At 40.4% G+C, this 46442-nt stretch carries 38 protein-coding genes; 1 reads left to right on the top strand and 37 read right to left on the bottom strand.

The features are described from left to right. Positions 1-274: 274 nt before the first annotated feature. From mdh to GPDM_RS10165, 18 genes are all read right to left on the bottom strand, one after another. Complete coding sequence (gene mdh, locus GPDM_RS10250) at positions 275-1210, bottom strand: malate dehydrogenase (protein ID WP_008431142.1); 936 nt, start codon at positions 1208-1210, stop codon at positions 275-277. Between the two features lie 23 nt (positions 1211-1233). After that, positions 1234-1584 carry a BMC domain-containing protein gene (locus GPDM_RS10245; RefSeq protein ID WP_008431140.1) on the bottom strand — a complete coding sequence of 117 codons (351 nt, stop codon included), beginning with the start codon at positions 1582-1584 and terminating at the stop codon, positions 1234-1236. Next, positions 1559-1861 (bottom strand): EutN/CcmL family microcompartment protein, encoded by a 303-nt coding sequence (locus tag GPDM_RS10240; RefSeq protein ID WP_008431138.1) that lies wholly within the window; start codon positions 1859-1861, stop codon positions 1559-1561. The genes GPDM_RS10245 and GPDM_RS10240 overlap by 26 nt, the downstream gene beginning before the upstream one ends. A 17-nt stretch (positions 1862-1878) precedes the next feature. Next, on the bottom strand, positions 1879-2742 hold the full coding sequence (pduL, locus tag GPDM_RS10235) for a phosphate propanoyltransferase (protein ID WP_008431137.1): 864 nt from the start codon (positions 2740-2742) through the stop codon (positions 1879-1881). A gap of 33 nt (positions 2743-2775) precedes the next feature. Further along, positions 2776-3063 (bottom strand): BMC domain-containing protein, encoded by a 288-nt coding sequence (locus GPDM_RS10230; RefSeq protein WP_008431136.1) that lies wholly within the window; start codon positions 3061-3063, stop codon positions 2776-2778. Between the two features lie 22 nt (positions 3064-3085). Next, the gene (locus tag GPDM_RS10225; RefSeq protein WP_008431135.1) at positions 3086-4594 is read right to left on the bottom strand and encodes an aldehyde dehydrogenase family protein; all 1509 of its coding nucleotides are present in this window, start codon (positions 4592-4594) and stop codon (positions 3086-3088) included. Positions 4595-4610: 16 nt separating this feature from the next. After that, the gene (eutL, locus tag GPDM_RS10220) at positions 4611-5258 is read right to left on the bottom strand and encodes an ethanolamine utilization microcompartment protein EutL (RefSeq protein ID WP_008431134.1); all 648 of its coding nucleotides are present in this window, start codon (positions 5256-5258) and stop codon (positions 4611-4613) included. A 15-nt stretch (positions 5259-5273) separates the two neighbouring features. Then, a complete protein-coding gene (eutC, locus tag GPDM_RS10215; RefSeq protein WP_008431133.1) occupies positions 5274-6257 on the bottom strand; it encodes an ethanolamine ammonia-lyase subunit EutC in 984 nt (327 codons plus the stop codon). A gap of 12 nt (positions 6258-6269) precedes the next feature. Then, a complete protein-coding gene (locus GPDM_RS10210) occupies positions 6270-7634 on the bottom strand; it encodes an ethanolamine ammonia-lyase subunit EutB (RefSeq protein ID WP_008431131.1) in 1365 nt (454 codons plus the stop codon). Positions 7635-7649: 15 nt separating this feature from the next. Continuing rightward, a complete protein-coding gene (locus tag GPDM_RS10205) occupies positions 7650-9098 on the bottom strand; it encodes an ethanolamine ammonia-lyase reactivating factor EutA (protein ID WP_008431130.1) in 1449 nt (482 codons plus the stop codon). Between the two features lie 122 nt (positions 9099-9220). Continuing rightward, positions 9221-9730: a EutP/PduV family microcompartment system protein gene (locus GPDM_RS10200; protein ID WP_008431129.1), complete on the bottom strand. Its 510-nt coding sequence runs from the start codon at positions 9728-9730 to the stop codon at positions 9221-9223. 15 nt (positions 9731-9745) lie between these two features. Then, positions 9746-10087, bottom strand: a complete 342-nt coding sequence (gene eutS, locus GPDM_RS10195; protein WP_008431128.1) for an ethanolamine utilization microcompartment protein EutS — start codon at positions 10085-10087, stop codon at positions 9746-9748. A 29-nt stretch (positions 10088-10116) separates the two neighbouring features. Then, positions 10117-11415 carry an ethanolamine utilization protein EutH gene (gene eutH / locus GPDM_RS10190; RefSeq protein ID WP_008431127.1) on the bottom strand — a complete coding sequence of 433 codons (1299 nt, stop codon included), beginning with the start codon at positions 11413-11415 and terminating at the stop codon, positions 10117-10119. 135 nt (positions 11416-11550) lie between these two features. Next, on the bottom strand, positions 11551-12120 hold the full coding sequence (locus tag GPDM_RS10185) for an ANTAR domain-containing response regulator (protein WP_039863288.1): 570 nt from the start codon (positions 12118-12120) through the stop codon (positions 11551-11553). Beyond that, positions 12089-13558 (bottom strand): histidine kinase N-terminal domain-containing protein, encoded by a 1470-nt coding sequence (locus GPDM_RS10180; protein WP_008431125.1) that lies wholly within the window; start codon positions 13556-13558, stop codon positions 12089-12091. The genes GPDM_RS10185 and GPDM_RS10180 overlap by 32 nt, the downstream gene beginning before the upstream one ends. 232 nt (positions 13559-13790) lie before the next feature. Next, positions 13791-19331 carry a pullulanase gene (locus GPDM_RS10175; RefSeq protein ID WP_008431124.1) on the bottom strand — a complete coding sequence of 1847 codons (5541 nt, stop codon included), beginning with the start codon at positions 19329-19331 and terminating at the stop codon, positions 13791-13793. Between the two features lie 207 nt (positions 19332-19538). Continuing rightward, complete coding sequence (locus tag GPDM_RS10170) at positions 19539-19733, bottom strand: hypothetical protein (protein ID WP_008431123.1); 195 nt, start codon at positions 19731-19733, stop codon at positions 19539-19541. Between the two features lie 164 nt (positions 19734-19897). Continuing rightward, entirely contained in the window at positions 19898-20596 is a 699-nt protein-coding gene (locus tag GPDM_RS10165; protein ID WP_008431122.1) for a Crp/Fnr family transcriptional regulator, read from the bottom strand. 34 nt (positions 20597-20630) lie between these two features. On the opposite strand from GPDM_RS10165, the gene GPDM_RS10160 reads away from it, so the two are divergent. Beyond that, on the top strand, positions 20631-21776 hold the full coding sequence (locus GPDM_RS10160; RefSeq protein WP_008431119.1) for an aminotransferase class V-fold PLP-dependent enzyme: 1146 nt from the start codon (positions 20631-20633) through the stop codon (positions 21774-21776). 85 nt (positions 21777-21861) lie between these two features. Here GPDM_RS10160 and GPDM_RS10155 read toward each other — a convergent pair whose 3' ends face one another. The 19 genes from GPDM_RS10155 to GPDM_RS16325 all read right to left on the bottom strand — a co-directional run bounded on the left by GPDM_RS10155 (position 21862) and on the right by GPDM_RS16325 (position 46048). Further along, entirely contained in the window at positions 21862-22338 is a 477-nt protein-coding gene (locus GPDM_RS10155; protein ID WP_008431118.1) for a DUF3830 family protein, read from the bottom strand. Between the two features lie 15 nt (positions 22339-22353). Next, on the bottom strand, positions 22354-23496 hold the full coding sequence (locus tag GPDM_RS10150; protein ID WP_008431116.1) for an NAD(P)/FAD-dependent oxidoreductase: 1143 nt from the start codon (positions 23494-23496) through the stop codon (positions 22354-22356). Beyond that, complete coding sequence (locus tag GPDM_RS10145) at positions 23483-24478, bottom strand: ABC transporter ATP-binding protein (protein ID WP_008431114.1); 996 nt, start codon at positions 24476-24478, stop codon at positions 23483-23485. Before GPDM_RS10145 ends, GPDM_RS10150 begins: the two co-directional genes overlap by 14 nt. Continuing rightward, positions 24479-25468 carry an ABC transporter ATP-binding protein gene (locus GPDM_RS10140; RefSeq protein ID WP_008431107.1) on the bottom strand — a complete coding sequence of 330 codons (990 nt, stop codon included), beginning with the start codon at positions 25466-25468 and terminating at the stop codon, positions 24479-24481. A gap of 14 nt (positions 25469-25482) precedes the next feature. Beyond that, entirely contained in the window at positions 25483-26550 is a 1068-nt protein-coding gene (locus tag GPDM_RS10135) for a M24 family metallopeptidase (RefSeq protein ID WP_008431106.1), read from the bottom strand. Between the two features lie 67 nt (positions 26551-26617). Then, complete coding sequence (locus GPDM_RS10130; protein ID WP_008431104.1) at positions 26618-28294, bottom strand: peptide-binding protein; 1677 nt, start codon at positions 28292-28294, stop codon at positions 26618-26620. A gap of 12 nt (positions 28295-28306) precedes the next feature. Further along, positions 28307-29218 carry an oligopeptide ABC transporter permease gene (gene opp4C / locus GPDM_RS10125; RefSeq protein ID WP_008431102.1) on the bottom strand — a complete coding sequence of 304 codons (912 nt, stop codon included), beginning with the start codon at positions 29216-29218 and terminating at the stop codon, positions 28307-28309. A 27-nt stretch (positions 29219-29245) separates the two neighbouring features. Continuing rightward, a complete protein-coding gene (locus tag GPDM_RS10120) occupies positions 29246-30205 on the bottom strand; it encodes an ABC transporter permease (protein ID WP_008431101.1) in 960 nt (319 codons plus the stop codon). After that, on the bottom strand, positions 30202-31389 hold the full coding sequence (locus GPDM_RS10115) for a M24 family metallopeptidase (protein ID WP_100069887.1): 1188 nt from the start codon (positions 31387-31389) through the stop codon (positions 30202-30204). Before GPDM_RS10115 ends, GPDM_RS10120 begins: the two co-directional genes overlap by 4 nt. Next, complete coding sequence (locus GPDM_RS10110; RefSeq protein WP_008431097.1) at positions 31334-32677, bottom strand: M20/M25/M40 family metallo-hydrolase; 1344 nt, start codon at positions 32675-32677, stop codon at positions 31334-31336. The genes GPDM_RS10115 and GPDM_RS10110 overlap by 56 nt, the downstream gene beginning before the upstream one ends. A 12-nt stretch (positions 32678-32689) precedes the next feature. Continuing rightward, positions 32690-33886 (bottom strand): M24 family metallopeptidase, encoded by a 1197-nt coding sequence (locus GPDM_RS10105; protein WP_008431096.1) that lies wholly within the window; start codon positions 33884-33886, stop codon positions 32690-32692. After that, a complete protein-coding gene (locus tag GPDM_RS10100) occupies positions 33883-35244 on the bottom strand; it encodes a M20/M25/M40 family metallo-hydrolase (protein ID WP_008431095.1) in 1362 nt (453 codons plus the stop codon). The genes GPDM_RS10105 and GPDM_RS10100 overlap by 4 nt, the downstream gene beginning before the upstream one ends. Before the next feature lie 283 nt (positions 35245-35527). Further along, complete coding sequence (locus GPDM_RS10095) at positions 35528-36823, bottom strand: Nramp family divalent metal transporter (RefSeq protein ID WP_008431092.1); 1296 nt, start codon at positions 36821-36823, stop codon at positions 35528-35530. A 281-nt stretch (positions 36824-37104) separates the two neighbouring features. Then, on the bottom strand, positions 37105-37806 hold the full coding sequence (locus GPDM_RS10090) for a GntR family transcriptional regulator (RefSeq protein ID WP_008431091.1): 702 nt from the start codon (positions 37804-37806) through the stop codon (positions 37105-37107). 30 nt (positions 37807-37836) lie between these two features. After that, positions 37837-38829 carry a 2-hydroxyacid dehydrogenase gene (locus tag GPDM_RS10085; protein ID WP_008431089.1) on the bottom strand — a complete coding sequence of 331 codons (993 nt, stop codon included), beginning with the start codon at positions 38827-38829 and terminating at the stop codon, positions 37837-37839. 134 nt (positions 38830-38963) lie between these two features. Beyond that, a complete protein-coding gene (gucD, locus tag GPDM_RS10080; RefSeq protein WP_008431088.1) occupies positions 38964-40430 on the bottom strand; it encodes an alpha-ketoglutaric semialdehyde dehydrogenase GucD in 1467 nt (488 codons plus the stop codon). Positions 40431-40550: 120 nt separating this feature from the next. Next, positions 40551-41471: a dihydrodipicolinate synthase family protein gene (locus GPDM_RS10075; protein ID WP_008431087.1), complete on the bottom strand. Its 921-nt coding sequence runs from the start codon at positions 41469-41471 to the stop codon at positions 40551-40553. Positions 41472-41491: 20 nt separating this feature from the next. Next, positions 41492-42280 carry an HpcH/HpaI aldolase family protein gene (locus GPDM_RS10070; protein WP_008431086.1) on the bottom strand — a complete coding sequence of 263 codons (789 nt, stop codon included), beginning with the start codon at positions 42278-42280 and terminating at the stop codon, positions 41492-41494. 417 nt (positions 42281-42697) lie between these two features. Then, entirely contained in the window at positions 42698-46048 is a 3351-nt protein-coding gene (locus GPDM_RS16325; protein ID WP_050789210.1) for an Ig-like domain-containing protein, read from the bottom strand. Positions 46049-46442: the final 394 nt, after the last annotated feature.

Here is a 46442-nt window from a genome sequence, read left to right as displayed (position 1 = left end):
CCGTAAACGCCTTTTATATATAACGCTCGAATACCCAAAAGATCAAAAAGCCAATTATCACGATAGTCAATAAAAGAAGCGGCAACTTTATTTTTTCCATCCCTCCAAACCCTTTCTGGTATGTATGAACAATTTAAGATGGTTTTATCTATTTATATACACGTTATTTCACATATATAAACGCTAGCAACAAAAAGCGAGTGGAAAATCATATAGATTCTCCACTCGCTTTATTACTTCCCGAAAGTTTCTTACTATGTAGAAGGAAGCACGATTATAGATTTTTAATAACGCTTCGAACAGACGCTGCAGATTTTTCCAGAGCCTCTTTTTCTTCATTGGTTAACGGAATTTCGATAATGCTTTCGATGCCGTTGCCTCCGATAATTGTCGGGACACCTAAGCACAATTCTTGGTAACCGTATTCTCCTTCGAGATAAGCGATGGATGGCAAAATCCGTTTTTTATCGCGGATGATCGATTCGGCCATCTCGACTAAAGACGCTGCAGGCGCATAATATGCGCTGCCATTTCCCAGCAGTCCAACGATTTCGCCGCCGCCTTTTCGCGTTCTTTCGACGATAGCAGCTAAGCGATCGGCAGGAATGATTTTTTCTAACGGAATTCCACCGGCATAGGAATAGCGAATAAGTGGCACCATATCATCGCCGTGACCACCTAATACAAAGCCCGTAATATCTTCGACAGAAATATTTAATTCTTCTGCGACAAAGGTGTTGAATCTTGCGGTATCGAGTACGCCAGACTGACCAATTACTCTGTTTTTAGGGAATCCCGTTGCTTTTAAGCAAACATAAGTCATTGCATCAACAGGATTACTTAAGATTAAAATGGTGCTGTCTGGCGCATAGCGCTTCACATTTTCCGATACGGTTGTCATAATTTTTGCATTGGTATTTACTAAATCATCTCTGCTCATGCCAGGTTTTCTTGGTATACCAGCAGTGATGATAACCAAGTCAGCATCTTGAATGTCTTTGTAATCGGAAGTGCCTGAAATTTTTGAGTTAAATCCTTGGACAGGTCCTGTTTGGAGTAAATCGAGCGCTTTTCCTTTAACCGGATTTTCCTGTTCGGGAATATCCAGTAAGACGATATCCCCCAAAGATTTTTGTGCCATCATTAATGCGGCTGTTGCTCCTGTAAATCCAGCACCGATAATGGCAATTTTATTTCTTCGAAAAGCCATGTCTCATCACCCTTTCACAACCATTAAGAATCAGTTTTCTTTGCTCTTTCTACTTTTGGTGGCGGGACAGGCTTTGTTTGTTGTTCTTGATACTCTTCGTAATCAAGAGGTTTGATCATTTTGTAAACAGATTCATCCGGTCGTGGAATGACATGTGCGCCCAATAGTTCTCCAACACGTTTTGCCGCTTCTCGTCCAGCGTCTACTGCTGCCTGTATAGCCCCTACGTCCCCTTGAACAATAATGGTTACAATCCCACCATCAACAAACTCTTGTTTAATCAGTTTTACATTTGCTGCTTTGATCATAGCGTCTGCTGCTTCAATCGCGCCAACTAGACCTTTTGTTTCAATCATTCCGATCGCTTGACTCATCAGTTTCACCTCTCTTTACTTCAGTTGAATCGATAATTCCAATAATGACCGCATCAATTGGAATGGGGTTGTCTTTATCAATATAACGAGATGATCCGCCACTTGTTACTAAAACGTGATCACCCACACCTGCGCCAAGACGATCAGCAGCTACAAATTCTGTTCGGATGGAGTTGCCTTTCGTATCCACTGGTTGAATCACAAGCAGTCGGAGGCCTTGTAGCCCGTCTTCTTTCCGGGTCGCCCAAACATTTCCAATCACTTTTCCTATACGCATAGCTAAATCACCTTTTTCTATTGTCTGACAGAAATAGACTTGCCAAGTTCTCTCGCAACATCATACGCAAGCGCCGTTACGATGGTCCCTTTTTCGATAATTATTTCAGATTCCTCTATTTCTCTAAGGTCATCCCTCGAGAGGAGTTTTTTTTTAAACAAATACTGTTTGTTGACCAGTATTTCGCGAATTTCTTCTTTTGCATCTACTGGCGAAGTTTCTTCACCAGGTCGGATAATTCGTCCGATTGCACCTTGTCCGATAAAACCAGCGTTGGCTTCATCTGTATCAATGTGCATTTCTAATCGATAACGATCCGACACGCGGATTTTCACTTTTCTAAAGGTAATCGGTCTTGTGCCATCTACTTCAACATTGACGAATTCATTGTCAGAGACGTTCAAACGCGCAGCGTCTTTTGGCTCCATGTGAATATGAGCTTGAGCAATGATTAAGCCTTCTTCTAAATTGAGACTGCCGTTTGGACCAATAATGGTAAATGGTGCCGAGCCCGCAACATCACCAGATTCACGAATAGGTGCTTTGACACCTAATTTAAACGCATCTGTGAAACTAACTTCTGCTTGAGTTAATGCACGAGCCGGACCTAACACACGCACACGCTCGATACTGCCTTTTGGCCCCGCAATGACGACTGTTTCATTGGCAGCAAATTGATTGGGTTGAGACAAATCGACTTTTTTTGTTAATTCGTATCCTTTACCAAATAACACTTCCACATGTTCTTGTGACAAGTGGATATGGCGAGCGGAAACAGCTATTGGAAATGCATTTTTGGGAAGCGTCGAAGCTGAAGCTTCTGGAAGATTTAGCTTTTCTAAAATCTCCCCTACAATTCGATCGATCAATTGCTGATTCACTTTGTAACCCCCTTTCCGTTAACCAACATCTTCTTAGTTTTCTGATTTAGGTAAAATCATTTCTAATTCGTTGTGTGGTCTTGGGATTACGTGAACAGACAATAATTCGCCTACTCGTTGTGCCGCTGCTGCTCCTGCGTCTGTTGCTGCTTTTACTGCGCCTACATCGCCGCGTACTAATACTGTTACAATTCCGCCACCTACGTGAACTTTACCAACAAGGTTTACACTTGCAGCCTTTACCATTGCGTCTGCTGCTTCTACTGCTCCTACTAATCCTTTTGTTTCTACCATTCCTAATGCTGTACCTTCTCTATTCATATCCAATTCCTCCTAGTAGTTTTTATTTTGATAGTTGTTTTAATATTTCACTGACTAAGTCTTTCACCATTTTAGGATCGACTTCATCATTTGAACCCACATTTTGAATGACGCTTGATACGACTTGATCTTCATTTACTTCGGATGTTTGTTCTTGATGCTTTGGAAGCTGCACTTCTTTAATGCCGTAAGCCATTCGTTTAATATTCAGCAAATGCTTAGCAGATAGATTATCTGAAGTAATATTGCCTCCAAAAGTTCCACAGCCTAACGTCATCGAAGGCATTAAACCAGTCGTTCCACCAACTGCGCCAACAGATGACATCGTATTTACTAAAATTCGAGAGACAGGCATTTCAAGTGCAAACTCCCGGGCAATCGCATCGGTTTCCGTATGAATTGATAACGAATGACCTCTGCCCCCGAGATTTAATAAAGACAAACACAATTCTTTTGCATGCGCGACATCTTTTGCGACATACATGGCGAACACCGGTGACAATTTCTCTAATGAGAACGGTACGTTTTTGCCGACTTCTGTTTCGAGTCCGACAATCACGCGCGTTCCTTCCGGTAAACTGATACCTGCTAAATGAGCAATGCGCTGTGGGCTTTTCCCGACAATTTCAGGATTTACTTTCCCTGGAATTGGCGATATTACTTTTTCCATCAATGCTTTTTCTTCATCGTTTAAAATATAAGCATCATTTTTCTTTAGCTCTCTTTTAACAAGTTCGACTACATTTCGGTCGATGACCATTGCTTGTTCGGTTGCACAAATCGTTCCATAATCGAATGATTTGCTGTTGATGATATCTTCAACGGCTTTGCCAATTTTTGCAGAGCGTTCAATGTAGACCGGTACGTTTCCTGGACCTACCCCGTATGCGGGTTTTCCTGAACTGTAAGCCGCTTTGACTAATCCGCCGCCTCCTGTTGCTACGATCAAATCAATGTCTTTGTGTTTCATTAATTGTTGGGTAGCGTCCATCGAAGACATCGTCAAACATTGAATCAGTCCTTCTGGGGCACCTGCCGCTACTGCTGCTTGGTCACACACTTTTAATGCTTCGTGTGTGCATTGAATCGCGTAAGGATGCGGGCTAACAACAATGGCGTTTCGTGTTTTCAACGCGATCAATGTTTTAAAAAATGCAGTAGAAGTTGGGTTTGTCGTTGGTATTATTGCTGCAATCACACCAAAAGGTGCAGCGATTTCAACCACTTTGTTGACCTTGTCTTCTCCAACAACTCCAACGGTTTTCAAGTCTTTTATACTTTCATAAACGGCCTTTGAGCCGACTTCGTTTTTTATCTTTTTATGAGCGGCTACACCCATGCCTGTTTCTTTTACTGCTAACTCGCCCAGTTCCGCTGATTTCTCAAATGCAGCATCTGCAACCGCTTTAACAATGCGATCGACTTGCTCTTGCGTAAAGTCCATGTATGTTAGTTGCGCTTGTTTTGCTTGTTTTACAGCTGAACGCATTTCTTGTAGAGCCAGTAAATCGGCATCTAAAGTCGTGGTCATTGTTATTCCCCCTTTCCTAGTAATCCATTGGTTTGCCAGCTGTTTTGTTTACAGCTTGCCTGAAAGCATCTGCTGCTGCCTGGCATGAAGAATGGCTGCCGCTTAATAATGCGCCCCCGAAGTTTGTTTCAGATGGCGGGCTGAACAATTCACAGATGTTGACATCCGCCGCTTTTAACGCAGCATCTAAACCTACGATTGCTTCTATCGGTGGTGCGATCAAGTATGCTAGTGATGTTCCAGGTGTGACATTTGCGAGTTCCGCTAAATAACTTCCACAACTCGAAATCGTATGTGCATAAAATGCATGATCTGGATTGCCATTTACCGCTTCAAAATAAGCATTATGTTCAACAGTTACTTTGATCGAATCCAAACCGCTTTTGACTTCTTCTGGAGAAGGACCAGCAATAATTCCGATAAATTCTCCAGACAGTGGACCTGAAGCATGAGCTGCTCCTGCGTAAAAACTTTTCGCATAAACCACATCCACATTCGATGCTTTTGTTGCTTCATCAGCAGCTGTGTAGCCAACATCATCAATCGTCGTTGTAAACAAACCTAGACTGCGGTGATGCGGCTGCAAGTTGAATTTTTCAGCAAGCGTTGTGTCCACATTTGGAATCAGCTGCATAGATAAAATTTCTGCATAAATTTTTTTCATTACATCTATACACCTCTATCCTTCTTTTTTCACTAATGAAACGCCACTTGCTTCATACTTCAATATTTTTTGAATAACAGTAGCTAAATATGCGCCTGCTTCTACAGGTGGGATTCCGCCTTTATGGATATTCGAGACAACCATCCGGTCAGCTTCGATTGTTCCAAGATGAGGCTTATAGCAAATGTAGGCGCTTAATGATTCTGCCGAAACTAGGCCTGGTCGTTCTCCAATTAGAATCACGACGATATCCGGTTGAAGAATTTCACCAATTTCATCCATTAAGGCAACTCGTCCATTTTCCACATAAAAAGTTGTCCCAGTCTCAATTCCAGCGTTTTTTAATGATTGCTCAAATGACAAGTAGACATCTTCCATGTTTTCTTCAATTGCTTTGGCACTGAGTCCGTTAGATGCCACAATTTGAACCGTTGCCGAACGTTTGCACTTTTCTTTTATCGTGGCAATCGATTGATCGGATAGCCTTCTGCCAAGGTCGGGTCTGCGAATGTATTCTTCTTTATCCACAACTTTCGAATGAAGTTGGATAAAGCCAAGACGCTCTAACAGTTCAGATGGAACTTCCCCGTAAACGGCATCAACCGCAGCTGCATGATCAAAGCGGAACTTTAACCACGTATCAGTCTTGGCTCTCGTTCCCGCTCTGCCGACAACAATTCGGGCTGGCGTTTGTTTACGAAGGCCTTCTAAAACCTCTTCTTTTTTCGCTCTACTTTTTGTCAGCTCTTCTGTAGCCGTTTTTTTTGTGACGCTCTTTATTTCGGGCTGTTTCTTGTCGGAGACTATTGGAACGAATTTTACGTCCGTGCCTGTGTTTGCCGTTTCTTTTTCTACAACCAAATTGCCTGTTGGGGCATTTTGAAAGAGTTTGACGGGCATTTCATCGTTGTTCTTTATTTGACTCGTGCTAGTTGTTTTAGTTGTTTGCAGTTTTTCAATGACCATCTTTGTAATTTGTTCTACTAGTTGTTCATTCACAGATCCAACCTCCTAACGCATGAATATAGTAGGATCACCAGCACGTTCGCTCAAGCGACCATTTTCGTAAATCCCCATCTTTTCAAGCCATTTCAAGTATTCTTTTGCCGGTGTTTTCTGGAATGTTTGCAACAAAGTTGCGACATCATGGAAACTCATAGACTGGTAATTCAGCATGACATCGTCGCCCATTGGTGCAGCAATGATAAAGTTCACGCCTGCTGCAGATAACAACACGCCCAAGTCTTCGATATCGTTTTGATCTGCTTTAATATGGTTGGTATAACAAATGTCTACACCCATTGGAATGCCATGCATTTTGCCCATAAAATGATCTTCAAGACCTGCGCGAATAACTTGTTTGTTGTTGTACAAATATTCCGGTCCGATAAACCCGACCACTGTATTAACAATAAACGGATCAAAATGTTTGGCGAAACCGTAGTTTCTTGCTTCTAATGTTACTTGGTCAATGCCGTAATGGGATTCTGCAGATAGTTCCGAACCTTGCCCTGTTTCAAAATACATAACTTGTGGTCCTCTGCTCGTGCCTTGTTTTAACGCCAAATCTTTCGCTTCTGCAATCAATTCCGCCGATATGCCGAAAGAGCGATTGGCTTTTTCAGTTCCTGCAATACTTTGGAAAATCATATCTGCAGGAGCGCCTTGTTCAATCGCTTTCATTTGCGTTGTCACGTGAGCTAGTACGCAGTTTTGAGTTGGGATTTCCCATTCGTTAATAAAATCACTCGTTGCATGCAATAGACGTTTCACGCTTTCGACTGAATCATCAACTGGGTTGATGCCAATTACCGCGTCACCAATACCGTATGACAAGCCGTCTTTTAACGACGCCAACATTCCGCTAACACTGTCTGTTGGGTGATTTGGTTGTAAACGAGAAGAAATGGTTCCTTTTTGTCCAATGGTAATATTGCACGTTGTTAAAATTTCCACTTTGCCAGCGGCTTGTACCAAGTCCAAGTTAGACATTAGTTTGGTCACTGCAGCAATGGTCTCGGAATTCATCCCTCGGCTAATGCGCTTTAATTCACGATCGCCTACTCGGTTGCTTAAAATGTATTCCCGCAGTTCGGCGATGCTCCAGTTTTTGATCTCGGCATATATTCGTTCATTGATATCGCCTTCGATAATTCGGGAAACTTCATCTTCTTCGATCGGGATTAATGGATTGTTTCGAATATCACTGACTAACAAATTGCTAATGACGGTTTTAGCAGCGATTCTTTCTTGTACCGTCTCGGCCGCAATCCCTGCTAAACGATCACCGGACTTTTCTTCGTTTGCTTTCGCCATTACTTCTTTTAAATTGCTAAATGTATATGTAATACCACCTAAAGTTGCTTGTAAGTTCAAAGCGCGATACCTCCTTTACGACGAATGGAATGTTAATGTTTTGACCACGACTGGAACAACCCCTGATTCAAGCATTCTTCCAATATCAATATAGTCCCCGTGTTCTACGTTAATTTGATCGATGCAGATGACACTTTGTCTGACGTTCATGGCCATCAATGTTTGCCCGAGCACCCGTGCATGATCTGTTTGCAAAATTAGTACAATCGGCAAGTCTGGGTTTGGGCGGCGTTCCATCATTTGACGAATATCATCCGCTAATTTTTGTACTGCTCGAAAACTCATATGTGGGAGTTCTGAAATGTATAAAGCGAAATTTTGGCCTTCGTGATAAGCATCGAACATGTCGATCGCTTCTGCTATCTTTTTTTCCAAACTGTCTGTTCCTGTTTGGAAATCTTGTTCGAATGAAAAATTGTAAACCGGTACATTTTTCATTGGCAAATCACTTGGTGAAACTTGAATCGTTGCCCCACTAATTTCTGTTGTTTGTGTACCGGCACCCAACACAGTCGCTCTCACTGTTTCAATGGGTTCGATCCACGTAAATTGCTGTAAGTCCTGATTGGTTTGAAGCGCTTTAGCAAGTTGAATGCCGATATCGTTATAGGAAGCTTGCGCGTATTGGTGCGATTCGTGCTGATACATGCATTCTGAAATGCCTCCAGAAAAAGAAATGACGTCAATGTCTTCTTGCCAATTTGGCAAATGACCTAATAACAACGCCGCTTCGTTATTGTCTGCTTTTCTTGTGAGTATTGCGTTTAAGTAGTCGGCCATAAATCCGAGTACAAAGTCGACAGTTGGCGACTGTGCGTCATCACCAATATGCAACTGCCGGTTATGAGCAGCTAGCAGTTTTTGAATGGGTGGCGATATTGAGCTCACTTTACCTCGTTCAAACTCTAAAAGCCTGCCTCCGATATGTAAGGTACACGTTCCGATTAATTCTTTTGCTTTGTACACTGCAATATTGGCAGTGCCTCCACCGATGTCGATGTTAGCGATTACATTATCGTTATCTCCAGAATACTCATAAGCACCTGAGCCTTTCGCTGCAATAATGCCTTCTAAGTCAGGTCCTGCTGTTGCGACTAAAAACTCTCCTGCTTCATCTGATAAATAATCGATCATTTCACGTGCGTTGTCTTTTGTTGCTGTTTCGCCGGTAATAATGACCGCTCCAGTTTCAATTTGAGCAGGAACGATTCCTGCTTTGTCGTACTCAGCCTTTACGATGCTAACGACAGCTGCGACATCAATTGTCACGTGATCTTTTAGTGGCGTGCTAAAGATTGGGCTTTTATACAAAATTTGTTTGTCTACTATTTCAATGCGCGGCACATGTGTGCTCCCAGCAACGTTCGTTAAAGAAAACTCACTAATAACCAATTTGGTTGTGCTCGTGCCAATATCAATTCCTGCGCTGATGATTTTTTCCAGTTTAGGAGAATAACCTGTCACGTGTACACCTCGCTTTTAAACGCATAAAGGCGCCTATACAGACCCGAGAAGATTCTCCGGATCGTATAGGCGCCTTTGCCTGTTTCTATTATTTTAATAATTTGAATATACCAAAGCTTATGTTACTTGTAAAGAACTTTATTGAACAGCAGTTCAGTTGTCCTTTGGTTCTCCACATAGTCTTCGATCGATTCCATTGTGTCGAATTTCACAAGCTCACGTAAATGATCGACACCCTTTTTTTCAAGCGCTGAAGTAATGACAATCGGACCATGTGTAACTACTTGGCGCAACATTTCGAGAGATCGCGGAAGGTTTGCCTCCGCATGATCACTTTTCGTAATAACGCCGATTGGCAATTTTGAAATGCCCGAGCTAAAGCCATGCGGGAAAATCATTTTGCCATTTGTCGCATCTTGCAGATAAAAGACATGTGTTACTTCTAGAGCTGTCGCCATGATGCTTTTATAAAAAAGCGGATTTTCGGTGTACTCTCCAGGAGTATCCACAATCCAGTCGTAATAGGTTAAGGTTTGTGTTTTATACGCTTCTACATCTTTACCCAATAGCGCATTTGTCAAAGTAGACTTGCCGGCTCCGATCGAACCAATAAGCATTGCTCTATTTTTCATAACGCTAACACGTCCTTATGATAGGGTGATTTTTGCTGGCGTATACCCTAATTTTTCTGACAAAAATCGATTAATCTCTTGCATAGCCATGTCCACTTCGGAAACCGTCCCGACAATTACCAAACTCCCCGTAAATCGGTCTAAAAATCCTATCGAAACATTTGCCGCTTTTGTTGCTAAATCAGCTGCAATAATTACCGTTTCACTTGGTGTGCACGTCATGATCCCTAAAGCTCCCGCCATCGGAATCCCCAATTTCACAAACATATCCGGGTCTGGATTAGCGATTAAATGGCTCAATGTCAATTGTTTACCTGGTACAAATTCTTGGATAAATCGTTTTTTCTCTTCACTCATTCCAATTCTCCTCCTTACTTCGTGCAAGATTAAACTTCAGCAGGAGTTTCCTTCTCCACTAATTTCCCGTTGTCTTTGCCAACTACTTTTTCTTCGTCTGTTAAATATTCGCCTGGTCTGATCGTGCCGTCAGCGCGATCTTTTTCTTCTAGTTTTAAAGCAGTAGGAACTGATAACCAGTAAGCAAATCCAATTGCGATGATACCCGCTGCCAATTTACCGATAATGACCGGTAAAATGATGTTCGGCTGGAAGTTTGCTGTGAACGATAAATGATCGCCTAGCATAAACGCCGCACACACTGCGAATGAAATATTAATTACTTTGTCTTTTGGTGGCATTTCTCTGATCAATGCAAACATCGCTAAAATGTTTGCCATTGTTGCTAAAATTCCTGCACTACCAATTGACGATAAACCAATTTTTTGGCCTGCAGCTTCAAGTGGTTTAGATGCGTATTTACGCAACAAGTAAACCATTGGGAACGCTCCTGCTAACATAATTCCGATGTAACCAGCTGTTTCAAGTGCTCGGAATTGATCGGCTTGGTCAGCCATAATTGGATGGAAGCCCCAAGCGCCGAATACCATTGAGAAGAAGCCAGTGAAAATTTCCACGATTGAAAACACAAGAACGATTTTGATCGCTGCATCCATCAAGCGGCCAAAAATCATAAAGCCGCTTACCATTGCACGCGGGAAGAATTTCAATCCTGCTGCGATCAAAATAACAAATATTAAAAGTGGCAATAAATTGATAAAGATTTGCCCATAACTAATCACAAACTCATACGGCGATGCCGCTGTTGTACTAATCACATCGCGAATTTCTGTGTTGAACAATACCACCATGACAGAAGCAAGAAATGCTCCGATAGGAATCGTCAATACACCAGACATGATGCCAAGCGCCATATATTTATGGTCACGTTTATCAAGCAATGCCAAGCCCATTGGAATAGAGAAAACAATTGTAGCTCCAGCCATATAGCCGACGATCATAGCCATAATCCAACCTTCGTTCGTAACTTTCAACGCTTCTGCTAACTGATATCCCCCCATATCCGTTGCAAGAATAGACGTTGCCGCAATGGCTGGGTCTGCACCAATTGCTTGAAATGCTGGACTGATAAACTTGTTGATAAACCAAGTTAAATAAGGAATAGAGGCCATAATACCTGCTGCTGGCACAAAAATATGTCCGATTGTTTGAAGGCCCGTCATAAATTCTCTGCCGATACCTTCGTCTGGGTTTTTAATCGCTGCAAAAGCACCTAACACTGCACAAATCATAATTATATAAACAATTACCGTTCCGATCATTGCCATTTTTTATTTCCCCCTTTGTTAGTATGTAAGATTTCCCCGAAATGCCTTGATCCCCTTATACCCATCACCTCCATTAATGCAATAAAAAAAAGACACTTAAAAAACGTTCTTTTTAAGCGTCTTTGCTCTAGTTATTCACTTTTGGGTAGCAAGAATTTCAGTGGCGACTGACTCCATTGTCATTCGCCGAGACATGCTGATATCTCGTAGCTTTTTAAAAGCTTCTTTTTCCGTTAGTTGTTCTTCTTGCATCAAAATGCCTTTGGATCGTTCGATCAATTTTCTGATCTCCACTTGTTGTTCCGCATTCTTTACGCCTTCTTTTAATTGCTTAGCTTTTCCGGCTTGATGGAGCGCTATTTCAATCGCTGGCAGCAAATTCGTTTCGGATATCGGTTTTACGAGATAGCCCAAAATATTATCTTGCTGCGCTTTTTCGATAAATTCCTTTTGGCTATAAGCCGTCAAGATCAACATCGGAAGATCCAATTGATTGGCTATGATGCGACTGGCTTTTAAACCGTCTAGTTTCGGCATTTTAATGTCCATCAATATTAAGTCCGGCCTCAGTTCATATGCCAACTCAATTGCGCGATCCCCGTCTCCTGCCTCACCTACCACTTCATAACCATTGTCTTCTAACATCATCTTAATATCCATGCGAATAATCGATTCATCTTCCGCTATTAAAATCCTTTTCTTCATCATCAACAATTACCTCCGGACTTATTGGAAACTGAATTGCGGCTAATGTCCCTTTGGTTTTAGGTAAGTATTGAAATTTACCATTCAAATCATGCAGAACTAAATTTTTCACGATTTCTAATCCTAACCCTGATGGCGGTTCGAGCTTGTTCATTCCGACGCCGTTGTCGGAAATGTGAAGCTCTAAAAATTCTTGATCAGCAGAAAAACTGACGACAATCTCACCTTCATCATTTGCAGCAAAAGCATGTTTTACTGAATTTTGAACCAGTTCATTTATTATTAATGAAATTGAAACCGCTTTCTTGGAAGGGAATATTATTTTATTACCATTTGCTACAATCCGCAAGTGAATTTTTTTGTCGTGTTCATTGATAATCATTGTAGAAGCTATTTTTTCTACCAACTTAACAATATCCACATCGTCCTCATCAACGTTTTCATTCGCTAAAATCAGTTCGTAAACCGTTGATATGCTAAAAACACGATTTAATGTGTCTTCAAAGTAAACTTTACTCTCAGGTGGGATGCCTTTTCGCATTTGTAGCCTGATTAAGCTGGCAATGGTTTGAAGATTGTTTTTGACTCGGTGGTGGATTTCTTGGATCACGAGTGACTTCATCATCAACTCTTTTTCTTTCATCCGAAGTTCGGTTAAATCTTGAATGATAAGCAATGTGCCTTTTATCTTGCCTGCTTCTCTTAACCTCACTTTTTTCACAACTAAAGTTTTATTGTCTAACGTTAACTCAAAAACAAAGACATCTTCTTCTTGGTCATAAACCGGCTGAAGAAAAGGTAGCAACTCTAGTAAATTTTTATCTTTAAACTTTTCTTGTTGGCTCATTTCAACTATAAATTGAACGCCTACAGGATTGACATATACTAGACGATTTTCAGCATCTGTTAGCAAGAAAATTTCCATTAGCAAATCTGATACCAATGGCAAGCCTCGATTGTTTTCTCCAAGCACTTCATCAAATGATTTAGAGTTTAACGAAAAACTTCGTGAATCATTGTTCATCGTCAGCAAAGAAGGAATCTCTTTTTCTTGAATGATGACCCCAATTACTTGATCAGCGCCGTTGCTGAGGGGCATAACACTTTGTTCTACAGATCTACCTTCTTGTGTTAAGGCTTTGCGAATGGCTGACTTTTTTCCTTTACGGTAGCTGTAAAAAACACCAGGCTCGAAAGACTCAAATACAATTTTTCCAACCACTGAATTTTCATAAAGCTGACCGTTCGATGATGGAAAAGCTTCTGCTACGACAATGGCATTTTCACTGTCCTTCATTTTACAATCGATAAACATATAAGATTCTGAAAGGTCAGCGTACATTTGCAACGTAGAAGCTGCTCGTTTTAATACATGAATATCTTCTGTTGTTAAGTCAGTATATGAAGCGCATAGGTCTTCTAATTTCGAGACAGGCACTAAGATTTTTCACTCCGTTTAGTTTGAATTATTTGAATTTATTATACATACCACTATCTATTTGGTCAATTTAAATTTTAGGTATAAAGTTTTAATTAACTTACATTTATGGTTAAGGGTAGTGAGAATCTGTTCTTTTTTTGCGGAAAATCTAGCCAAATAACTCTACATTTATTAAGTGTTAAAAAACCTCTTACCAATTAGGTAGTCCCCAATTGGCAAGAGATTCATCTTAACGCTTCTCTTTTTTCTTCTTTTTCTCCTCCACTTTAATGACAATCGTCGTCAATGGATCAACTTTCAACGTGTCTTTTGATAACGTAAAGCCGGATGGTTTCGAGACTTTTTTGGCTCCTGCTTCGTCGTTATCTACGACAATTTCACCGTTTGAGAAATCGTAGTCGCTTAATGTAAACGTACGGGCTTTGTTGTCCGCATTGACGAATACGTAGTAATTTCCTGTGTTGTCGGTGGATTTATTTTCGTACGCAATGACTAAGTCGGAATCTTTCATTTCCGGAATATTGAGTAGAGAAACATTTTTGTCCACTAGCTCTTTTTCTCCTAAGCGGAAAGCGTCAGTCGATTTTCTTAACTCGATCAAGCCTTCTGTATAGGTACGCGTTGTGTTGTTAACGGCAAAGTCTTTTTTGTTTGTTGCTTTTTGCCAATCAAACTGATTGATGGCATCGGAAGAATCATACGAATCATGGATAAAGTAGCCGAATGAGTTGCCCGTTTCATCTTTTAATTCGTGGTATTTTTGCTCAGGGACGCCCTCGCCAAACCATTGCTTTGTCCGGCCGTATTCTTGGCCAGCATGGATAAAGGCGGTTCCTTGAGACGTTAACACGAGCGAGTTGCCGATGCGAATGCGTTTGTGAATTTCGAGATTGTTTTCCGGAATTGCTGGATCTTTTTTAATCGATTGCGCAATCACGTCATAAAGCGGTAAATTGTCGTGTGCGGCGATATATTGAACCATGTCGCCCGGATCGTCAGCGGCCGTATTCGATGGTTGGCCTTTAATGTTATTGAAAATCGTAGCTACGTTTCGTGCCCCACCTGTGATAAATCGCGGTTCGCCTTCAGAGCCAAAACCAGATTTCAGTTCGTTTCGCATTTCGTCTGAAAAGACGCCTACGTCATCTGTTTTGTCCATCCAATCTTGATCAGCACCCATTCCGGCAAGGTCTGGGTCTGCAAGATGCCCGGCAAACGTTCGCCATCCTTCTCCGATGAATAACGCATCTGGATTGATGGCAGCTGCTGCATTGTAGGCGTTTTGGATAGACGGATACGTAGCGTCGCCCATCATATCAAATCGCATGCCGTCAATTTTGTATTCATCAAACCAATACTTTACAGAGTCGACCATTAGTTTTTCAGCCATCGTATGGCTTGTTGCTAAGTTGTTGCCAAATCCGCCAAGGAAGTTGCCTTTATCGTCTTGATACGCGTAATAATCTGGCACGATGTCATTCAATAAACTCGTTTGTGCCGTATGCGTATAAACCACATCCAACACCACACCCATGTCTGCATCATGAATTGCATCGATCAATGCTTTTAGTTCTTTGACGCGCAATTCAGGATCGGTCGCGTCTTGTGAATACGCACCATCTGGCGAGAAGTAATTGTGTGGATCATATCCCCAATTGTATTCATTGCCAAGAGCGGAATAGTTTTGTTCTCTTTCACCCATTTTCGTTTCATCGCCAAAATACCAAGCCATCACTGGCAGCAATTGAACATGGGTAACGCCAAGCGATTTAATGTAATCCAATTTGTCGATAAACGCCGTGTACGATCCCCATCTCGATTTCAATTTCTTTTCAATAGAAGGATCTGCGGTAAAGTCACGAATATGCACTTCGTAAATCACGGCATCTTCTCGTTTTTCATAGCCGTCAATTGATGCATGACTGAAACCTTTCGGGTCTGTCCCGCTCAAATCGACAATCGCGGCTTTTCCTACTTTGTCTCCGTCTGGACCTGCTTCACCTTTTGTATTTACCGTAAACGCCGCCATCGATTTAGCATACGGATCTAATACGTTTTTCGTAACGCCGTCATTTGTCACTTCGTATTGATAGTAATACCCTTTTAAATCTTTCACACCTAATTCGCTTGGTGCAATGTCCCTTGACCAAACACCTTGATCGCCAAGTGATAATTCGATACTGCCAAGTAACGTCGTCGCATCTTTTTTATCATAGAAATTCGCGACGACTTTGCTTGCTTTTGGCGCCCATAACTTCAATGTCGCGTGGCCTTCTTTATACGTTGCGCCGAGGTCATCGCCGTCATAAGCAAATGTCTTATCCAACATTCTCCACCCGGTAGTAGCTGACACCGTTCTGCCGGCATACGTAACGGATAGTGGCAATTTGTCTAATTTAAATTGCGCTGTAACTTCGACGGTTTTGTCTCCTGTAATTTTTGCCGCTTCTACTCCAACAGCTGCGCCGCCCGCATCTTGAATCGTTAACCCAGCTACTAATTTTTCAGAAGTTAAGCCATCTGTGCTATTAAACCTTAAAAGCAGTGTATTTTCTGAAACAATTTCAGCTGACCCAAGACCTGATGCGACTTCATCATAAGGAGAAACGTACACCGTATCGTCTCCTTGTTTGATCCATAAGTGATTGAATTTATCCAACAAGTTGAATGATTTATCGCCTGCATCTTTTTCTTGCGTTTTTTCATTGACTACTAAAAACCCGATTTCTTTTGCAGCTTCAGTTAACTTGATATCAGCATAGGCACCGTAACGATCTGTTCCATCAAAATTGACCGCGCCTGTTGGCCAGTCTTCTGAAGGAGACGCGACATCGCCCCAGTTCCATATGCCAAAGTCATCGTAATCTGCCGCATCACGCGTGTAATGAATGCGAACAGTATTTGCTGGCAAATCTACAGGTTCGTACGTATACACTTTGTCTGAACCTTGCTTAATCCAAATTTCATTTGCTTGTGGCGAAGAAATCGTAAAGCCTTTGTCTCCACCGTCTTTGCCCGCGTCACCCGCGGTAATGTCCATTACAAGAAAGCCGATATTTTTCGCGCCGTCAGCTAATGGCACGTCGATATAAGCTCCGTAACTATCGGTTTTTTCAAACATCGTCGCCCCTACTGGCCAGTTTGCAGAAGGAGACGCAACATCATTCCATAGCCATGCCCCGTAGTTTTTATAAACATTGTCTTCGCGCTTATAGTGAATGCGGATATTGTTTTCCGGTACTGGTTCAACCACTACTTCACCGTTGTCTTTCGCAACACCGGTAATATTGCCTCCATTAACCGTCAATAACACCGTACCGCCATCTGCTTTTCCTGGAAGTGTTAGGTTTACTTTTCCTGCTGTTGCTGTATATTCCGTACCCGAATATGCATCGGTCACAACAGCGTCTGCAGAATCCACGGTTAAAGTCACTGCTTTGCTTTCTTCTGCTACGTTTAGACCAACGTAAACTTTTTGGTCTTGATAGTCACGAGAAAACAAGAGGAATTGATCTTTATCAGATCCTCCAACAAGCGTGCGTTCACCTTTCGCAAACACTTTCGAATAATCTTCTCTAAAGTTTAAAATTTTGGTGTAATGCGCCAAAACCTCATTGCCTTCCACTTGATCCCACGCAAAATCATAACGATTATCGTATTGCGGATAATTATTAGCTCCTGTTTGGCCAAGCTCTTCTCCGTAATAAATCACAGGTTGGCCTTTTGCTGTTGCTTGAAGAGTCGCTGCGACTTGTAACTTTCCTTTATCCCCAGCAAGTGAATGAAGGAACCCTTCTTCGTCATGGCTTCCTAAAAACTGCCCGAGTGTTGCCGTGTTATCCAATTTCGCGTTTCGTGCAGTAAGAGACGCGTTAGCTGCTTCTAAACTGCCGTTCACAAATGAACGAGCTGTTTCTTTAAAACCAAAGTCTAATAGTGAATCCATCGTGCCCGTTTCAAGATAGCCTAACGTATTGTCCACTTTCGCGCCCCAAGCTTCACCGATCATTTTAAATTCCGGCATTTTTTCCGTTAAAGCATTTTTAAACTGCATCCACGTCGCATCTTCTACGTGTTTCACCGTATCCACACGGAAATAATCGATTGTATTGCCGTTTTCTGTCGTGGCTTTTTCAATCCAATCGGTTTGCCAATCAATAATTTGTTTGCGAACGTTTGGATCTTCTGTGATAAAGTCTGGAAGTCCCGCTAGTTCACCGACCACTTCATCTGTACCTACGTCCGCCCCTTGACGAAGCAAATCACTAAACCTTGCCCGGTCGGCATCTGATGGATAGCCCGCTGGCGGGTTAGTGATCGAACCATCAATTTCTTTTAAGCCGTATCCTGTGTGATTGACCACCACATCGACCATAATTTTCATGTTGCGGTCGTGTGCCCCGTCAATCAGGTTATGAAACTCTTCCATCGTGCCAAAATGCGGATTTAACTCTCCAAAATTATTGGCCCAGTAACCGTGATAGCCATAATACGGTTCTGACGTTTCGTAATAACGAACATCGTATTTAATGTTTTCTACAACCGGACTAATCCAAATTGTATTAACCCCAAGCTCATCTAAATAATCCAGTTTTTTTGTAATGCCTTTAAAATCGCCACCTTGGTACGTACCACGCGACTCCTTATCGTAATTTAAATCGTAAGGGTCGTTATTAGATGCATCCCCATCAAAAAATCGGTCCGTTAACATAAAGTAAATAACCGACTCGTCCCAGTCAAAATCTCCTTCTCCGACCGACTGTCGAGTTTTCACTTCTACTTCTGCCGTTCCTTTATACAAATTGCCATAAGAATCCGTCACTGTTAACGGAATCGCCTTTAAACCTGCCGCTATATCATCGTCTACGGCAATCGAAATTTCTTTTAAGGTCGGATCAATTTCTAGTTGAGCAGATCCACCTAAAAGAGAAGTATCCGCAACAATTTTTGAAAGTTGAACGTCTTCTGTTATCCCTTCAATATCAACAGACAACACCGCGTTTTGATTGGAATCGATGGCTGCGGGTGCTACAGTGCCGCTCACCGTCAAATCCGCTTGGTTAAATACAAGCGTCGAAACACCGTCTACCGTATTGTAAGGATCCGTAACTTCCGTTGTCACACCCGCTTTTGTCACGAGGTATGTATAAGGATGTTCACCCGTCGGAATATCATTTGCTAAAAACACAAACCGCTCATTTTCCGGTTCATACGTCATTTCATGCGTCTCGCCATCAAACTGCAATTCCACTTTTTCAATGGTATTCATCGCGTCCGTTGCGAAAAGCTCTTTGTCTCGGTAATAAAACATGGCGTCTCCGTTATCGATAACAGGCGCCGACCCATCCGGTACAATGCGAATCTGTTCTTTTCCACTTGTAACAAAAGCTTTTGTTAAAGAATCATTTTTATTTACCTGGATAAAGCGATCTCCAAATTCTTTTTGGGCTGTATTCCAATCTTCGGTGCTGCGCAAAACAAATCCAAATTCCTTCGTTTCTGGCGCTACCGCAATATGAGCTACAGCTACCCCGCCGTCATACGATTCAAAATTGATTTGATCATTAACTCTTCCTGTGTTCCACGCCCAAATATTCCAATCCCCGTATGTTTGATCTTCGCGAATATAAGACAAACGCACTTCTCGATCATTCGTCGCTGTCGAATCTTCCGCCTGTACCGGTTGAACTTGAACAAACGGCGTCCACGTACCCATTACTAGCAATAATGCCATTACCATTAAAAATTTCTGTTTCCATTTCTTGCTCATCTTCACGCTGTCATCTCCCTTTCTATTTGCTTTAGAATAGCCTGTAGATTGACAATACACCCTCCTTTTATGAGTGAGACATCTCTTTCTGATTTTTGTGCAAACGATTGCACAAAAGGGCGAAATCGCTTATGTCTTTTGATGAGCGATGGCTTCTGGATGAATAAATTCAGAATTGTAAGCGTTTTCAAATTATTACTGGTAATTTTACATCAAATTTTTGTAAACAGCAACATAAAATGTGAATTGGGTATTTTGGGGGAGTGTGGTTTTAACCCGGGTGTATGTGATTCTTACATGAAGTTTTTTCTTTTTAACCCGGGTGTTCGCAGCTCTTACATGAATTTTTTGCTTCTTTACATGAACTTTTTCTTTTTTTACTGAGTTTTCTTCTTCAACCAAAAAACTGCATCTCCCCGACAATTTGACCATAAAAATAACACTTAGGCTTCTAGTAAGCACTAAGTGTCACTTCAATTTATTTTGTTCAAACAATAATCTCGTTATTATATGGCTAGATGTAAAGTAATTTACATACATCTACCATTTTTATTATTAAAATGAAATTAGTCAAACTGATCTTTGCTAAGCTCGTTTAATTCTTTAATATCGTTAATTATGTAGTATTTATTATCTTTAAAAATGTAGTTGTTATCTTCAAGCCATTTCATGTTTTTGGCAACTGTCACTCTAGTAGTCCCTAACAAATTGGCCATTTCTTGTTGGGTGAAAAGAATTGTAAGCTGATGCTTATTTCCTTCTTGTTTTACTGAATACTTTAATGCAAGTTGGATTAGCAAGCCACAAATTCGGGGTAAAGATTTCATATAGCTGAGGTGAAGAGATTGCATGCAAAGAAGGCGATACTTTTTAGTGATTAAATCCAAAGTTTGTAGAATGTATTCGGGTTTTTGTGCAATAAAGTGGAGAAAATCATTTCTAGATATTTTCTGCAATCTTACTTCAGATGCGCAGACAGCGTTTGTAGAATGTATTGAATCTTGGCCTAAGCAACACTCACCAAGTATTCCGTTTTCTCCTATAATTGATAAGGCTTTTTCTTCACCGCTAGAAGATATTAAATACAAGCGCACTCTTCCTGAACGAACCATATAGATAAATTCTCCAGGTTCATTTTGGTTGAAAAGAATGGTGTTTTTCTTACAACTTACTTCAGTTCCATAATTCGATAAACTGTTCCAGTCATAAGGTAATTTATCAAACCAAGGATTTAGCAACTCCAGTTCTCTCATATTATCATCCATAATTTTTCACTCCAATTTGAAAGGAAGTTATTATATGCAAAACTACCGAAAAGATTTCCCGACATTAAATACGTTGACTGTATTATCTAGCTGTTCACAAAGCGCCATGTCCAACAAAGCTTTAGAAGCACTTAAGGATTATCAAGAAAGTTTAGTAGGTTCGGGTATGGATTGGATTGAATGGATGAACGTCACCAATTCAGCTAAACGAAAATTTGCTGAATTAATTAATTGCGATGTTTCAGAAGTTGCAATCATGGGATCAGTGTCAGATTGTATTTCTTCTATACTACACTCATTACCATTGTCATGTAAAGACGTCGTCACTACTGATATGGATTTCCCATGTATTGGACAATCCATCCTGGCTCAGCAAAAAAAGCAAGACTTTTCCATTACATACATTCCTGAAAAGGATGAAAAAATATCCATTTCTTACTATAATAAGTACATTACTGAGAATACGAAACTAACGTGTATTCCGCATGTTTCTTACTACAATGGCTTTAAACAAGACTTAAAAGCTATTGCAGACATCGCTCATAGTAAAGGCTCTTTACTTTTTGTTGATGCTTACCAATCAGCTGGCTCTGTAACGATTGATGTACAAGAAACAGGTGTAGATATTTTAGTAGCAGGCATGCAAAAATACCTTCTTGGTATTCCAGGTATTGCATTTATGTATGTTCGAAAAGAGTTAGCAGAAACTTTAGAGCCTTCAACAATTGGCTGGTTTGGTCAAAAAAATATTTTCGGCTTCCACCACGACCTTTTAGAATATGGTGAAGGCGCGAATCGCTTTAATACCGGAACTCCACCAGTAGTTAATGCGTATGTCGCTAATGCTGCGTTAGATTATATTTTATCTATTGGTACAGATAAAATTGAAAGTTATTTAAACGAACTTTCTGCTTTCACACTAGAAGAAGCACAAAAACGAAACTTGAAGATAGCCAGTCCTTTAACCGTTGCAGATAAGGGTCCAACAACCGCAATATACTGTGAAGATGGCAATAAGATGGAGCAATTATTGAGATCTGAAGGCATTATTCTTTCTGCCAGAAAAGATGTGATTCGTCTAGCTCCACATCTATATAATACAAAAGAAGACATCATCAAAGCGTTAGATGCCATAGAACGTTTTTTACCTGAAACACTTGCTCTTAAAGTAATGAAATAAAAAATGGAAACACCTTCGGATTAGGGATGACTTACATCAACTAATCCGAAGGTGTTTTTTTGTCAACGAAACGAGCAATCAGCTTTTACTCTTCAATACTTAAACTCAACTTTTGCTGCCCACCGGTTAACGTTAAGTCTCCCATTTTTGCTAGTTTCTCTAAATCTTCATTTACAACGCGGGCGAATAAATTTCCTGGTAGCCAGCCCATCGGGAAAAAAGTTCGCGCATTGCTGCCATAAAATATTCCCACATCAAAAATTTTTGATGGTATTCCTGCCCAAGCGTATTTTGGCATATAAGTAAACAAAATATCCCCTGGCTGTGGAAAGCAGGTTAAATTCTCTTTTACCTGCTCACCTAATTCGGAATCTTGAAACAAGGTTTCCGCTAATTGAACGCTAATTTCTTTTCCTGTATACATCGCGTGTTTCCCAGTAGTGTCATAAGCGCTAGATAAAACGCTCATTAACTCTTTAGTTGTTTTAGGTGCTTTCTCAGTGAGCAATTCAGCTCTCACTTGAATATCGCTATTATGAAAATGAATAATTAAATTTGGCATGTTTTTCTCCTTTCTTTAAACGACACTTGGTTCTAAAATAAGTTTGTTTTGAACAAATCTTCTTAAGTTTAAAGAGGATACATCAATTGTTGCTTTCTCACCTAACACAATAGAAGAAACAGAATCGCCAATGGCTGGTGACATCATAAATCCATGTCCACTCATTCCAACAGCTAAATAATAATCCCCTAGCTCATCAACTTCACCAAGAATCGCTTGATGATCAGGTGTGCTATCATACGTGCCATCGACATGTGTTCTAAATTCAACGTTTTCCATAGGCGGGAACAATTCCATTCCGACTTCTGCTGCTTTTGCTTGAAAATCGAACATAGAATATGGAGGTTGCAAGTCTTTTCCAATATAACTACAATAAATGGTGCCATCTGTTAATTGCTTTGCTGCGAATCCTTTTTCAAAGCTTACGAGTAACGGTTCTAACACACGTTCTTCGACACGGTTTGTGTAAAGAATTCGACGTTTTTCAAATGTTATCGGCAACTCTACACCAGCTGTTTCACTCAAACGCTTCGAGCCAAGCCCTGCGGCATTCACAACTTTATCAGCTTGTATCGTTCCTTTGTTTGCCGTTTGGACACCTACGACCTTGCCACCTTCTACCACAATTCCTTCAACTTCATCCGTCACAAACTTCACGCCTTTTCGTTTGGCTGCATCAGCAAAGCTTTGTGTGACGTGATAAGCATCATCTACAAATCCGTCTGTTTTGCAATACGAGGCTGCGATAAAGCTGTCTTGGTTTATATTAGGGATTAACCGAGCAACTTCTTTTGGCAGTAATACTTCTGTTGGGATTCCTAAACTATTTTGGAGCTTTACGTTTTCTAATGAGTTTTGCCATACTTGGTCTGTGTGGAATGTATATAAATACCCCACTTCTCGGTATTTGATTTCATGCTCAGGGTGGAGGTGCTCGTTAATCGTTCGAAAAAATTTTGCCGACTCTCTGGACATTACACAATTGATTTCGGTTCCCCATTGTTGGCGAATTCCTCCAGGGCAAATTCCTGTTATATCAGAAGCGATTCCCCCTTTATCAATTACCAATACATTGCTACATCCTTTTTCTGCTAAATGATAAGCAATCGAACAGCCGATAATTCCAGCACCTACAATAACAACATCATATTTTTCCAATAACTTCTCCTCCTACTTCATATAAATGGCATGCGACAAAATGATCTTGTCCAATTTCTGTTAATGCTGGTTCAACTTCTCGGCATTTATCCATTGCAAATGGACAACGTGTGTGAAAACGACAACCGGAAGGCGGATTAACTGGACTTGGAATATCCCCTTTTAAAATAACCCGCTCTCTTCGGTTTAGTTGACTTGTTTCTGGAATTGCGCTGATTAGCGCTTTGGAATAAGGGTGCAACGGCTCTTTGAAAAATGCGCTTTTGTCACCAATTTCCACGATCCGACCTAAATACATGACAGCTACTCGATCAGATATGTGTTTGACTACACTTAAATTATGAGTAATGAATAAATAAGTAAGATTGTATTTTTCTTGAATGTCTTGGATTAAATTTAGCACTTGGGCTTGCACAGAAACGTCTAAAGCAGATACAGGCTCATCCATGATGATCAGTTTTGGTTCAACTACTAATGCTCGAGCGATGCCGATCCGTTGTCTTTGCCCGCCTGAAAATTCGTGCGGGTAGCGCTCTAGATACATCGCATTTAGCCCAACATCGCTGATTACTTGCTTGATTTTTTCTTCTCTTTGTTGCTTTGTTAATGTTGTATGAATTTTGATGGGTTCTTCTAAAATATCTTTTACTTTCATCCGCGGATTTAAAGAAGCATAGGGATCTTGAAATACAATTTGCATATCTTTTCTTAGCTTTTTCAAATCCTTCGCTTTTAAGTCATATAAATTGGTTCCATCTAACACTACTTTTCCTTCCGTAGCTTCAATCAACCGCAAAATGGTTCTGCCAGCAGTAGATTTACCGCAGCCTGACTCACCTACTAAACCTAATGTCTCACCTTTATTAATCGTAAAACTAATGTCATCTACCGCTTTAACAAATTGTCTTTCCCCGCCAAACAATCCTTCTCGTTCCAAACCAAACCATTTTTTTATGCCGTCTACTTCTAGTAAGGTGCTCACTTAATGTGCCCCCTCAAATTCATACTGTTTGGTATACATCCAACATCTAACTTGCTTATCTTTGACCGGTAAAAGTTCTGGTTCTTCATCAATACATATTTGCTTGGCGTGAGGGCATCTTGTATGAAAGCGACAACCTTTTCGCAGTTCCGTCGGATGAGGGACTTGTCCTGGAATCGGATTTAGGCGGTCAACTTCATCAAACATACTCGGGATGGAGTTTATCAGTCCGACTGAATACGGGTGAAGAGGCTTTGAGAAAAATGATTCGACTGTAGCATATTCGACGATTCTTCCTAAATACATAACTGCTACTTTATCGGCAACTTCAGACACTACTCCTAAATCGTGTGTGATTAATAAAGTGGCCATTTCAAATTTAGTTTTTAATTCTTTCATTAGTTCCAACACTTGTGCTTGTGTAGTAACATCTAAAGCTGTTGTAGGTTCATCAGCGATTAATAATGCCGGATTACATGCCAATGCCATTGCAATCATCACGCGTTGTCTCATTCCTCCAGATAATTGATGCGGATATTCATCTACTCTTTTCTCTGCTAGCGGAATGCCTACAAGTTTCAGCATCTCAATTGCTTTTTTTCTTGCTTCTTTCTTTTTTAACTTACTGTGTAAGATTAGTACTTCTGTAATTTGATCTCCCACCGTAAATACTGGATTTAGTGAAGTCATTGGTTCCTGGAAGATCATTGAAATTTGATTGCCTCGCATTGCTCGCAATTGCTTTTCATTGTAATTTAAAATATTTTCACCTTTGAATAAAATTTCACCATCGATAATTTTCCCAGGTGGCTTTGGAATTAGTGATAATAGCGACAAAGCAGTTATACTTTTACCGCTCCCAGACTCACCTACTAACCCCAGTGTCTCTCCTTGGCTAATATCAAAGCTGACTCCGTCGACAGCCGGGACTTCTTTGCCTTCAGCGTAAAAATAAGTTTTCAGGTTTTTTACCTCAATGATTTTCGTCATCTAAATCCCTCCAGTCAGCCTAAACAAATCTCTCTTGGTGTTTGTGTTAGCACCTCACAGCCGCTTGAATCGACTAAGACAATGTCTTCAATTCGAACTCCGTATCGATCTGGAAAGTACAGTCCTGGCTCAATCGTGAAAACCATGTTTTCTTCAAGAGCTCCTGGACCTTTCTCAACGACACGCGGGTATTCATGAATTTGGAGACCAACACCGTGACCTAACCCTCTCAGGCTATACTTTTCGACTCCTGCTTTTCTAAATAAGCTTCGGTGAATTTCATCTAAATCACTAAGCTTTACTCCAGAAGCTACTGCATCAATGGATGCTTCTAATGCGTTTAATGTTAAATCGAAGATAGTCGATTCTTCATTGGCGATTGGACCAAATTTAATGGTGCGCGTCATATCTGACATATAACCTTCGTAGTTCAATCCAAAGTCGATCAACGCCATTTCACCACGCTTTAACTTTCTAGCAGTCGGGATGGCATGCGGCAAAGCCGCTCGTTCACCAAAAGCAACTATTGTTCCAAATGCAGCTCCTTCATGCCCTTCTTTTGCCATCAAATACTCTAGTTCGACTTTTAACTCGACTTCCGAAATTCCTTCTTTGACATAAGGTAAGACTTTGGAAAAGGCACAATCAGCTCTTCTAATTGCTTCTTTCAACAGAACAATTTCTTCAGACGTTTTGACGGCGCGTATTTGCAAAATCTCATTGCCTAATGGAATCCATTCGACAGAACCTGCTGCGCTTTTGTAAAAATCGAATTCTGAAACGGTTAGACTATCTGATTCAAAACCCACTTTGCCAGTAAGCGTTTCTTTTATTTTTTTGGCATTAAATTGTTTTATCGCTTCACGTGAAATGTCAATTTTGCATTGCGGTGATTGTTGTTGAGATTGAATTTCGTATCGTTGATCTGTCCAAAGAAATGTATCTTGTCGTGTGACATAAACAAGTGCATTGCTGCCACTAAACCCGGTCAAATAGCGAATATTTTCAAAGCTTGTTAACAAAATACCTTCTAATTCCAGTTGATCCATCAGTTGATGAAAGCGATCGTTTTTATTGCTCACACTAAAGCCTCCTTTATAACTATGGAGATAGCGCGGCAATTGCTCCCGCGCTACATTTCATTGCGTATTAATCGGTAACCGACCAGTCTTTTGCATTAAATGTTGCGCCTCTAAAGTCAGGTTTGAAACCTTGTACACGTTTGTTTGCTACGTGTGGGGCATTTTGTTCATAAAGCGGAATCCAGATTTCATCTTCTGCTAAGATTTTGCTAGCTTCCCAAATGTATTCTTGGCGTTTATCAAAATCTAATTCTTGAGATTGTTTTTCTAACAACTCATCAACTGTAGGGTCTGAGTAACCAACAAAGTTATAACCATTTGGTGGCTGATAAGATGAGCCAAAGTAACTTCTGTATTCATCTGGATCGGCTTCAATGCCAAATCCTAAAATGTATGCAGAGAAATCTTCTCCTGTAACTTCACGTTGACCGCCATTTTCATCTTTTGGCAACAACTTAGTAACTAACGTTGGGAAATCAAGTGAACGAATTTCTGCGATTACGCCAACTTTTTCCCACATTTGTTTCAGAAGTACTGCAGATTGCTCGCGCTCTTTTGTTCCTGTAGGAACTTCAAAAGTAAAGACAAGTTCTTTTCCATCTTTTTCGTAAATCCCTTTGCTATTTTTTTCATAGCCTGCTTCTTCGAGTAATTTCGCTGACTTTTCAACGTCGTAATCGTAGATTGGTAGGTCTGGGCTATGTGACCAATGACTAGATGGGAAAATATCATCTGAAACGTTACCGTATTCACCAAGCACAGACGTTGCAATGTTTTGTTTGTCCACCGCATGAGCTAGCGCTTGTCTAACTTTCACATCACCAAAATGCTCTGCTTTCGAGTTGAACCCAACGTAATAAACACTCAATTGGTTTTGTGTAACAACTTCAGCAAAGTCCAAACTTTTAACTGAAGGCGTTTCTGCTACAGGAACAGTCGAAATATCGACATCTTTACTAATGAAAGAAGCTAACATTGTGTTTGCATCACCGAAGCGTACAAGCACTTTATCTAAATTCGGGCTTCCTTTAAAATAATCTTCGTTTTTCGCTAACTCAATATATTGTCCAGTTGTCCATTCCACAAATTTGAATGGTCCTGTCCCGATAGGTTCACGGTTTGATTCGTGTTTTGCCCATTCACCAGGGCTTACATCCCCTAATATATGTTTAGGCAGAACCCCAACAAACAATCCGGAAATAAATGGAGCAAATGTTTCTTTAGTTGTAAATTTAATCGTTAAATCATCTACTACTTCAATTCCAGTGATCGACTCTGCATCACCATTTTTATATTCTTCAGCACCTTCAATTGGCTCTGAACGCCAATATGCACCACCATCATATGTTGGGTCGGCTAAAGCAGTAAATGTAAATTCAACATCTTCAGCAGTAAAAGGCTCGCCATCGTGCCACGTTACTCCTTCAGTCAATTTAAAAGTATAGGTTTTATTATCTTCAGAAACTTCCCAGCTCTCTGCTAGGCTTCCGACCATCTTCAATTCCTCATCAGGAATGACTAATGAATCGTAAACCATATGTGTCACGTTCGTATCAGAAGTTGTAGCATAAATCATTGGATTTAAATTTCCTGGCTCACTATTAAACGCAACCGTTACCGTACCACCAGCTTTTGGTTCTCCTTCAGTTGCAGACGTAACCGTTTCTACATTCGCTTCGTTTCCTGAACACGCCGTGACAAATACCATTACCAATAACAGCAATACTAGTCTGAAAAATTTCATCTCATTACCCCCTCAGGTTTTTTTAGTTTTTGGATCTAGTGCATCTCGTAAGCCATCTCCTACAAAGTTTATACATAAAATAGTTAGTAAAATCGCCAATCCGGCGGGTATCCAAATCCATGGTTTAAACTGTAAAACCAAAATAGAAGTGGCCTCATTCAGCATATTTCCCCAGCTTGGAACAGGCTGTTGAACACCGACTCCGAGAAAGCTTAAAGCAGATTCGGTTAAAATCGCTTCAGCGGTTTGCAATGTTGCCTGAACGACAATCGGCGCCATAATATTCGGCAAAATATGCTTGGCCATAATGATAAGATTGTTTTGTCCCATCGCTCTTGCTGCCTCAATATATTCGGTCTCCCTTATTCTCAACACTTCTCCTCGAACTAGCCGCGTCATGGTTGTCCAACTGACCAATCCGATGATAATCATGACGTTAAAAATACTTGGCTTTAAAATCGTTGCGATTGAAATGGCTAAAAACAATACAGGGAAACAAATTACGATATCTGTTAACCTCATAATTGCAGTATCTACCCATTTGCCATAATAGCCCGCAATAATTCCGAGGATGACACCGGTTATAGTGGCGATCAATACAGCAGCAAAAGCCACACTCAGTGATACTCTTGCCCCATATATCAATCTGCTCAGCATATCTCGTCCAAGGCTATCAGTTCCTAATAAATGATCTGCCGAAGGACTGGCATGCACATCATAGGTGCCTAATTCGTTTACTTGAGAAACATAAGGATCGTAAGGTGCAAGAACTGGAGCTAATAAAGCTACGAAAACAAACAAACTTAGAAGCACTGCTCCAAATACAGCCAATTTATTTTGTTTAAATCGTTTCCACGCGTCTGTTTCAAAAACACCTTTCTTTTTTGGTTTGATCTCAATCTCCTGTGCAAATTGCTGAGTCATCCTATCCCTCCCCTCTGTATCTCTTTTTTAATATCGGATTCGCGGATCTGCCCACGCATACATAATGTCAGCTATCAAATTTCCTGACATAACTAAAACCGAGGTAAAGAGATTCAAGGCCATAATGACAGGGTATTCACGGGCTACAATACTTTGGATGCCTAGACTGCCCATTCCTGGCCAGTTGAAAATATATTCAGTGATATATGCCCCGCCAAAAAGAAACGGGATGGAAAGACCAAAAATTGTAATGACCGGGATTAATGCATTTCTCAAAGCATGCTTCAAGTTGACTTTGTTTTTATCCAAGCCTTTTGCATTTGCTGTTCGAATATAATCTTGATTTAGCACTTCTAACATGCTGGACCTTGTAAATCTCATAACAACAGCAATTGTTGGAAGGGCTAAAACCGTAGCTGGCATGATGACGTGTTTCAAATAATCGCCTGCTAGCGCAAAACCTGTATAATCAGCTCCTATCGTCAACATTCCAGAGGTCGGTAGCCATCCTAGTTTCAAGGCAAAGATGAAGATCAATCCTAAGCCAAGGAAAAACGAAGGAATCGAAATTCCGATAAATGAAAATACAGTCAACAAGTAGTCGCCTGCTTTATAACGGTGAGTAGCAGAATAAACGCCCAACGGAATTCCGATAACAAAAGCCATGACAAATGCGCTTCCTGTTAACAGTAAAGTGGCTGGCAATCTTTCTAATATCAACTCACTAACCGGCTGACCTGTTTTTACGGTGTACCCCAAATTACCTTGCACCACTTCTTTTATCCAATTGAAATATTGAATATGAATGGGTTCATTTAATCCCATGCTATCTCTCATTTTTTGCATTTCTTCCGGAGAGATTTTTGGATTAATCATTGTTTCCATTGGATTTCCGGGAGCCAATTGCATAATGGCAAATGTCATAATCGTGATACCAAGTAGGATAGGAATCGATTGGATTAAGCGTTTTATAATGTATTTCTTCATGATCCTCGCCTCCATGGTATGGAGATTAACTGATCTTGTCTCCGACTGAGCCATTCCGCTCCGTTGTCTGTGATAACCACATTTTCTTCAACGATAAAATGAATACCATCTTCCATAAAAATAGTCGGCTCTATTGTAAAAACCATGCCTGCTTCAAGCTCCCCATAAGGAGATGAGCCGTACCGCTTCCAAGCAGGACCGAGTAGCACCCCACCATCATGGACATCTTGTCCAATTTGATGACCAGTCGCATGTGAAATCTCTGGATACGATCGCTCGATATACAAATTCCTTGCTATTGCATCAATTTCTACACCTTGTTTTCCCGGGTTCATTGCCTCTTTGCATTTGCTTATGGCTTCATATATGGTTTCAAATGTATCCCTTATCCGTTGAGGAGCCTCTGTTTCTCCTTCTTTTAAAAAGTAAACCGTTCGCGCAATATCCGAAACATATCCATTAAATACTGTACTAAAGTCAAAAATCACGAGGTCGCCTGGTTCAATCACCGAATCACTCGGCGGACGATGCGCAATATTATTCTTCATCACAATCGGTCTGGACGGTGTTCGATCAATTCCATTGACTAAATCTCGCTTTAACATTTCTGCGACAAACAAGTCACCTGCTTGTTTCTCTGTTAATCCAGGTTTCAACTTTGCAAAGACAGCATCATAAATGTCAATCGTGTCATCAACTGCCTGCTGAATGTTTTGCAATTCTGTTGCTGATTTGATGCTGCGAAGTTTTGTTAAGAACGGTTCGGATGACACCAATTCAAGTGGATCTAACTTTTCAAAAACCTTGATCAACCAACGATATCTCCCTGTAGTCAATCCATCTGCTAACGGTTCTTCTACAGAATAATTTAACGCAACTTTCTTCAAAGCCAACTCATTCATTAATTCTTGCAAGCTTTCTTCTAAGCTGCCAGGATGTTTGATGACTTGATTAAAAACCCCACTTTCTTCAATATCTTGTGCATCGATAGAGCTGCATATGGCATAACTGCCTTGGTCTGCAGTAAACAAGAAAATACCTGGACCGACTGTTGCTACTCCTGGAACTAGCGGTAAACAAGGATCACTGCTTTCACTTGCATAAATTAGCCATGCATCTGCAAACCCTTCATTCAGATACGAAATTGCTTGGTCGACTTTCTCTTTTTGTAACGACAATTTCATCCCCCCTTTTTTGAGCCATCGGAACAATGGTTTCCCACAACAATTCGAGACCATAATCGAAAGAATCTAATTCAATTCGCTCATTTTCTTTATGGACTCGCTTTAAAACTTCGATAAATGGGATTTTCACTGGTGAAATCCCGTAAATATCTTTTGCCAGTTGACCGATAAAACGACCATCAGTTTTTCCAAGAGCCGTAAATGGTAGAACTTTTAACGGGTAGTTCATATTGGCACTGTGTTTTTCTAATTCACTTAGTGCAGAACTGTCAATATTACTTTCGTAACCTTGTTGGAAAGAAAGCAATTCCCAGCTAACGGATTTCGAATCGAGTACCGTGCTAAGTTGTTGTTTTAGTTCTTGCTCAGTTGTCATCGGTAAAACTCTGATTTCGATTTCTGCTTCAGCGTAATAAGGTATGACATTGATTTGATTGCCTACATTGACGTTTTGAACAGTGACCGTTGGAAACATCATGTAATCTCTCATTTGAAATAGAAAAATCTCGTTTTCATCGGTATGTTCTTCTTTCGTTAATACCGCTTCTAAATGTTCTATATAATTAGATAAAATTGGATATTGGGGCGGGTTAAATGTCTTTTGCAAAATATTTGTTAAGCTTGCGAGTAAATGAAGCAATGCTTGATCCGAAGGGGGTGCACCTGCATGTCCTCCCTCACCATTCGCTTTGACTTTAACTGTAGCCGTCCCTTTTTCACCAGCCGCTACAAACATATAGCGCTGCGCTCCTACTTGTGAGGTAAACCCTCCACCTTCTGAAAAAATCGTGGCATTTTTGAAGCAATGCGGAATCTCATTTACTAAAAACCCCATACCTTCAGCACTGCCATTTTCTTCGTCTGCCGTTGCTAAGAAGATTACATTTTGCCGTAAACCGTTAGCTTGAGCTTGTTTTTTCAACTCGACCATGACGCCTGCATGCATGGCTGTTAGCTGTTTAGTATCAAGAGCCCCTCTTCCCCACAGCACGCCATCTTCGACTTTCCCGCTAAAAGGAGGATGCACCCAGTCTTTTTCTCCCGGTCCAACAACATCTAAATGAGATAGTAAGACAATGGGATCGGTACTAGAATCTCCATCTAAAACGGCAATTAAATTTGCTCTACCGTGAGGGCTGTAAAGAATTTCAGTATGGATATCATATTCTGCAAAAAACACTTGTAAAATCTCTGCAGCTTCGATTTCATTTGCCAATTCATTGCTTGTATCTGCTCGAATTAACTCTGTTAAGAGCCGGTGAACTCTTTTTTTAACTAAACTGTCCATGATATCCCCCGTTCACGATTTCACTAGTAATAGTTTTTGCTGTCTTTTACTAAGAACTTGAGCACCTTCGACCGTAACCAACACATTTTCTTCTACAATCATGCAAGGCAAACCATCATCTTGAATGACAGTGGGCTCAATCGCATATACTTCATGCTCTCGGATTACGCCTTCTACTGCTTTTCTTGGCGGTTCACGTCGAGGTCCTAGAATCGTTCCGCCGTCATGAGTAGCTCTCCCAATTTGATGGCCCACAGAATGACGAATTGTTGGATAACCTGCTTTTTCAATAACTTTTCTTCCTACTAAATCCAATTCATAGCCTTTTTTACCCACCGCCAATTGATCAATAACGGCCGTAATGGCATCGTAACTTGCTTTAAATGCTGCTTTCACATCTTCTGGCGGCTCAGTTTCTCCATTTTTAAGAAAATAAAACGTACGAGCAATATCTGATACATAATCTTGATACTTTAAACTAAAATCAATGATGACAATATCACCCGGTTCGACCGTTTTGTCGCTTGGTTTTCGGTGTGCTAAGCCATGTCTGACGGCACAAACCAATGGTGGATCAAAGGCTGACCCCAGACCCGAACTAACACCTCTTGCCCTCATCTCTTTTACAAACAGTTCGCCAATTTCCTGCTCTGTTAAGTAAGGTATTAACTTTAAATGAACCGTTTCAAAAATATCGGTTGTTACTTGAATAGCTGCTTTAAGGGTTTGAATTTCTGCTTTCGTTTTTACACTTCTTAGTTCTCCCAGCAGTTCTTCACTAGACTGCTCTACTGCATTTAACGCTTCTGCGCCAACTGTTTCTTGTAGCCAGCAATACAAGCCATAAGTCAGTCCATCACATAAGTGATCTTGTTCAGAAATATTTAATGCGAGATGTTGAATATCCATCTCATTCCATGCGGCCATAAATGTTTCTTCTATAGAATCCTCATACGTTCGAACTTTTTGAAATAATCCTGTATCTTGATAACTTCCAGTATCGCTTTTAGAAGCTATGACGATGTGATCCCCCGATTTTCTGATGAAAATTGCAGCTTGATGAACAGACCGAACACCGACTAAAAGCGGCATTGCAGGATCTGATCCTTCTCTTGTTAAGATAAGCCACGTGTCTATATTTTTTTCGACCATTAAAGAAACGGCTTGATCTACTTTTTCTTTCACTATTTTGAAATCGCTACCTCTCATACATTCCCTCCTAAATTACTAGTCTCATTTAAGCGTTTGAGTATTGCCGTTAGTTGAGTGATGCCAAATTCATAATCTTTAATGGAAATTCTTTCGTTAACTCCGTGGACAAGTGGCAATACTTTATCGAAAGTCATATGCGGCAACATAGTGCAATAGCCAACAATTTTTGCACCTGCTTGTTGAAAATATCGTCCGTCATTGCTGCCAATGGTCATAAACGGTACGGTTTTTGCTTCTGGAAAGCTTTCTTTTAAACGGTCTTCTATGATTAGATGGAGCGTTGGATCGATTGTTTGATCGTAGCCGAAAAAAGGTGAATGCCATTCAATTTCGGCTGCGGAATCTATTTGCTTGATCGTATCTTCGACGGCTTTTTTAATAACAGTAGCGTCTGTATTGGGTAAGTGCCTTGAATCAACAGTTAAACGAAATTGGCCATTCATGTCTTTTCTCGCTTTTCCTCCTTGAATGCTCGTCACAGTCATGGTTGATTTTGTTAATGCGGAAAAAAATCGTTGATATTTTTTGGGGAATCTAGCGATTAGCTGTTGCCAGTCTTTATTTAAGGATTGATCATTTAAACTTTTTGCTATTTGTGAGAACATATCGTGTACGGAAGGTGACAGTTGCTCATTCTCTAAACCAAAGTCAGTAATGGCTTTACTAATTCTAAATGCTTTTAAAGCAGCATCATTTGTTGGCATGTAGGGATTAGGACTTACCACTGCGGAAGTTGTAACAGTAAAGGAAGTGTTACCTTTTTGCCCTGTTTCCATTAAGTAAAAAGAACGACCTTCTACTTCAATTGGAAAGCCACCGCCTTCGTTTAAAATTAAGGCATCCTTCCAAAGTGTGGGATATTGTTTAAGAAACGCTTTCAAGCCGAACTCACTTCCGGTTTCTTCTTCGCAGGTGATCAATTGTAAGATTGGGCAATTGATTTGCTGAGTTTGAAGTTCGATCATTGTCATTAAATGTGTCATGCCAATTTGTTTGGCATCAATGGCCCCTCTACCCCAAATTTCATCGTCCACTACCGCTCCAGAAAATGGTGGCTGTTCCCAATCTGTTGGATTTGCTCCAACGACATCGACATGTGAAAGAAGGACAATCGGCGGCTTTGACCATGTTTCAGAAGAGACAGGATGATCTTTTAACAGCGGAAACAAATCCTTTTCTCTCAACGCGATGACTAAGTTCCCTTTGTTTTCAGCTGTGCGAAGATACAAAGTATATAAATGATGACGCTCAGCCAAGCTCTTCATAAACAGTAAAGCTTTCTCTTCGTTCCCTGCACCTGCAGTCGTATCAAATTGAATGTATTTAGATAACCATGATATATGGGGTTTACTCATCAGCTTCCTCACCTTTTTTTTGATTACTCTAACTATAAATAAGTTTTTAAAAATAATATGTAAAATACTTTACACTGTTTTCGGAATTTTCATTTTTATTTAGATGTTGGCATTTCAATAAAAATATAAAAACCAACCACCAAAAATTTGGTGGTTGGTTAGTTTTGTATATCTGAATATTCTAACTTTTTTTCGAATTTATATAGGATAAAAAATGTTGTACTCTCCAACTGCTAACGCAATTTTTGCTGGTACAGCAACTTGCTCCCCCTAAGGTATTAGCCTAAGAGAAAAAGCTCATCAAAATTTCATATGATCCCCAAACAGCCAACAAGGACGTTGACGCTAGAACGATATTCTCAAACCAGTTGTTTGTATTTTTGCCCAAATATTTCTTTTGGTTTGAAATGACTAGCAACCCGATGGCAATCGCCGGTAAGCCGATGACGTTCAATGCATTTGTAAACAACGTCAATGCAATAAACCCTGTAACCCCTGGTATCGACCAAATAATTGGGGAAATAAGTAGAAACAAACTAACCCATTTGAATTTTGGATCTCCTTCTATTTTCTGGTCTTTTGTCAAAATTCTATTTGTAACTTTGTAATAGCAATCCATAATTACTTTCCCGTAACCGTTTGCCGTACCGATTACACTGCTGTATAAAATTCCGAAAACGCCCAAGTAGAAAATCCAAGATCCAAAGTTCCCCATATATAAAGACAAAGCGCGTGAAATATCATCTACACTTTCTACTTGAATGCCATTAGGACGCAAAATTTCCGCCCCCACAATCCAAATGGCCAAGTTTAAAACAATGGCACATCCAAATCCGAACAACAAATCTTTCCGCTGAATTTTTTTGTGCTCGGGTTTGATCCAACCTCTGTCTTGCAGAAAATAAGGATAAATCAAATTTGTTAAAGAACCCGCTACCGCCCCGACTAGCGAAAGAGCGACAAGAATAACGCTGTATGTGCCAACTTCAGCAGGCAGCGCAAATCCAACGGTACCTCTCAGAATCCCACCTACATCAGGGCCACTGTAAACCGCCAAACCGACAAAACAAATTGTTAATACGCCCAATAGAATCTTCATAACCATTTCCACGTTACGGTAAGCGTTTCTTCCCATAATCAGCAAACTAATCAAAACCACGCCAATCGACCAAAGAAATGCATCCCCAATGCCGAACATCCAAGCCAAGGCTAATCCAGATCCTTTTATCATCTGGGCGATAATTAAATGCCCAATAACCAGAGAGGCTATTCCGAAAAAGTATGGAAAAAATTTGTGAAGCCGTGAATAGCCTTCCAAAATTGTCATTCCCTCGTTATTGTACATTTGAAATCGTCCCATGATATTACAAATGACATATCGGATTAAAAGTGATCCAGCAAGTAACCACATCAATGCATAACCGTACGTTGAACCTGCTACTGATGAAGTAACAAGATCTCCGGCTCCCATCATCGTCAATACCATTACGATGGCAGGACCATAAGTTTTCACAACAGTAATTATTCTTTGCATTACGGACTTTTTAGCTGATACCACATTTTCTTCACGAATTTCCATTTCTTTCAGCTCCTTTTGCATTAAGAGTATTTAAAAAACGAAGATAAAGGTCCATATAATTCTATTTCTCACCACTAAGCCCATTGACTAGTTCTTGGCTCTGTTTCTTACTTTTTTTTCGATAAGTTATCTCTTATATTATAAAGCGCTTTCATTTCCAAAAAAAGGTTAATTTTCTTGAACTTAATTATTATAAAACTTCTTTTGATATCTGATATATCAAATTTACGAAAAAAAAGCAGGCTCTCAAGCTTTTTTTAATTTTTTTCTAAAAATAGCTATTAGAGAGTGGAGTTTACTACTTTTTCTTTCTCTTCTTTCAGTTTTCCTAGAGCAAATGACTTTGTTCGGTTAATGTGGTTTCTCATAGCATACTCCGCACCTTCAGGATCTTTGTCACGAATCTTTTGATAAATATTGTAATGATCATCAAAAGCACGAAGATGCTCTTCTTTGTCGGCTAAAGCTTTTTTTCGGATAAACTGGTCAAATGAACGAACAGCTTCAATCTGGTTGGCAATATAATTGTTTTTTGCAGCTTCCCGGATTGTTTCATGAAAGTAAATGTTCACTTCTTGCAACTTCTCGATATCTTTTTCTTCTGCATACTTTTTCATTTCCTGAAGAATCATATGAAGTTTGTCTGCTTCTGCCTCTGTTCTTTTCAGTGCCGCAAGCCCTGCCGCCACTCCTTCAAGTGCAGCTCGTGCCAAGGTAATTTCTTCCACTGAACTCATGACACTCGTCGATACAAATGAACCTCTTCTTGCTTTTGAAATTACCAATCCTTCTTTTTCCAACTGGCGTAAAGCTTCTTTAATCGGCGTTGTGCTTACTTGAAATTCTTTCGCTAATTCACGTTCTCTCAGATGAAATCCAGGTTCATAGCTCCCGCCGAGAATTGCTTCTTTTAAATTTTCATAAATGAGTTCTCTAATTGAACGCGATTGCTGACTTATTTTCTTATGAATGTTAACGTCCATTTTGAGGCCTCCCTTTCTCTATAATCTATTTTATGAGGTATCAAACTTTATCTTTGGATTAACCTCTAACACTTCAGGATTGATCAAACTTGGAGGCGTCTCTCCAGTTAAACCCTTTATTAGATTTTCTATGGCCAATTTCGCCATTTCATACCTTGTTTCTTCCGTTGCTGAAGCGACATGAGGCGTAGTGACAACATTTTTCAACTTTAGCAACGGACTCTTTGCATCAAGTGGCTCTTTTAAATAGACATCTAACCCGGCAGCAAGGATTTCACCGCTCTCAAGTGCTGTGACCAATTCGTCCTCTTTTACCAGTTGTCCACGGGCACCATTTATAAAAATGGCGGTCTCTTTCATCAGTTCAAATTCTTTTTTGCCTATCATTCCAATTGTTTCAGAAGTAAGGGGTGCCATCAAACAGACAAAATCCGATTTCTTCAATAGATCTTCAAGACTCATATATTTGGCGTTTAACTCTTCTTCAGCAACAGCGTTTCGTGAACGGTTATGATAGAGAATATCCATCTTGAAACCATGATGTGCTCTTGCTGCTACCGCCTTACCGATGCTTCCCATGCCAATCATTCCAAGCGTTTTACGGTTAATGTCTACTCCGAACAATTCATTAGAAATTTTGCCGCTCCACTTACCGGACTTCACATATTGGTCAAGTTCAGGTATTCTTCTCGCCGCCGACAGCATCAAACCAAAAACCAAGTCTGCTGTCGTCTCGACTAAAACGTCAGGGGTGTTTGTCGCCACTATTCCACGGGCAGTCAGTTCTTCAAGATCTAGATTATCATAACCCGCGGAGATGTTCGCTACAAACTTTAATTTGGGCGCATGATCCACTAGGCTCTTGTTGACCTTCAAGCCTGATCCTATTATCGCTTCAGCGGATGAAAGATGCTCCATAAAAGATCCTTCGCTAGGAGTTGCTTGCGTAATATAACAATGATTAGCCAACTGGTTTAGTAGTTTTTCAGAAATCTGGTTATAGACAAGAACTGTTGGTTTCATAGAACCTCCCATTTAAACTTTCTGAAAAATCAAATTATATAAAATATGATATATCAGATTTGTTATTCAAGTCAATAGCTGCAATAAAAATTTGTTTCAGCCCAAGGTATAATCAACAATACTTCTTTGCTTTTTTATTTTTTTACAAACACTGTTTTAATCGAAGTGAAAAATTCAATGGCCGCTCTGCCCTGTTCACGGGAATGAGAGCTAGATTGTTTCATGCCGCCAAACGGTGCTTGTAACTCGACTCCTGCACTTTCTGCATTTATACGCACAAGCCCAGCTTCCATATCATTAATAAATTCGAGCATATTGCCAATATTGGTGGTGAAAATCGAAGCACTCAAGCCATATTCCGAATCATTTGCGAGTTCAAGTGCCTGTTCGATCGTATCCACTTTCATCAAAGCTAGTACTGGTCCAAAAATCTCTTCTCGGGCAATTGTCATATCACTTGTGACATTGTCAAATACTGTTGGTTCAATAAAGTAACCGTTAGAATTGGCTCCCTCTGTTAGCTGATTTCCACCGTGCAACAGTTCAGCGCCTTCTGCTTTGCCTTTTTCAATATAAGACAAGACATTATTCAACTGATTTTCGCTAGCTACAGGTCCCATCCAATTGCCATTTCCCATGCCATCGCCGACGGTAATTTCGGCCACTTTTTTCACGAGTTTTTCACGGAATGTCTCGTAAACGTCGCTTTGTACAATAACACGGCTGGTCGCAGTACATTTCTGACCCGTCGATTTTAAACCACCGCTAATTGTAGCATCCACTGCTAAGTCCAGATCCGCATCGTTTGCGACAATTACCGGGTTTTTCCCGCCCATCTCTAATTGGTACTTAATGCCGCGATCAAGTGCTGCACGTCCAATTTGTTTGCCAACTGCATTAGACCCGGTAAACGTAATGCCATCCACGCCAGGATGCTCTGCCAAGCCTTGGCCGATAACCGAACCTGAACCCGTTACCATGTTGATAACACCCGCAGGCAGACCCGCTTCGTGGAAGCATTCCACTACACGAGCAGCAGTCACAGCGGTATCACTTGCAGGTTTTAAAACAACAGAGTTTCCGTAAATAAGCGCAGGTGCCATTTTCCAAATCGGGATTGCGACGGGAAAGTTCCACGGCGTGATAACACCGATGACTCCAAGCGGAACCCGGTTAGTGAACATCAAAGCTTCGCTGTCGGAAGATGGAATAACCTCACCAACTGGGCGCATACCTTCACCGGCATAATAACGCAAGATTGCCACACCGCGCGCTGTTTCACCTTTCGCTTCTGCAAACGTCTTGCCCATTTCCTTGGTCATGGCTTCTGCAACATATTCTATTTTCGATTCTAGAACCGAAGCAACTTTATAAAGAAAATCACCTCTTGCAGTGCCTGACAGTTTGCGCCAGACTTTTTGGCCCGCTTTCGCCGCTTCTACTGCGTTATCAAGATCATTAGATGAAGACAGTTGGAACGAACCAACTACTTCATCTTTATTTGACGGGTTGAAACTTTCGCTTGTCTTTCCTGTATCAGATGAATACCATTCCCCATTGATATAATTTAAATAAGTTTTAACTTCTGTATGAGTTGTCATAATATCCTCCTAATGTTTGATTTATTTGATTGGTTTATAGATTTTTTCAATCATAGCTTTTAATTACTGCCATAAACTACGAAATATCTCATCAGTTTACTGGCAGCCCTTTTATCCTGATTAAACTATTCTACTTAACCCTATTTCCCAAGACTCTAAAAGCTCAGCAACCTCTCGTTTATCCTCTTCGTTCAGCGGATCAACCGGTTCTCTTGTAACGCCTGCTGTCAAGCCTAATTGCTCCATGGCTTCCTTGATCACTACTACGTTATTGCCGTTATTGTATTTAGCACGCAAATCCTCGAATGGTAGAACTTCATTCCATACTTTCCATACCGTTTCCTGATTTCCTTCACGCAAAGCATTAAGCAACTCAAGAGATTTTTCGGGGTATACATTTACTAAGCCGGATGTAAAACCTACAGCTCCTGCATTATAGAAGAAAGGTGCCCATTTTTCTGCGGTTCCGCAAATCCATGCAATATTGTATTCTTTAGGAACTGTCTGAACCAACTTAGCAAACCGCGGCAAATCATTAATCGCATATTTAACTCCTACCAATTTCTCTAAAGGAGCCAACTCCTGCAACACCTCATCACTGAGATGAGGATCTTTGAAATAAATAATAGAAGGAATATCCAATGCTTCTATTATTGTTTTAAAGTACGTAACCGCCCCTCTTGAGGTGATATAAGGATGAATCGGCTGATGAATCATTACGCAGTCCGCTCCCGATTCTTGTGCCGCTTTCCCTAATTCGATTGCAGTATCTACTGCGTATCCTATACCAGCCATAACGGTCGCACGCCCAGCTACAAGTTCAACAACTTTGTTAGTAGCCTCTTTTGCTTCAGCTACAGTCAATGCATAAAATTCACCTGTATTGCCGTTGGGAACAAGGACTTCCATTTTATTCTCAAGAAGAAATTCAATATTTTCCTCCAACCCTGTCCAGTTGATTGCTTTAGTGTCTTTTTCAAAAGGAAGCATGTTAATCGCGGATATAGTTGAGAACTTTTTGCTGAAATTGGCATAATTCATTAGTCTATCTCTCCTCTAGTTTAGTGGTTTTGTTTTATCTTCTTTTCTTTAACGCCAGTAATATAGTCTTTGAAAGCTTCATTTAAGAGAGAAGTCACCGTTAAGGACACGTAGTCGGCGCCCCATTCTTCACGCTGTCTTGCACCTTCTTTACTCTTCGTATGAATTCCTACTTTTACTCCACGTTCTGTTGCCAACTGGTAAATTTCATCAATACTTTTTAACACGTCGGGATGATCGATGCTTCCCCCGTACCCTAAAGAAACAGACAAATCAGTCGGTCCGATAAAGACCATATCAATTCCTTCGACACTTAAAATTTCTTCCAAGTTCTCCATCGCTTTTTCTGATTCGATGTGAATGCAGACCAAACTTTGAGTATTGGCATGTGCCAAATATTCGGCGATTGGCTCTGTTCCATATTTTGCTGCTCTCATTGAGAAAGCTGCTCCTCGTTTTCCAATTGGTGGATATTTAACCGCTTTCACAACTTGCATGGCCTGTTCTTTATCATCTACTTGCGGTACATGAACACCATGGGCACCTCGGTCCATCGCTTTCAGAATATGAGCCGGGTCACTTGATACTACCCGAACCAGCGGCGTAACTCCCGCATTCTCTGCTGCAATAATCATGTGTTCAACGTTTTCATCTGACAACATGCCATGTTCATTATCAATTACCACTACATCAAATCCGTTATAAGCGACCATCTCCACCATTTGTGTGCTGGGAAATCCGACGAATACACTTAATGCGGTTTCTTTTAGATCTGCCTGCAATTGAGCTTTTAACTTGTTATAAAACAAAGCTAATCATCCTCCCTTATTTTGTGGTCTATTCGAAATTTTACTGCTGTGATTATTTGGCTGTATGCTCTTACTTGTTCGTACTTCTTTTTTAATAGTGACAATCCATACTTGTGATCAATTTTTTAAAACCTTTTATATAGTTAATTTTCTGAAAACTTAACTATATGAGATATGATATATCAGATTTCATATAGTTGTCAATTAGTAATTTACCTTTTTTGTAAATTTCTCTGACGGGATGAGGTAATAGTATACTTTTAATTTTTTACTGGTTGATGTGAGAGCTTGTTCAAAGCAGGTTGTTATTTAATAGCTTTCAAAAATGTTAGATTCGTGAATCCGGAGTTTTTTAGCAAATTAAAAGACATGAGCCAGTATCGTACCGGACTCATGTCTTTTAATTTTTAATAATTCCTACTTACGAAACTCCTCATTCTTAGCTCTCGCTAAGAATACGGAATACTCAGCTCTCGTTGTTGGTTCGCCTGGTTGGAAAGTTTTATCTGGGTAACCAGTCGTGATGCCATTTTCAAATAGTCCAGAGATATAACCTTTCGACCAATGTCCGGCCTTCACATCGCTAAAATGGTTTTTATCACTTGCGTCTAATTCGTATGCAATGCTAATGATTTTCGCCATTTCAGCACGTTTTAATCCATCATTTGGTGCAAAGGTACCGTCTGGATTTCCAGTAAACAACCCTGCTTTTGAAACCGCTGCAATGTAGTTTTTGCCCCAATGCTTGTCTGAAACGTCCTTGTAACCCGAAGGAACATCTTCAATTGGCAAATCGAGTGCGATCGCTAACATTTTCGCTGCTTCTGCGCGAGTTGTGTTTTTTTCTGGTTGGAAAGCGCCGTCTGGGTAGCCACCGATGATTTTTTCGTCAGCTAAGTACATGATTTTATCTAATGCCCAGTGAGATAGTTTCAAATCTGGGTAGTTGCCATCTTCTACTGTGACTAAAATTGCTTTACTGTTGTTTCCAGCTGCATCTGTTGCAATAATCGATAACTTTGTTCCGATTTTTTGTTTCTCAATCTTCACTTCGTATTCGCCTTTTTCATTGGCTGTTACCGTACCAATTGACTTCGATCCTGCTTTAACTGTAATTGTTGCACCGGTTTCTACAGTACCGATAATTCTTGTCGAGTAATGTGTTACTTTACTCGTTAATTCCATCACTGGTGATGTACCATCTGTAACTACCACTTCTTTAACAGAACTGATATTTCCAGCTTTGTCTGTCGCAGAAATGGATAAAACTGTTCCTGTTTTTTGTTTTGGAATCGTTATCGAATAGTTACCATCTACGCTTGCTGTTGCTACAGCAATTTCTTTATTACCATCCATAACAGTTACTAGTGCCGCGGCTTCAGCTGTTCCTGTAACTTTAGTCGATTGATCTGTTACGTGATTTATGGTTGGTGCACTAGGTGCTGTCACATCTAGAACTGTGACTTCTTTTGCAGAACTGATATTTCCTGCAGCATCTGTTGCAGTCACCGTTAATTTTGTGCCAGCTTGTTGTTTCTTAATTTCAATAGAGAATTCGCCATCAGCGTCAGCTGTTGCTGTTGCCAATTCGCTGTTGTTTGCAGTAACCGAAACAAGCGATTCCGCTTCGGCATTTCCTGTAATCACCGTCGACTGATCTGTTACTTCGTTGACAGTCGGAACTTTTGGTGCTGATTCATCCATCACTGTCACTTCTGTTGTCTCACTTGTATTCCCCGCAGCATCTGTTGCGATTACTTGAATTTTTGTTCCCGCTTTTTGAGCTGAGATTGTCGCTTCATATTTGCCGGCTGAAGAAACAGTTGTCGTCGCCAATTCAGAATCATCCGCTTTAATAGTAATCAAAGCATCAACTTCTCCTGATCCTGTAATTACTGTCGAGTTGTCGGTAACTTTATCAACTGTTGGCGCGTCAGGTGCTGTGACATCTACAACCATTACTGTTTTAACTTCACTAACATTACCTGCTGCATCTGTCGCAGTAATACTTAGTTTAGTGCCAGCTTGTTGTTTTGCAATCGCGACAACAAACTCTCCATCTTTGTTTGCTGTTGCTGTGCCAATTTCTGCGCCTTCAACTTTAACGCTAATAACGGAATCCGCTTCCGCAGATCCTTTTACCTCTGTCGAATTATCCGTCACTTCTTTCACTGTCGGTATAGCTGGTGCCGTCACATCTAAAATCGTTACTCGTGCCGCTTCACTGATGTTACCAGCTTTATCAGCTACTGTGATTTCCAGTTGTGTACCGACTTGTTGTTTAGGAATTGATACAACATAGTTGCCTTCTTGATCTACTGTTGCTGTACCGATTTCAATAGTATCTGCCTTAACAGTTACTGTTGCACCGGCTTCGGCTGTTCCGGTCACTGAAGTTGATTCATCTGTTACTTTATTAACCACAGGTTTTTCTGGAGCTGTCACATCACTTACTATGATTTCTGTTGCTTGACTCGTATTCCCTGACGTATTGGTTGAAGTAATAAACAGCTTGCTTCCCGCTTGCTGTTTCGGAATAGCAATGGAATAATTTCCATTCTCATCAGCTGTGCCTTCCGCAATTACTTTGCCCTCAAGTTTCACCTTAATTTCAGCATTTTCCTCCGCGGTTCCGCTAATCACGACATCTTTGTCAGTTACAGGATTGACTGTTGGTTTAACCGGCGCAGTTCCGTCCTGAACAAGCACTGATACTAAGCCAGTTCGAACAATTCCAGTATTTGCCTGAATATTTATGGTTACTCCTGGACCGACTGATCTTGATGAAACAGAAAATCTACCATCATCGCCTGTCTGTCCTGAGCCAAGAGTCATCTCTCCTCCCAGTAGAAGTTGGATATTAGTACCCGGAAAAGCTCGACCTGTTACAGTGTTCGTCATGCCATATAAAGGATCTATTACCGGCTCTGAAATCAACGTTAGTACACTTAATTTCTTGATTTCGCTTGTATTATTATGTGTATCGATTGCAGCGATTCCCAATTCATATCTTGCACCTTCATCAAGATTTTTAAACGTATAGGAAGTTGTATCTCCTGAAACCGTCTCTTTTAAATGACCATCTATGTATAGTGCATACTCTTTTACCTCACGCTCAGTATTCCACGTTACTTGAACTTCATCAAAACTCTTGTGACCAACTGTGAAATTCATCGTATATTTAGATACAGTATTTCCGAAACCATCTTTTAAAATAAATTGAGCATCATCAAAAATGGCTTCCTCAACTGCAACTGCGAATGATCCATCTGCATTAACCGAAACCGATTCACCGTATAACGTCATATCTAAGAATGGCAACGTCTTACCTTTTATTAAGGTATCTCCATTTTCAAGCTTCTCGTTTTTTACAATAAAAGGAATATCATAACCATCCTGCCTTAACAAGTTCGTTAAGTTAATTGAATTGGGTTCAACTCCTATCATTTGGAATTGTCCCTGGCTTAATGCCGGTTCCATTCTGTATCCATCATTTCTTGCATTCAATGTACCTTCGATTGTCAGTCCGCCATAGCTAGCTAGCGTTCCATACACATATACGTTTCCTGTGATAGTCACGTTACCATCAACAGTCACCAAAGAATTCGGGCCAATGTATAAATCACCATCGATCGTTTTGTTCGACCAAGACTCATTTTCAGTGGTCACGGTATAATCAGTTGCTGTAGAAGCAACTTTCACTTCTCCTGAATCGGTAACTTCTCCTTTCTCTTCACTAACTACACTTTTTACACTTTCAGCGTGCACTGGCAAGGCTCCAGTTCCTAGCTGTACTACTAGCGAGGACATTACTAATAAAGTAAGCCCTTTCTTCAATCGAGATTTTTTAACCACAATACCAAACCTTTCCTCTACTTTTTTTAATGATTGGATAATAATATGACTATAATTCCAGAACAAAATTAGAATTTACTTAAAAACTCATAATTATACCTTTAAATTACATTTTAAATTTTAATGTAAATTTAATAGTCTTTAAAACCCATGACAATTCTATCACTTTTTACTACAAAACTAAAGACGTTTTTAGTATTTCGGCATATTCAATGAATTTCTAAATCGCTTCTTATCTCTTTTAAGTTTAAATAACAGTTTATTTCTCTCTCTCTAAAAAATGCCCCTTAAGAAATCAATCGATTTC

This window comes from Planococcus donghaensis MPA1U2, from assembly GCF_000189395.1.
Lineage (GTDB): Bacteria > Bacillota > Bacilli > Bacillales_A > Planococcaceae > Planococcus > Planococcus donghaensis_B.
The sequence above is the reverse complement of the archived record's forward strand: the minus strand, read 5'-3'. Positions and strand labels throughout refer to the sequence as shown.

Bases quoted from the DNA above. Each gene is read 5' to 3' on its own strand.
- GPDM_RS10075 (WP_008431087.1), bottom strand. From the start codon at position 41,471: ATGAATTATGCCAATTTCAGCAAAAAGTTCTCAACTATATCCGCGATT.
- GPDM_RS10120 (WP_008431101.1), bottom strand. From the start codon at position 30,205: ATGAAGAAATACATTATAAAACGCTTAATCCAATCGATTCCTATCCTA.
- gucD (WP_008431088.1), bottom strand. From the start codon at position 40,430: ATGACAACTCATACAGAAGTTAAAACTTATTTAAATTATATCAATGGG.
- GPDM_RS10225 (WP_008431135.1), bottom strand. From the start codon at position 4,594: ATGACCACGACTTTAGATGCCGATTTACTGGCTCTACAAGAAATGCGT.
- GPDM_RS10140 (WP_008431107.1), bottom strand. From the start codon at position 25,468: ATGACGAAAATCATTGAGGTAAAAAACCTGAAAACTTATTTTTACGCT.
- GPDM_RS10105 (WP_008431096.1), bottom strand. From the start codon at position 33,886: ATGAGAGGTAGCGATTTCAAAATAGTGAAAGAAAAAGTAGATCAAGCC.
- mdh (WP_008431142.1), bottom strand. From the start codon at position 1,210: ATGGCTTTTCGAAGAAATAAAATTGCCATTATCGGTGCTGGATTTACA.
- GPDM_RS10245 (WP_008431140.1), bottom strand. From the start codon at position 1,584: ATGAGTCAAGCGATCGGAATGATTGAAACAAAAGGTCTAGTTGGCGCG.
- GPDM_RS10230 (WP_008431136.1), bottom strand. From the start codon at position 3,063: ATGAATAGAGAAGGTACAGCATTAGGAATGGTAGAAACAAAAGGATTA.
- GPDM_RS10175 (WP_008431124.1), bottom strand. From the start codon at position 19,331: ATGAGCAAGAAATGGAAACAGAAATTTTTAATGGTAATGGCATTATTG.
- GPDM_RS10165 (WP_008431122.1), bottom strand. From the start codon at position 20,596: ATGGATGATAATATGAGAGAACTGGAGTTGCTAAATCCTTGGTTTGAT.
- GPDM_RS10130 (WP_008431104.1), bottom strand. From the start codon at position 28,294: ATGAAATTTTTCAGACTAGTATTGCTGTTATTGGTAATGGTATTTGTC.
- GPDM_RS10110 (WP_008431097.1), bottom strand. From the start codon at position 32,677: ATGGACAGTTTAGTTAAAAAAAGAGTTCACCGGCTCTTAACAGAGTTA.
- GPDM_RS10185 (WP_039863288.1), bottom strand. From the start codon at position 12,120: ATGAAGAAAAGGATTTTAATAGCGGAAGATGAATCGATTATTCGCATG.
- GPDM_RS10200 (WP_008431129.1), bottom strand. From the start codon at position 9,730: ATGAAAAATAGAGCAATGCTTATTGGTTCGATCGGAGCCGGCAAGTCT.
- opp4C (WP_008431102.1), bottom strand. From the start codon at position 29,218: ATGACTCAGCAATTTGCACAGGAGATTGAGATCAAACCAAAAAAGAAA.
- GPDM_RS10100 (WP_008431095.1), bottom strand. From the start codon at position 35,244: ATGAGTAAACCCCATATATCATGGTTATCTAAATACATTCAATTTGAT.
- GPDM_RS10155 (WP_008431118.1), bottom strand. From the start codon at position 22,338: ATGCCAAATTTAATTATTCATTTTCATAATAGCGATATTCAAGTGAGA.
- eutL (WP_008431134.1), bottom strand. From the start codon at position 5,258: ATGAAAAAAATTTATGCAGAAATTTTATCTATGCAGCTGATTCCAAAT.
- GPDM_RS10115 (WP_100069887.1), bottom strand. From the start codon at position 31,389: ATGAAATTGTCGTTACAAAAAGAGAAAGTCGACCAAGCAATTTCGTAT.
- eutS (WP_008431128.1), bottom strand. From the start codon at position 10,087: ATGAGTGAAGAGAAAAAACGATTTATCCAAGAATTTGTACCAGGTAAA.
- GPDM_RS10090 (WP_008431091.1), bottom strand. From the start codon at position 37,806: ATGGACGTTAACATTCATAAGAAAATAAGTCAGCAATCGCGTTCAATT.
- eutH (WP_008431127.1), bottom strand. From the start codon at position 11,415: ATGGCAATGATCGGAACGGTAATTGTTTATATAATTATGATTTGTGCA.
- GPDM_RS10095 (WP_008431092.1), bottom strand. From the start codon at position 36,823: ATGGAAATTCGTGAAGAAAATGTGGTATCAGCTAAAAAGTCCGTAATG.
- GPDM_RS10085 (WP_008431089.1), bottom strand. From the start codon at position 38,829: ATGAAACCAACAGTTCTTGTCTATAACCAGATTTCTGAAAAACTACTA.
- GPDM_RS10240 (WP_008431138.1), bottom strand. From the start codon at position 1,861: ATGCGTATAGGAAAAGTGATTGGAAATGTTTGGGCGACCCGGAAAGAA.
- GPDM_RS10160 (WP_008431119.1), top strand. From the start codon at position 20,631: ATGCAAAACTACCGAAAAGATTTCCCGACATTAAATACGTTGACTGTA.